At 37.5% G+C, this 56,578-nt stretch carries 62 protein-coding genes and 1 pseudogene (1 of these 63 cut by a window edge); 40 read left to right on the forward strand and 23 right to left on the reverse strand.

Annotated features, from left to right (window positions below; genetic code table 11):
- Window positions 1–15 precede the first annotated feature (15 nt).
- From DKG77_RS17305 to DKG77_RS16115, 7 genes and pseudogenes are all read left to right on the forward strand, one after another.
- Window positions 16–591: pseudogene (locus DKG77_RS17305) on the forward strand (HYR-like domain-containing protein); the annotation flags it as partial.
- 216 nt (window positions 592–807) lie between these two features.
- Window positions 808–1,917, forward strand: a complete 1,110-nt coding sequence (locus tag DKG77_RS17310) for a gliding motility-associated C-terminal domain-containing protein (protein WP_470295045.1) — start codon at window positions 808–810, stop codon at window positions 1,915–1,917.
- Between the two features lie 28 nt (window positions 1,918–1,945).
- A complete protein-coding gene (locus DKG77_RS16095; protein ID WP_243414948.1) occupies window positions 1,946–2,878 on the forward strand; it encodes a PorP/SprF family type IX secretion system membrane protein in 933 nt (310 codons plus the stop codon).
- 71 nt (window positions 2,879–2,949) lie between these two features.
- Entirely contained in the window at window positions 2,950–3,483 is a 534-nt protein-coding gene (gene idi / locus DKG77_RS16100) for an isopentenyl-diphosphate Delta-isomerase (protein ID WP_109665462.1), read from the forward strand.
- Complete coding sequence (locus DKG77_RS16105; RefSeq protein WP_109665464.1) at window positions 3,480–3,887, forward strand: 6-pyruvoyl trahydropterin synthase family protein; 408 nt, start codon at window positions 3,480–3,482, stop codon at window positions 3,885–3,887. Before idi ends, DKG77_RS16105 begins: the two co-directional genes overlap by 4 nt.
- Window positions 3,888–4,856, forward strand: a complete 969-nt coding sequence (locus DKG77_RS16110) for a type I phosphomannose isomerase catalytic subunit (protein WP_109665467.1) — start codon at window positions 3,888–3,890, stop codon at window positions 4,854–4,856.
- Between the two features lie 24 nt (window positions 4,857–4,880).
- Window positions 4,881–5,153, forward strand: a complete 273-nt coding sequence (locus DKG77_RS16115) for a hypothetical protein (protein ID WP_109665469.1) — start codon at window positions 4,881–4,883, stop codon at window positions 5,151–5,153.
- A 4-nt stretch (window positions 5,154–5,157) separates the two neighbouring features.
- On the opposite strand, the gene DKG77_RS16120 is transcribed toward DKG77_RS16115, so the two are convergent.
- From DKG77_RS16120 to DKG77_RS16145, 6 genes are all read right to left on the reverse strand, one after another.
- The gene (locus DKG77_RS16120; protein ID WP_109665472.1) at window positions 5,158–5,850 is read right to left on the reverse strand and encodes a DUF4369 domain-containing protein; all 693 of its coding nucleotides are present in this window, start codon (window positions 5,848–5,850) and stop codon (window positions 5,158–5,160) included.
- Window positions 5,851–5,894: 44 nt separating this feature from the next.
- Window positions 5,895–7,157, reverse strand: a complete 1,263-nt coding sequence (locus tag DKG77_RS16125) for a DUF819 family protein (RefSeq protein WP_109665475.1) — start codon at window positions 7,155–7,157, stop codon at window positions 5,895–5,897.
- 36 nt (window positions 7,158–7,193) lie between these two features.
- Window positions 7,194–7,991, reverse strand: a complete 798-nt coding sequence (locus DKG77_RS16130) for a Cof-type HAD-IIB family hydrolase (RefSeq protein WP_109665477.1) — start codon at window positions 7,989–7,991, stop codon at window positions 7,194–7,196.
- A 1-nt stretch (window position 7,992) separates the two neighbouring features.
- On the reverse strand, window positions 7,993–10,191 hold the full coding sequence (locus DKG77_RS16135; RefSeq protein WP_109665480.1) for a DUF5916 domain-containing protein: 2,199 nt from the start codon (window positions 10,189–10,191) through the stop codon (window positions 7,993–7,995).
- Window positions 10,192–10,251: 60 nt separating this feature from the next.
- Window positions 10,252–10,425 carry a type II toxin-antitoxin system antitoxin gene (locus tag DKG77_RS16140; RefSeq protein ID WP_109665482.1) on the reverse strand — a complete coding sequence of 58 codons (174 nt, stop codon included), beginning with the start codon at window positions 10,423–10,425 and terminating at the stop codon, window positions 10,252–10,254.
- Between the two features lie 63 nt (window positions 10,426–10,488).
- Window positions 10,489–11,349 carry an SPFH domain-containing protein gene (locus DKG77_RS16145; RefSeq protein ID WP_109665485.1) on the reverse strand — a complete coding sequence of 287 codons (861 nt, stop codon included), beginning with the start codon at window positions 11,347–11,349 and terminating at the stop codon, window positions 10,489–10,491.
- Window positions 11,350–11,501: 152 nt separating this feature from the next.
- On the opposite strand from DKG77_RS16145, the gene DKG77_RS16150 reads away from it, so the two are divergent.
- The gene (locus tag DKG77_RS16150; RefSeq protein ID WP_109665488.1) at window positions 11,502–12,269 is read left to right on the forward strand and encodes a S1/P1 nuclease; all 768 of its coding nucleotides are present in this window, start codon (window positions 11,502–11,504) and stop codon (window positions 12,267–12,269) included.
- On the opposite strand, the gene DKG77_RS16155 is transcribed toward DKG77_RS16150, so the two are convergent.
- Both DKG77_RS16155 and DKG77_RS16160 read right to left on the reverse strand, forming a co-directional pair.
- Window positions 12,270–12,863, reverse strand: coding sequence for an alpha-ketoglutarate-dependent dioxygenase AlkB family protein (locus DKG77_RS16155; RefSeq protein ID WP_109665490.1), 594 nt, complete (start codon window positions 12,861–12,863; stop codon window positions 12,270–12,272).
- 1 nt (window position 12,864) lies between these two features.
- On the reverse strand, window positions 12,865–13,737 hold the full coding sequence (locus tag DKG77_RS16160) for an AraC family transcriptional regulator (protein WP_109665720.1): 873 nt from the start codon (window positions 13,735–13,737) through the stop codon (window positions 12,865–12,867).
- A gap of 207 nt (window positions 13,738–13,944) precedes the next feature.
- Between DKG77_RS16160 and DKG77_RS16165 the strand changes: the two genes are divergently transcribed.
- Entirely contained in the window at window positions 13,945–14,325 is a 381-nt protein-coding gene (locus DKG77_RS16165) for a hypothetical protein (protein WP_109665492.1), read from the forward strand.
- 49 nt (window positions 14,326–14,374) lie between these two features.
- Here DKG77_RS16165 and DKG77_RS16170 read toward each other — a convergent pair whose 3' ends face one another.
- On the reverse strand, window positions 14,375–15,007 hold the full coding sequence (locus tag DKG77_RS16170; RefSeq protein ID WP_109665495.1) for an MOSC domain-containing protein: 633 nt from the start codon (window positions 15,005–15,007) through the stop codon (window positions 14,375–14,377).
- A 63-nt stretch (window positions 15,008–15,070) separates the two neighbouring features.
- Window positions 15,071–15,424, reverse strand: a complete 354-nt coding sequence (locus DKG77_RS16175; protein WP_109665498.1) for a DUF6249 domain-containing protein — start codon at window positions 15,422–15,424, stop codon at window positions 15,071–15,073.
- A 135-nt stretch (window positions 15,425–15,559) separates the two neighbouring features.
- Here DKG77_RS16175 and DKG77_RS16180 point away from each other — a divergent pair, with 135 nt between their 5' ends.
- A complete protein-coding gene (locus DKG77_RS16180; protein ID WP_109665723.1) occupies window positions 15,560–16,138 on the forward strand; it encodes an RNA polymerase sigma factor in 579 nt (192 codons plus the stop codon).
- Window positions 16,131–16,544 (forward strand): hypothetical protein, encoded by a 414-nt coding sequence (locus tag DKG77_RS16185; protein WP_109665500.1) that lies wholly within the window; start codon window positions 16,131–16,133, stop codon window positions 16,542–16,544. Before DKG77_RS16180 ends, DKG77_RS16185 begins: the two co-directional genes overlap by 8 nt.
- Here DKG77_RS16185 and DKG77_RS16190 read toward each other — a convergent pair.
- Together DKG77_RS16190 and htpG are read right to left on the reverse strand one after the other, a co-directional pair.
- Entirely contained in the window at window positions 16,536–16,895 is a 360-nt protein-coding gene (locus DKG77_RS16190; RefSeq protein ID WP_109665503.1) for a DoxX family protein, read from the reverse strand. The genes DKG77_RS16185 and DKG77_RS16190 overlap by 9 nt on opposite strands.
- A gap of 64 nt (window positions 16,896–16,959) precedes the next feature.
- Window positions 16,960–18,849 (reverse strand): molecular chaperone HtpG, encoded by a 1,890-nt coding sequence (htpG, locus tag DKG77_RS16195; protein WP_109665506.1) that lies wholly within the window; start codon window positions 18,847–18,849, stop codon window positions 16,960–16,962.
- A 338-nt stretch (window positions 18,850–19,187) separates the two neighbouring features.
- Here htpG and DKG77_RS16200 point away from each other — a divergent pair, with 338 nt between their 5' ends.
- From DKG77_RS16200 to DKG77_RS16215, 4 genes are all read left to right on the forward strand, one after another.
- Window positions 19,188–19,844, forward strand: coding sequence for a TetR family transcriptional regulator C-terminal domain-containing protein (locus DKG77_RS16200; protein WP_109665509.1), 657 nt, complete (start codon window positions 19,188–19,190; stop codon window positions 19,842–19,844).
- Between the two features lie 6 nt (window positions 19,845–19,850).
- Window positions 19,851–21,161, forward strand: coding sequence for an ABC1 kinase family protein (locus DKG77_RS16205; RefSeq protein ID WP_109665512.1), 1,311 nt, complete (start codon window positions 19,851–19,853; stop codon window positions 21,159–21,161).
- Window positions 21,162–21,258: 97 nt separating this feature from the next.
- A complete protein-coding gene (locus DKG77_RS16210) occupies window positions 21,259–22,266 on the forward strand; it encodes a 3-oxoacyl-ACP synthase III family protein (protein ID WP_109665515.1) in 1,008 nt (335 codons plus the stop codon).
- A 6-nt stretch (window positions 22,267–22,272) separates the two neighbouring features.
- A complete protein-coding gene (locus tag DKG77_RS16215) occupies window positions 22,273–22,815 on the forward strand; it encodes a pyridoxamine 5'-phosphate oxidase family protein (RefSeq protein ID WP_109665517.1) in 543 nt (180 codons plus the stop codon).
- Window positions 22,816–22,909: 94 nt separating this feature from the next.
- Here the strand turns inward: DKG77_RS16215 and DKG77_RS16220 are convergent, their stop codons facing one another.
- Window positions 22,910–25,363, reverse strand: a complete 2,454-nt coding sequence (locus DKG77_RS16220; RefSeq protein WP_109665519.1) for a TonB-dependent receptor — start codon at window positions 25,361–25,363, stop codon at window positions 22,910–22,912.
- Between the two features lie 325 nt (window positions 25,364–25,688).
- Here DKG77_RS16220 and DKG77_RS16225 point away from each other — a divergent pair, with 325 nt between their 5' ends.
- On the forward strand, window positions 25,689–26,048 hold the full coding sequence (locus DKG77_RS16225; protein ID WP_109665521.1) for a CoA-binding protein: 360 nt from the start codon (window positions 25,689–25,691) through the stop codon (window positions 26,046–26,048).
- Here the strand turns inward: DKG77_RS16225 and DKG77_RS16230 are convergent.
- Window positions 26,032–27,513, reverse strand: a complete 1,482-nt coding sequence (locus DKG77_RS16230; RefSeq protein WP_109665524.1) for a sodium:solute symporter — start codon at window positions 27,511–27,513, stop codon at window positions 26,032–26,034. The genes DKG77_RS16225 and DKG77_RS16230 overlap by 17 nt on opposite strands.
- A gap of 76 nt (window positions 27,514–27,589) precedes the next feature.
- Here DKG77_RS16230 and recR point away from each other — a divergent pair, with 76 nt between their 5' ends.
- The 15 genes from recR to DKG77_RS16305 all read left to right on the forward strand — a co-directional run bounded on the left by recR (window position 27,590) and on the right by DKG77_RS16305 (window position 39,114).
- A complete protein-coding gene (recR, locus tag DKG77_RS16235) occupies window positions 27,590–28,210 on the forward strand; it encodes a recombination mediator RecR (protein WP_109665526.1) in 621 nt (206 codons plus the stop codon).
- A gap of 94 nt (window positions 28,211–28,304) precedes the next feature.
- A complete protein-coding gene (locus DKG77_RS16240) occupies window positions 28,305–29,657 on the forward strand; it encodes a dihydrolipoamide acetyltransferase family protein (RefSeq protein ID WP_109665530.1) in 1,353 nt (450 codons plus the stop codon).
- A 63-nt stretch (window positions 29,658–29,720) separates the two neighbouring features.
- The gene (locus DKG77_RS16245; RefSeq protein ID WP_109665533.1) at window positions 29,721–30,503 is read left to right on the forward strand and encodes a carboxylesterase family protein; all 783 of its coding nucleotides are present in this window, start codon (window positions 29,721–29,723) and stop codon (window positions 30,501–30,503) included.
- A 10-nt stretch (window positions 30,504–30,513) separates the two neighbouring features.
- Window positions 30,514–31,290 (forward strand): 3'-5' exonuclease, encoded by a 777-nt coding sequence (locus tag DKG77_RS16250; RefSeq protein WP_109665536.1) that lies wholly within the window; start codon window positions 30,514–30,516, stop codon window positions 31,288–31,290.
- A 22-nt stretch (window positions 31,291–31,312) separates the two neighbouring features.
- Window positions 31,313–31,924: a fumarylacetoacetate hydrolase family protein gene (locus DKG77_RS16255; RefSeq protein ID WP_109665539.1), complete on the forward strand. Its 612-nt coding sequence runs from the start codon at window positions 31,313–31,315 to the stop codon at window positions 31,922–31,924.
- Entirely contained in the window at window positions 31,924–32,262 is a 339-nt protein-coding gene (locus tag DKG77_RS16260) for an Hpt domain-containing protein (RefSeq protein ID WP_109665542.1), read from the forward strand. Before DKG77_RS16255 ends, DKG77_RS16260 begins: the two co-directional genes overlap by 1 nt.
- Complete coding sequence (locus DKG77_RS16265) at window positions 32,263–33,510, forward strand: competence/damage-inducible protein A (RefSeq protein ID WP_109665544.1); 1,248 nt, start codon at window positions 32,263–32,265, stop codon at window positions 33,508–33,510. It abuts the gene before it with no gap.
- Window positions 33,511–33,583: 73 nt separating this feature from the next.
- Window positions 33,584–33,811 carry a 50S ribosomal protein L28 gene (gene rpmB / locus DKG77_RS16270; RefSeq protein WP_109665547.1) on the forward strand — a complete coding sequence of 76 codons (228 nt, stop codon included), beginning with the start codon at window positions 33,584–33,586 and terminating at the stop codon, window positions 33,809–33,811.
- Window positions 33,812–33,838: 27 nt separating this feature from the next.
- The gene (gene rpmG / locus DKG77_RS16275) at window positions 33,839–34,021 is read left to right on the forward strand and encodes a 50S ribosomal protein L33 (RefSeq protein ID WP_031444791.1); all 183 of its coding nucleotides are present in this window, start codon (window positions 33,839–33,841) and stop codon (window positions 34,019–34,021) included.
- A gap of 8 nt (window positions 34,022–34,029) precedes the next feature.
- Window positions 34,030–34,182 (forward strand): DUF4295 domain-containing protein, encoded by a 153-nt coding sequence (locus tag DKG77_RS16280; protein ID WP_109665550.1) that lies wholly within the window; start codon window positions 34,030–34,032, stop codon window positions 34,180–34,182.
- Between the two features lie 184 nt (window positions 34,183–34,366).
- Window positions 34,367–35,323 carry a signal recognition particle-docking protein FtsY gene (gene ftsY / locus DKG77_RS16285; RefSeq protein WP_109665552.1) on the forward strand — a complete coding sequence of 319 codons (957 nt, stop codon included), beginning with the start codon at window positions 34,367–34,369 and terminating at the stop codon, window positions 35,321–35,323.
- A gap of 60 nt (window positions 35,324–35,383) precedes the next feature.
- On the forward strand, window positions 35,384–36,154 hold the full coding sequence (locus tag DKG77_RS16290; RefSeq protein WP_109665555.1) for a response regulator: 771 nt from the start codon (window positions 35,384–35,386) through the stop codon (window positions 36,152–36,154).
- 18 nt (window positions 36,155–36,172) lie between these two features.
- Complete coding sequence (locus tag DKG77_RS16295) at window positions 36,173–36,574, forward strand: RDD family protein (protein ID WP_109665558.1); 402 nt, start codon at window positions 36,173–36,175, stop codon at window positions 36,572–36,574.
- Window positions 36,575–36,583: 9 nt separating this feature from the next.
- Complete coding sequence (locus DKG77_RS16300; RefSeq protein WP_109665559.1) at window positions 36,584–37,438, forward strand: DUF2911 domain-containing protein; 855 nt, start codon at window positions 36,584–36,586, stop codon at window positions 37,436–37,438.
- Window positions 37,414–39,114 carry an amidase family protein gene (locus DKG77_RS16305; protein WP_109665562.1) on the forward strand — a complete coding sequence of 567 codons (1,701 nt, stop codon included), beginning with the start codon at window positions 37,414–37,416 and terminating at the stop codon, window positions 39,112–39,114. The genes DKG77_RS16300 and DKG77_RS16305 overlap by 25 nt, the downstream gene beginning before the upstream one ends.
- On the opposite strand, the gene DKG77_RS16310 is transcribed toward DKG77_RS16305, so the two are convergent.
- A complete protein-coding gene (locus DKG77_RS16310; RefSeq protein ID WP_109665564.1) occupies window positions 39,107–40,198 on the reverse strand; it encodes a serine hydrolase domain-containing protein in 1,092 nt (363 codons plus the stop codon). The genes DKG77_RS16305 and DKG77_RS16310 overlap by 8 nt on opposite strands.
- A 125-nt stretch (window positions 40,199–40,323) precedes the next feature.
- On the opposite strand from DKG77_RS16310, the gene rimO reads away from it, so the two are divergent.
- The gene (gene rimO / locus DKG77_RS16315; RefSeq protein WP_109665567.1) at window positions 40,324–41,628 is read left to right on the forward strand and encodes a 30S ribosomal protein S12 methylthiotransferase RimO; all 1,305 of its coding nucleotides are present in this window, start codon (window positions 40,324–40,326) and stop codon (window positions 41,626–41,628) included.
- A 35-nt stretch (window positions 41,629–41,663) separates the two neighbouring features.
- Here the strand turns inward: rimO and aqpZ are convergent, their stop codons facing one another.
- Entirely contained in the window at window positions 41,664–42,356 is a 693-nt protein-coding gene (gene aqpZ, locus DKG77_RS16320) for an aquaporin Z (protein WP_109665570.1), read from the reverse strand.
- 306 nt (window positions 42,357–42,662) lie between these two features.
- Between aqpZ and DKG77_RS16325 the strand changes: the two genes are divergently transcribed.
- Together DKG77_RS16325 and DKG77_RS16330 are read left to right on the forward strand one after the other, a co-directional pair.
- Window positions 42,663–43,160, forward strand: coding sequence for a DoxX family protein (locus tag DKG77_RS16325; RefSeq protein ID WP_109665725.1), 498 nt, complete (start codon window positions 42,663–42,665; stop codon window positions 43,158–43,160).
- A complete protein-coding gene (locus tag DKG77_RS16330; protein ID WP_109665573.1) occupies window positions 43,147–44,757 on the forward strand; it encodes a Gfo/Idh/MocA family protein in 1,611 nt (536 codons plus the stop codon). Before DKG77_RS16325 ends, DKG77_RS16330 begins: the two co-directional genes overlap by 14 nt.
- Window positions 44,758–44,785: 28 nt before the next feature.
- Here DKG77_RS16330 and DKG77_RS16335 read toward each other — a convergent pair whose 3' ends face one another.
- Genes DKG77_RS16335 through DKG77_RS16350 form a run of 4 tightly spaced genes read right to left on the reverse strand, consistent with a single transcriptional unit; the run spans window position 44,786 to window position 47,179 of the window.
- A complete protein-coding gene (locus tag DKG77_RS16335; protein ID WP_109665576.1) occupies window positions 44,786–45,298 on the reverse strand; it encodes an SRPBCC family protein in 513 nt (170 codons plus the stop codon).
- Complete coding sequence (locus DKG77_RS16340; RefSeq protein ID WP_243414949.1) at window positions 45,295–46,431, reverse strand: serine hydrolase; 1,137 nt, start codon at window positions 46,429–46,431, stop codon at window positions 45,295–45,297. Before DKG77_RS16340 ends, DKG77_RS16335 begins: the two co-directional genes overlap by 4 nt.
- A 35-nt stretch (window positions 46,432–46,466) precedes the next feature.
- Window positions 46,467–46,721 carry a hypothetical protein gene (locus DKG77_RS16345; RefSeq protein WP_243414950.1) on the reverse strand — a complete coding sequence of 85 codons (255 nt, stop codon included), beginning with the start codon at window positions 46,719–46,721 and terminating at the stop codon, window positions 46,467–46,469.
- Between the two features lie 5 nt (window positions 46,722–46,726).
- Window positions 46,727–47,179 carry an SRPBCC family protein gene (locus DKG77_RS16350; RefSeq protein ID WP_109665581.1) on the reverse strand — a complete coding sequence of 151 codons (453 nt, stop codon included), beginning with the start codon at window positions 47,177–47,179 and terminating at the stop codon, window positions 46,727–46,729.
- A gap of 64 nt (window positions 47,180–47,243) precedes the next feature.
- On the opposite strand from DKG77_RS16350, the gene DKG77_RS16355 reads away from it, so the two are divergent.
- The 6 genes from DKG77_RS16355 to DKG77_RS16380 all read left to right on the forward strand — a co-directional run bounded on the left by DKG77_RS16355 (window position 47,244) and on the right by DKG77_RS16380 (window position 54,096).
- Window positions 47,244–48,176, forward strand: a complete 933-nt coding sequence (locus DKG77_RS16355) for a peptidylprolyl isomerase (protein ID WP_109665584.1) — start codon at window positions 47,244–47,246, stop codon at window positions 48,174–48,176.
- Entirely contained in the window at window positions 48,169–49,566 is a 1,398-nt protein-coding gene (locus DKG77_RS16360) for a peptidylprolyl isomerase (protein WP_243414951.1), read from the forward strand. The genes DKG77_RS16355 and DKG77_RS16360 overlap by 8 nt, the downstream gene beginning before the upstream one ends.
- Before the next feature lie 4 nt (window positions 49,567–49,570).
- Complete coding sequence (locus DKG77_RS16365) at window positions 49,571–50,524, forward strand: AAA family ATPase (protein WP_109665588.1); 954 nt, start codon at window positions 49,571–49,573, stop codon at window positions 50,522–50,524.
- A gap of 102 nt (window positions 50,525–50,626) precedes the next feature.
- A complete protein-coding gene (locus DKG77_RS16370; protein ID WP_109665590.1) occupies window positions 50,627–52,897 on the forward strand; it encodes an aconitate hydratase in 2,271 nt (756 codons plus the stop codon).
- 75 nt (window positions 52,898–52,972) lie between these two features.
- On the forward strand, window positions 52,973–53,533 hold the full coding sequence (locus tag DKG77_RS16375; RefSeq protein WP_109665594.1) for a TlpA family protein disulfide reductase: 561 nt from the start codon (window positions 52,973–52,975) through the stop codon (window positions 53,531–53,533).
- A 2-nt stretch (window positions 53,534–53,535) separates the two neighbouring features.
- A complete protein-coding gene (locus DKG77_RS16380; protein ID WP_109665596.1) occupies window positions 53,536–54,096 on the forward strand; it encodes a TlpA family protein disulfide reductase in 561 nt (186 codons plus the stop codon).
- Between the two features lie 6 nt (window positions 54,097–54,102).
- Here the strand turns inward: DKG77_RS16380 and DKG77_RS16385 are convergent, their stop codons facing one another.
- The 3 genes in view from DKG77_RS16385 to DKG77_RS16395 are tightly spaced (at most 4 nt apart) and all read right to left on the reverse strand, a layout consistent with a single transcriptional unit that may run on beyond the window.
- Window positions 54,103–54,555: a sterol desaturase family protein gene (locus DKG77_RS16385; RefSeq protein WP_109665599.1), complete on the reverse strand. Its 453-nt coding sequence runs from the start codon at window positions 54,553–54,555 to the stop codon at window positions 54,103–54,105.
- A complete protein-coding gene (locus tag DKG77_RS16390) occupies window positions 54,556–55,395 on the reverse strand; it encodes a phytoene/squalene synthase family protein (protein WP_109665602.1) in 840 nt (279 codons plus the stop codon).
- A gap of 4 nt (window positions 55,396–55,399) precedes the next feature.
- Window positions 55,400–56,578: the 3' portion of a phytoene desaturase family protein gene (locus tag DKG77_RS16395; RefSeq protein WP_109665605.1), read on the reverse strand. The gene runs 276 nt beyond the window's last position; only the last 1,179 of its 1,455 coding nucleotides appear in the window; the start codon falls outside the window, past its right edge; the stop codon is at window positions 55,400–55,402.

Here is a 56,578-nt window from a genome sequence, read left to right on the forward strand (position 1 = left end):
AGCGACCCTTCGGGCATCACGGTGGAATGTATCGGGGACGTCCCTGCTGCGGACATCAGTGTGGTCACCGATGAGGCGGACAACTGTAGTTTGGCGGCTAACATCGTTGTTGCCTTTGTAAGCGACAGCGGACTTGTGGGCAGCAACCCAGGAACAATAACAAGGACCTATAGCGTAACGGACGAGGCGGGGAACAGCATCAACGTGACCCAGGCCATCACGGTCAATGATACGACCGATCCCACGGCCAGCGACCCTTCGGGNNNNGGCAGCAACCCCGGAACAATAACAAGGACCTATAGCGTAACGGACGAGGCCGGCAACAGCATCAACGTTGTCCAGGCCATCACGGTCAATGATACGACCGATCCCACGGCGAGCGACCCTTCGGGCATCACTGTGGAATGTATCGGGGACGTCCCTGCTGCGGACATCAGTGTGGTCACCGATGAGGCCGACAACTGTAGCCTGGCGGCGAACATCGTGGTCGCCTTTGTAAGCGACAGCGCCCTGGTGGGGAGCAACCCCGGAACAATAACAAGGACCTATAGCGTAACGGACGAGGCGGGGAACAGCATCAACGTCACGCAGGCGATTACAGTTCAAGATGCAGATCCAGATATTACTATTGGAGATGCTTCAGGATTAGAGGGAACTGATATTAGTTTCCCAGTTACACTTAGCCAAGCTAAATGTGATGAAGATTTAACGCTTACATTCACATTAACTAATGGAACGGCAGGAAATTCGGATTACGTAACATCGGATGTCCAAATAACAATTCCAGCAGGGGATATTTCGGCCATAGTGATTGTACCTACAACTGATGATATCATTGAAGAATTAAGTGAAGACTTTACTATAATGATAGGAAGTGTAGATTCTGGAACTGCAGGAGACATATCAGATATAGCAACAGGAACAATATTAGATGATGATTTGGTGTTGACAGAAATCGATAGCGACGATGATGGTATTGTTGATAGTTTTGAGGACTTGAATTCTGATGGGGATGATGACCCAGCAACAAACCCTACTGATACGGATGTTGATGGAATACCTGACTATTTAGATATTGATAGTGATAATGATGGAATACCGGATAACATTGAAGCACAATCCACGTTAGGTTACATAGCTCCCGGTATATTGGATATCAATGGAAACGGTTTAGCTGATGTTTATGAGAATGGTGGTAGTATTGGATTGATTCCAGTAGATACAGATGGTGATGGAATCCCTGATTATGTTGACGATGATAGTGATAATGATAATGTTCCTGATAGCATTGAAGGTAATGATCAAAACCAGGATGGAATTGCAGATGTAGTATTTATTGGTTCCGATAAAGACAATGATGGTCTTGATGATGGCTTTGAAGGAAGTACGGTTATTGACATAGATGTAAATGATGAAATTGATGACCCAAGCACTAATCTGGTAGATACGGACTTTGATGGTATTCCAGATTATAGGGATACAGATGATGACGATGACGGCATAGAAACCATTGATGAGGATTTGGATTCGGATGGAAATTATGCCAATGATGATTCTGATAATGATGGAATGCCAAATTATTTGGATCCAGATTTAGGTCCAACACAAGCAGACCCAATAGATGTAATAAATGTTATAACACCTAATGGAGATGGTATACATGATGTATTAATAATTAATAGTATAGAAAATTATCCAAACAATACAGTAAAAATTTATAACAGATGGGGTGTGCAGGTATACGCAACCAAAGCATACAACACAACAGGAAATGTCTTTGATGGTACTTCAGAAGGTAGAATAACTGTGGACAAGGACAACAAACTTCCAGTTGGAACGTATTTCTATATCATAGACTTTGAAGATCTAGAAGGAAATATGCAACAACTTTCAGGGTACCTATATATTAATAGATAAAGAAATGATTACTGTGGATAATATCAGCATGAGAAAAAAAATACTGCAAATCACCCTTGTTATACTGTTTAGCGTTACAAGCTTTACTTATGCTCAACAAGATGCCCAATATACGCAGTACATGTATAACACAGTTAGTGTAAACCCAGCATATGCTGGTTCAAGAGGACATTTAAGTATTGCAGCCCTTTATCGCAATCAATGGTTAGGCTTAGATGGTGCTCCAGAAACACAAACCCTTAATCTTCATAGCCCTATGGGTTATAGAGGAGTAGGTTTGGGAATATCCATTGTCAATGATAAAATAGGACCTACATCTGAAACATACTTTGATATAGATTTTTCATATACCATACAAACATCATTTGATGCCAAGTTAAGTTTTGGGTTAAAGGCAAGCGCCCACATGTTGGATATTCGGTATTCAGAATTGGATGAATTTGAAATTGACCCTCAATTGCAATCACAGCAAGATATTCAAAACAAGTTTTCACCTAATATTGGTGCTGGAATTTACTATCATACCGAGCGTTTTTACACTGGACTGTCAGTACCGAGATTGTTAGAAACAACCCATTTTGACGAGTCATCAATTTCTACTGCTACAGAACAGATTAATTTATATTTCATTACCGGTTATGTATGGGACTTAAATCCCTTTCTCAAATTTAAACCAACACTCTTGACCAAGGCGGTTCAAGGGGCTCCTTTTCAAGTGGATGTATCTGCAAATTTCATGTTCAATGAAAAATTTATAGGGGGTGTTGCTTATCGTTGGGATGCTGCTTTTAGTGGTCTTTTTGGTTTTAGAATATCCGATGAAATGTTTATTGGGCTTGCCTATGATCGTGAAACCACGGATTTAGGTGCTGCTACCTTCAATGATGGATCTTTTGAGGTCATCCTTAGATATGACTTTATAAAGAATCTAAGCAATTTAAAATCTCCACGTTTCTTTTAGAGTTAAAGGTTTTAGAAACATTTTAGAACCTGTATTCATGTATTTCCTGACAAACGTCATATTTTTACCTTATGAAAGAGGAAAATGTGATATTGGTCAATGAGAATGATGAACCTATTGGCCTAATGCCCAAAATGGAAGCTCATGAGAAAGCTGTTCTGCATAGAGCTTTTTCTGTCTTTATTATGAACAACAAGGGCGAGACCATGCTGCAACAGCGTGCCAAGGATAAGTACCATTCACCTCTGTTGTGGACAAATACCTGTTGCAGTCATCAAAGAGAAGGGGAAGCCAATGTGGAAGCTGGAAAAAGGCGCCTTCAGGAGGAAATGGGCTTTACAACAGAACTGAAAGAACTACTCTCTTTTATCTACAAGGCACCATTTGATAACGGTCTTACAGAACATGAATTGGACCATGTAATGATTGGTTATTATGATGAGAACCCGATAATAAACCCTTCCGAAGTGGAAGATTGGAAGTGGATGCACCCTTCAGATATTAAGAAAGACATTTCTACGAATCCAGATGATTACACGGCTTGGTTCAAAATTATTTTTGAACGGTTTTATGCCCATATCTCTAATAATGTTAACAAGCAATGAAAGTAAAGGTTAGCAGAAAAGCCAATTTTAACGCTGCACATAGGTTATATAGACCAGATTGGAGTTTTGAGAAAAACGATGCCGTTTTTGGTAAATGCAACAATCCAAATTATCATGGCCACAACTATGACCTCATTGTAAGTGTTACGGGAGAAATTGATCAACAGACAGGTTTTGTCATGGACCTTAAAGTACTTAAGGATTTAATTAAGGAACATGTTGAGGAAGCACTTGACCATAAAAACTTAAACAAAGATGTACCAGAGTTTGAGGACCTAAACCCTACAGCTGAAAACATTGCCGTGGTCATATGGAATAAGATTAGACCTCATATAGAAAAAACCAAAGAATTGGAGGTAGTACTTTATGAAACACCTCGTAACTTTGTAACTTATTCTGGATAAATGACCTTATACCCATTAAAATTTAAACCAATTCTAAAAGAACGCCTTTGGGGCGGAACAAAACTTAAAGATGTACTTGGAAAACCTATTGACAGCGAAATCACTGGTGAAAGTTGGGAACTTTCAGGGGTAGCGGGAGATATTTCTGAAATTTCCAATGGAGCATTAATTGGAACTTCTTTGCAGGAATTAATTCAGGAAGAAGGAAAAAACTTGTTGGGTAAAAGTGTTGTGGACCGCTTTGGAAGAGATTTCCCGATTCTTATAAAGTTTATTGATGCTAAGCAAGATTTGTCCATACAGCTTCACCCCAATGATGACTTGGCCAAGAAAAGACATAACTCTTTTGGAAAAACCGAGATGTGGTACGTAATGGATGCAGACCCAGGAGCCAAGCTAATTGTAGGTTTTAATAAAAGTGTTGAAAAGGAAGAATACATTAAAAGTCTAGAAGAAAACACCCTTTTGGATTTGATGAACTATGAAGAAGTTGAAGAAGGTGACACCTTTTTTATAAATACTGGCAAAATCCATGCAATTGGCGCAGGAGTGTTATTGGCAGAGATTCAACAGACCTCAGATGTAACCTACAGGGTTTTTGATTTTAATAGAAAAGATAAAAATGGAAACCTTAGAGAATTGCATACGGAGTTGGCCCTTGATGCAATGGATTATTCCAAAAAAGACGACTTTAAGGTTAATTACCCAAATAAGGCAGATTTCATCAACCCAATGGTTGATTGCCCTTATTTTAAAACCAATTTTTTGGAGTTAGGCACAGGTATGCATCAAGATACCACTTTAAGGGATTCCTTCACCATCTATATGTGTGTAGGAGGAGAAACAGAAATTGCCAATGACTGGGGCAGTGCATTCATAAAAAAGGGAGAGACCGTTTTGGTTGCTGCATCAAGCAGCTTTATAAATATTAAGACACAAGGGGTTAAACTTTTAGAAGTTACCATTTAATAGTACATTTGAAAAAACAGCAGTATGGCGAGTATTCGTGATTTAAAGAAGGATGTCAATTTTGTTTTAGGAGATATCATAGAAGCGGTCTATATATGGGAGGCTGGGTCTAACAATAAGGACTCAGAAGAAGGTACTGTGCTTATTGACAAAGCCATAGCGGTGTTTGACGAACTTATGGATAAGATTCATCAAAAAGATGTTGATAACAGCAAGACGCACTTCAAGGATATACGTTCGCAACTAGAAGAAAAGGCTACTCAACTCGTTGAAGAGTTAAACAAATTAGCTGGCTAACCTCTTATTTCTTTAAATATTCCTTAAAAGCCACCCCATATTTTGAAGCAGCAACTTCTGGGGTCAGGGATTTGTATATGGAATCCAGATACTTTGGGTTTGCCTCGTTTGCAGCAATTAGCATAACATAAGGGGTAACATAAGAATCGCTATTGTTTAAACCAAAATTTAGCGTGTATCTATATCGTTTTAAAATATTTTGCGATATCAGGTTTTGCACTGAATCCAAAACCAAAGAGTCTTCTTGAACTTCTGGTAAAAAACTCTGTTGAGAAAGTTCAAGTTCTTTAATGTTGAAGTTAGATATCATGGTATTAAACTCCTTAAGTTTTTCATGTGCTTTGGAACCTAAGACTTCGGCATTGGTTTCAAAAGTGTTCCAAGATGTGTTAATAGTAATTTCCCCAGGCTCTCCAAAAAAAGTAATTCGGTCATTTACATCGTTATTGTCCGCTTTATCTAGATAGAGGTAAAAAATTTCAGGACTTTCTACCTCATGAGAAAAAGAGAAGCTTCCATCTCCTTGGATTTGAAGCGAATCTATTACCACTAATGACGAATCATTAAAGTGTTGCAAAAACAGGGTTCCTTTCTTTAATCCTTTAATATTTCCTGAAACGGCCATGGTATTTTCCGTGTTCTTTTGACAAGAAACAATAATTAAACTAAGTGTCAGTACAAATAAAATCCTCTTCATTGTTGAAATTTAGCGGGGCAAATATCAATAAACTTATGGAATAATTAAACTTTAGAAGCTACTTCCATCAACAAAGCGCATAAATAAGCACCTGCGGTGCCCACAACATAACCAAAAACAGCCAAGAGAATGCCCACTGATGTTAGAGAAGGATGAAACTCCGCTGCCACCACGGGGGCAGAAGCCGCTCCTCCAACGTTAGCTTGGCTACCTACCGCTAAGAAAAAATATGGGGCTTTGATCAATTTGGCCACAAGAATTAAAAGTCCTGCATGTATCGAAATCCATACCAAACCAATAGCAATAAGACCAGGATTTTCCAGAACTCTGCCCAAATCCATTTTCATGCCTATGGTTGCGACCAAAATATAAATGAAAACACTGCCAATTTTGCTAGCTCCTGCACCTTCGTAATTTTTAGCTTTAGTAAAAGAAAGTCCAATACCAATTGCGGTTGCAAAAACAACCATCCAAAGAAATTTGGAACCTAGCGAGGATAATATTTTTTCTTTATTTCTGATGACTTCAAAATTGTTCTCCAAAAACTCTGCAAAATGATGACCCAATAAGTGTGCAATTCCCACTCCTGCAAAGGCATACAAAAGCATCATCATAAAATCATGCAAACTGGTTACACGAGCAATTTTAGCAGTATATGTAGAGACTTTTTCTTTTAACTCTTCAATAGAGGAGGAGTCGGCTTTTAACCATTTGTCAATTTTTTTCGTTTTACCGATTCCCAGTAAAAGTATGGCCATCCAAATATTTGCCACTACAATATCAATTAAAACCATGCCGCCATAATTGTTCTGGTTGTATTGAAATACTTCAAGCATAGCAGCTTGATTTGCCCCACCGCCTATCCAACTTCCCGCAATTGTGGCAAGACCCCTCCAAACGGCATCAAAATCACTACCGCCAACGGTTTCGGGTGAAAAAATCGAGACTATTAAAATGGCCAAAGGCCCACCAATAATAATTCCTGCTGTTCCGGTTAAAAACATGATCAAAGCCTTGGAACCCAAATTTATTATGGCTTTTAAGTCAATGCTCAATGTCATTAGAATAAGCGCTGCAGGTAAAAGATACCTGCTGGCTATATAATATGTCTGTGATGCTTTTTCATTTATTATTCCAGTGCTGGCTAAAATAGCAGGCAACAAATAACACATAAGCACGGTTGGAACTATGCCATAAAATTTTTTCCAAAATCCAACTTTTATGGATGATGTATAAAAGACAAAACCTAGACAAAGACAAAGAAGTCCAAAGATGATGGTATCTTCGGTAAAGGGTAGTTGGTTCATATAGTTTTTATAGTGATGTGTTCAAATATAGGAAAATCAAAGATGGTCTTTGATGAATTGGGCAACGCCATGTTCAGTATTGCTCAAGGTCACTTTTTTCGCAATATCTTTTACCTCTTTCCTGGCGTTTTCCACCGCTACACCAAAACCAACATGCTTTAACATTTCAATATCATTGTAATTATCACCAAATGCGATGACTTCATCTAAGGATTCATTGGGTTTTAACAAGGATTTTATTGCAGAAAGTTTTGAAACTGATTTGGGGGCTATTTCAATCAGGGTGTCGTTAGATCGGTAATAATTTATGTAATTGGAAAAACCATCTGCTAACTTCTGGGTAATTTGGTCCATACTTACTTTAGTTCCCATGAGCATGATTTTATGAGGCCCCCTATTTCTTTTTCCCCATCTCTCTATAGTTTGTTCAGTAGATTCAAAAATAGGATTGGCTTTTGTATTGAAAACCTCTTTTTTTACGCGCTCAGAGGTTTCACTAACACACCATTCATCCTTACAATATAATCCAAGTTTTATTTGATAAGATTGGCAAAGCGTATTTAGCAATTCTGTATTTTCAGAAGAAACCATAGTTGAACTAAGTTCTTTATCATTCTCAAGAATCAATGCACCATTGTAGCAGATAATGGGATTTTCTTGTATTGCCATCCTTTTTTGAAGGTAGGCCATGGATTTTGGCATTCTTGCTGAAACGAGAATAATCCTAAGGTTTTCTTTTATTCTATTTATTTCTGAAACGGTAAATTCAGAAACATCATTTTTTGTAGACAGCAGGGTACCATCCAAATCAGAACAAAGTACCTTAAAATTCATTTTAAATGTTTAACCAATAGGTAAGCTTAAGGTTTATAGACCTATTCCGTGGCATGAACGAATTCACAAAATAATTGTCATTATAAACTATGAACAAATCTGAGAGTGGTGCAAACCTCCACTGCAAACGAGAATTAAAACCTAAATTGTCTCGTTGGTTGCTATACTGCACTAGAGTTGACCAGAACACAGACTTATTGAAAGTAATGTTAACTCTTGGACTTACCAACCAGAGGTCTGCACTTGGAAATGGGTCTGGCAGATTTATGCTGTCATAGTTTAGGTCTAAGGAAAGGGATACTTTTGGTTGAAGCCTTAGACTCAAATCCCCCTCAAAAGAAAATCGGTTACCGTTATAGAAATCACCATAGCCTGGCTCCATAGAGTAAGAAAAAACTTTTCGTCTATCACTTTGAAATTCAACTTCATAACTGGTATAGTAGTACCCTTGGTCTGCTGGAAGCTCAAGTGCACCATCTGTATCCGTAGGATCAAAAGAATCCGTCAAAAAAGTGAACCTATTGAACATTCTGGCTGATATCTCTTCTTGGGTTTTAAATTGAGCGCGCCAACTGGTAAAAATGGTATAGTCAGTGTTTTGGTAGTCCAAAGTTGGTCTCCATATGGCGTTTGGGCTAAAACGGAAGCCATGCGAATTGATTTTACCTTTCTTGGGCCAAAAGTTAAATTCAATAAAAGGTCTTGCCGCAATTATATCTTGTCTTCTTACAAAACCTAAATCTGATCTAAAATCATTACCAACATAATTTCCACGTAATCCAAAATTAATGGTTCTGGAATTGTATTGAAGGTCAATCCCTCCAGCACTGTCGTCATCACCAATATCATGCGCAAAAGATTTATGAAAGAAAAATTTACCCACCCAGGTGTTATCTGCAGAAGCTAGATTGTAATCCAGACCAACTACTCGGTTGTACCTTTCTGTGTCCTCTAAAAAATCATAATCCTTGAAGGTCTCGCGGTTTACAAAAATAAAACTGAGGTTAGATCTGGAGAACATCTTTTTTTGAAGTGCAAAAACAGTATTGTTATTACTGGGGATTTCATTTTCGGTATCTTCTTCGGTTTGAATATTCAATAGACCTAAACGCCAATCTTCATTTAGTTTTCCGCTAAGGCGTACTCCTCCAATAATGCCATTTTCAATGGTTTCTCCATCCAAATCCTCAGCTATTCCTATTCTTCTTGAGAAAAATGGGTTGGAATCGCGTGAATTACCAAATGCTCCAAAAAGGTCGCTATTATCAATAAAAAACTGCCTTCTTTCCGGGAGGGATATCTCGAACCTTGTAAGGTTCGTGAAAACATTGTCTACCTCTACGTTAGAAAAATCTGGGTTTACGGTTATGTCCAAATTCATTCCGTTGCCAATGGCAACTTTAGCATCTCCACCAAAATTCAAGTCATTGATGGTTTCGTTCGTTTCAAAATCTTTCGAAGATATTCCATTCACATATGGGATAATTGCTAGCGGTGTCCTTGATTTTCCCAAGGGTTTTTCAAAAACCATATCGCCCATAAATGCTAGACCAAAAATAAACTGGTTCTGTGGAATTTCTATCCATGTACTGGTTTCATTGGTCTGCATATCAAAACGATAGCTGTTAAAACGCCATTTGGTCTCACCTTGTTTAAATTTGAAGGAGGTCAAAGGAATGGCCATTTCGCAGATATAGTATCCATCATACATTTTGGATTCGCCGCGCCATTTCACATCCCATGAAGTGGTAAAACCCCTCAGGTCGGTACCACCATTGGAAATTAGTGCCTCTCTTCTTACTCCATAGGGATTCATGCCAAATAGAAAAGCATTTGTTCCATCATTAAAGGTGTCAAAAAGCAAGCTGATGTTGTCATTTCCTCCAGCTCTATAGTCTCTTTGTAACGAGGGAATAACATAGTCGTCCCCTTCCGTATTTACCTTTATGCCTACATACAACGTAGTTTCGCTGTATAGCATTTTTATATCGGTTTGCTGCTCCGCTAAGATAGAATCCGAAGGAAAATACTGCTGAAAATCATGGGCGCTCTCGGCCGTTTCCCAAATAGACTCATCTAAAATACCATCTATTTTAATGGACTGAGAAATATATTTTACCGTAAATTGTTTTGGATTGATCTGAGCAAAAAATACAATAGGGAAGAGTGTTGCAGCGAGTACAAAACGGAATTTCAACATTGGATAATTAAGTTAGTCCGTCAAATTTACGGGTAAGCTTAGTTAAAAAAATCCCAAAAATTAATTATCATCATTACTCTTTTTCTTGGGCTCCCTTTTTACCTCTTTTAGACTTTTCATTAACATCCATTCTATCTGTCCATTAGTACTGCGAAATTCGTCAGCAGCCCATTTTTCAATTGCTTTGAGCATATCTTCATTGAGTCTTAGGGCAAATGCCTTTTTTTTACTCATGTATTCTAGCTAATGCTTTATTTTTCTTTTGATGAAATTGTATCTTTTAGATACAAATAAGTATCAATGATTAAGCGTGCCTGTATTTACAATAGGCGATGCATCTTTATCTGAACATAGCACAACCATTAAATTGCTTACCATGGCCGCTTTTCGTTCTTCATCCAAATCAATTATTTGTTTTTCATTTAATTCCTCCAGTGCCATTTCTACCATACTTACCGCACCCTCTACAATTTTATGCCTAGCGGCCACAATTGCCGTGGCTTGTTGGCGCTTTAGCATGGCATTAGCAATTTCTTGCGCATATGCCAAATAACCAATTCTAGCTTCGAGTACTTCAATTCCTGCCATACCCAGTCTTTCCTGGACTTCTTTTTCAAGAGCCTCGCTTACTTCATTTAAACTGGAGCGCAAGGTAATATCTTCTTCTATACCTTCATCAGCAAAGTTATCATAAGGATACATACTGGCTAATTTTCGTACAGCAGCATCTGTTTGGACCCTTACAAAATTTTTGTAGTCATCAACATCAAAAGCCGCTTTATAGGTATCAGTGACCCTCCAAACCAGTATAGTACTTATCATGACCGGATTTCCTAGCTTATCATTGACCTTAAGCCGTTCACTGTCAAAATTACTGGCCCGTAAAGAGATTTTTCGCTTGGAGTATAGTGGATTCACCCAGTATAGTCCATTCTTCTTTATGGTACCTACGTATTTTCCAAATAGCAATAAAACTCGTGAACTATTGGGATTGACCAAAACCAAACCAGTGGCCATTATCAACCCAAGGATGATGGTAATAATAAACCATGCTGCCTTGATGGTTATAATAGCGCCGATTCCTCCAAAAAAAAGAACCAAGGAAATGAATAACATGAAGTATCCATTTAGAGGGGAAATTACTTTCTCATTTGTCATAGTTGTTGATTTGTAATGATATTAAAATGATATCATAAATATATCACATAAAAATTAATATTCCAAATGATGTCAACTGATTGTTTTAAAATGCATGTTTAAGATATGTTTTAATTAATTGTAGTTTTCTACTTTTGAAAAAATCATCAATCATGAACAAAACAATTTTACTTTTTTTGCTGGTTCCATTATTAGGATATACCAATTATTGGGGAAAAACGGGGCATAGGGTTACCGGACATATTGCGGAAAACTATTTAACAGGAAAGGCAAAGAGAGCGTTGAACGATTTGTTGGACGGACACAGTTTGGCCTTTGTTTCCACTTTTGCAGATGAAATAAAAGCTGACCGGAGTTATTCAAAATTTTCTGCATGGCATTATGTGAACTACCCTTTGAACATGCGCTATGAGGATTCTGCCAAAAGTGAGTATGGTGATTTGGTAAGAGCCATTGAGGAATGCACAAGAATTGTAAAGGATGAAAATAGTTCCAGAGCGGATAGGGTTTTTTACCTTAAAATGCTAATCCATCTGATTGGCGATTTGCACCAACCCATGCATGCCAGTAGAGCTGAGGACAAGGGAGGTAATGACATTCAATTACAATGGTTTGGTGAAGGGACCAATCTTCATCGAGTTTGGGATAAAAACTTGATACTTTCTTATGGCATGACTTATACAGAGCTTGCCAATGAACTCAAGCAGGTCTCAAAAAAGGAACGTAAAAAAATACAAGAAGGAACCATATACGACTGGGTGGACGAGTCTCATGAGCTATGTGCCGAAATTTATACTTCTGCTAAAGTTGGTGAAAAGTTAGGGTATCAATATGGTTACAAATACAACGATGTGTTGTTTCAGCAGCTGCAAAAAGGAGGCCTAAGACTCGCAAAAGTGTTGAATGAGCTTTTCAAATAATTATTTTATTATTCTAAAGGTAAGGTTTACCCGTTCTCCTATTTTTTTAGCGGTTTTTGCAATTTGATGATGCCAATGGTGTTGGGTTTCCCCTTTCATTAACAAAAGACTCCCATGCTCCAACAACATCTTATGTTTAATGGTTTTATTCTTTTTATGTCTCAAATGAAAAAAACGCTCAGCTCCTAATGAAATTGAGGCTATGATAGGGTTCTTGCCAAGTTCTTTTTCGTCATCCGAATGCCAGCCATTGCTATCCTTTCCATCTCTGTAATAATTAAGCAAACAAGTTGAAAACTCTGTTCCAACTTCTTTTTCTATTGTAGATTTTATTGTGAGTAGTTCTGGAGTAAAATCAAGAGGTTTCATTGTAATGTTGGAATATGAATAAGTTTTCCCATTATTCCCGTACAAGGCCGTTAATCTTGGCTGGAGATATGTTTTTCCAAAAATTGTGATTTCATCTTGTTGCCATGGAATGCCATCTCTTACTGCTTTAAAGTATGAATTGGCTTCTTCCTTCAAGAAATTTGGATAATACGAAATATCGCAATCGGGAAGGTCTAAAACTATTTTTTCCGAAAACAATGCCATACTATTTAAGTATCGTCTTCAATTGATTTCTATATTCCGAAGGGTTTTGACCTGTAAATGCCTTAAAGGATTTATTAAAATGTGAAAAATTATTGAAACCGCTGTCATAGCAAACCTGAGTGATGCTTATAGGTTGTTCCGCCAATAGCTTGGAGGCATGTACCAATCTGTATTCATTTACAAACTGTGTAAAGGTCTTGTTAGTGATTTTTTTAAAGTACCTGCAAAAAGAAGGAACCGTCATACTTACTATGTTGGCAATTTCATCAAGACTAATATCTTCTTTGAAATTTGATTTAACATGATTGAAGACAATATTGATTCTGTCGTTGTCCTTGACTTCCGTTTCCATAGAAAAACCTTCACCGTTCAATACTTTTATTTCCTCTGATGTAGCAAGCTGGTTTAAAATGTTAAGAATTGATAGTAGGCGTTGAAAATCTGTTTGATACTCTAATATCTCCATTTTTTCGCCAACCTTGGTTTTGGTTTTACCGAAGAACGCTATTCCACCTTTTGAAACTTCAAACAGTTTTTGAATATTCTTCATTTCTGGAATATCGAAGAAGTCGCTGCCCAGAAAATCAGCTTTCATGTGCACCAAAGTCTCACTTTTGTTTCCGGTGAGCTTATCTGTAAAACCGCAGTGGGGTAGGTTGGAGCCAATAAGGATAAGGTCTCCGTCTCTAAAATAAGAAACATGACTGCCTATTTGTCTTTTGCCTGAACCACCTTTTATATATACCAGTTCCAGCTCAGGATGGTAATGCCAGCCATTATTTTTGTTTTCCTTGTTCTCATGAAACTTTTGATAAGTGAAAGAGTGACCAAAGCTTGGTGCAATTGCCTCAAAAGCAGGTTTTTGAATCGTCATAGCCATTTTAATTTCCTTATGTAAAGTTATAACTGGTGTAAGCATACCTTCTATGCAAAATTACCTAAAATATGTTCTATTTTACCCTTAATATTAATTTAACATATCAAGTGTGTTAATATTCCATATAAATTGGAAAAAATGCTGGTGTTTTTAGGCAATATCCCATAGTAGTTTTGTCTTGTAATCTTAAAAAAACGAAACGTTATGAGATCAGTTTTAAATTATGTTACGGTAGCAGCATTCCTATTAGTTTCTTCAATGGGGTTTGCAAATGGACCAGAGAACACTTTTGGTAAAAAAGGAAGTGCCAAAAGTGAGGTGAAAAAGGAGCTAATCAAAATTGAATTAGATCCAGTCTTTGTAAAGAAAGGAGAAAAGTTATTCTTGAATCTATTAAACCTTACGCAAGGCAAGGTGGTACTTAAAGTATATGACAGCCAGAATAGACTTGTCTATAGCGAATCTATTGATGGTGAAATGGTTATTGAAAAGGCCTTTAATTTTGAAAGAGCTTTTGAAGATAAATATACCCTTGTTGTGGTTGATAAGTTGGGAACTTACACAGAAACAATAGCGGTAAAATAAGTTTGTTTAGTTAATTTCAGTGAAAGGAGGCCCATTTATGGGCCTTTTTTTATATGTGCCTTTTTAGTTTCTCTCTTTTTTTAAGGGGCAAGGCATCATTGTTAATGGCCAGTTTCAATAGTTCAACATCTTTTGTTCTAGAAAAAAGTAATTTATAAAATTGTTGAATAGTCAAGGTGCTTTCAGATTCTTTTACCAATTCTAACGTATCCCCGTTCTTTACTTCCCCAACTTCCAAAACCTTAACATAAGTGCCCGGAAAGCCATGGTCAATGAATTGTTTAAGAATTTCCTGTGTTCCAAATTTTATTCCCAGTTTAAAACAAGGTTCTCTGGGTTGGGTTATTTGGATCAAAGCACTGCCAAGTTTGTAAATACTTCCTATTCTAATTTTGGTTTCATCAAGGCCTTCAATAGTTAGGTTTTCACCAAACATTCCCCAATTCCAATCAAGTTCTGGGTATTTTTCTTTCCAATATGGATAATGGTCGGCGGAAAATAGGTAACAAGCTTTAAAAACACCACCATGTACTTTTCTATCACTTATGGTATCTCCTGCCACACTTTCACCTTCAAGCAAGAGAGATTGGCTTACAGGGTATTTAAAAATTCCTGTAGTTGTTTGTTGGCCATTCCAGTTTATCGGGGTTGGTTTGCCTATGTTTGTTGAAATAATTTGCATAGGGTTAAGATAAAAAAACCACCATTAACAATGGTGGTTTAATCAAAATGATTTTGTTGGTATTTAATCTTCTTTCTCCAAACGTTTTGTCATGTTGAACCCAACTAATAGACTTATACCTGCCAAAGTGAAGATTGTTCCCGGGTATGCAACATCATCTTCCACTCCAAAACTGTATACCAAGATTGAGGCTATGAAAATGGCAGTACCTATACCAATTAATAATAGCGAAATGTTTAGAATAATGATTTTCCAAAAGGGGGCAGCACCTGCTCTCTTACCTTTTACAAAAATACTTGCATCTGCTCCTTTTTCTATCAAAGCCAGTCGTTCTTTATTTCTGGTTGAAAAATAGAGGTATGCAACCCCAAAAACAACTCCAAATAAAATTGGTACAATGATTAATTCAGATCCCATAACTGTTCGTTTTTTAAATGATTATTATTTTATTTGTTCATTGTCTATGACGATGGTTTTTTAACCGAGGTTACATTTTTTAATAAAAAAAATAAAATCTGTAACCTAAACGCACGTTTTTGCGTCCAATATGCAATGACAGCCAATAAAGAAAAACATCTACTCCAGAAAATACGGAATGGGAATACCCAAGCCTTTTCAGAACTGGTAGATGCTTATAAGAATTTGGTGTATACTTTAGCGTCTAGAATGTTAGGAAATAGGGAAGAGGCCGAGGAAGTATCTCAAGATACTTTTATCAAAATATTTAAATCGCTGTCACATTTTAAGGGGGATTCTAAGTTTTCCACATGGATTTATAGAATTACCTACAATACATGTTTGGACAGAATAAAACAAAACAAAAGACAGAATACATTTGTAGACATTGACCATGTTAAAGATGTTTCATTTGTAACTATGAACAATGCCTTGGACAAAATGATACTAGAAGAAAGAAGAGAGTTGATAAAAAAAAGCCTGAATTCTTTACCAGCGAAGGATGCTGGTCTTCTTACTCTGTTCTATTTTGAAGAACAAAGCTTAGCAGAAATGGAAAAAACTTTGAATATTCCCGATCGTACCATAAAGGTGCAGTTGTTTAGAGCAAGAAAAAAGTTGGCCACGGTATTGGAAAAGAATTTGGAAAAAGAAATACTTCAGAATTATGGATAATAATGAAGAAAGAGAACTAAAGAAGTTTGTTGACAAAATTATGAATGAGTCAGTTTTGGAATCTCCTTCATCAAACTTCACAGATCATATCATGTCTCAAATTACAGAACCAACATTAAATGACGCTACTCAATATAAACCACTCATCCCTAAAAGTGTTTTGATAGTTTTATTTTCCGGATTGGTCGGAATGATATGGTATTTGGCAACAGACAATAGTTTAGTTAATGAATCTTGGTTTGGAAACGGGCAAATTGAATTGTTTTTCGAAAGAATTTTAGATTGGCCCCAAATGTTATCACCTTCAAAAACAACGGTATATGCCGTGCTATTTTTTGGGTTGTTGTTTTTGATTCAGATTCCTTGGTTAAAAAGATACTTTGATAATACCTGGATGTTAAGGTAATAAATACATGTATGCCCAATACATTAAACCAAATTGTAATGGTATCCTAAGCAAGAGTATCCATCTGGGAATTCCTGCAGCTTCTTTTTTACCAGATAGCATGTAAAAGTGAACCAACAAGAAAACAAGTAGCATTGCTATGATTGCATAGATGCCAAAGTTCCTAGTTTGTTTAAAACAAAGGGCAATGCCCAAGAGAATCTCTGCCAGCCCGCTGAGCACAATTAGGAGTCTATGATTAGGAAGATATCTGGGCATAATGCGGAGATATGCCTTTGGATAAACAAAATGGGCAATACCGGCAATGATGTACATGCTGGCCATTGCATAAAGATGCCAAGGGTTTTCCATCTGGATAAAAATAATAAAGGCAGATCATATGATCTGCCTTTAATTGAAATTTATCAAATTGACATTACTTTATCATTTCGTAACTACGAGAAATGAAATTGGTAAGCTCTTCTCCTTTTAACAATCCTTTGGACAAGCGCGCCAAATCCAACGACTGATTAATCAATCGTTCACGTTTTTTTGCGGTTTTGGTATTCAGAATTTCGCCAACCAGTTCGTGATTGGTGTTTACAATGAGATTGTACATTTCTGGCATATTTCCCATACCAAACATTCCGCCGCCGCCGCCGGTTTGTTGCATCTCTTTCATTCTGCGCATAAATTCTGGCTCGGTAATAATAAATGGTGATGCAGAGCTGTCCATTGCTTCCATTTGAATGGTGTAGCCTTTTTCCTGGATTACACCTTCTATTTCTCCTTTCAGTTTTTCCTTCTCTTCATCAGAAAGCTTAGAAATGGCAGTGTCTTCCTTTTTAATAAGGTTGTCCAAATGATCAGCATCAACCCTGGCAAAAGACAAGTTCTCTTTAGAAGTTTCCAATTTTTGCATTAGATGCGATATTATGGGAGAATCCATCAATAGTACTTCATAACCTTTTGCCTTGGCGGCTTCAATATAGCTATGTTGGGATTCTTTGTCAGATGCGTACAAAACAACCAACTTTTCATCTTTATCTGTTTGGTTGTCCTTTATTTTATTTTGTAATTCTTCAAAAGTGAAGAACTTTCCATCTACAGTTGGGTACAATGCAAATTTGTCCGCTTTTTCAAAGAACTTCTCTTCAGAAAGCATCCCATATTCAATAACAACTTTTATGTCATTCCATTTTTGTTCAAAATCTTCACGATTGCTTTTAAAGAGTGAACTCAGTTTATCTGCAACCTTTTTGGTGATATAAGAAGAAATCTTTTTAACAGCACCATCTGCTTGTAGGTAGGAACGTGAAACGTTTAAGGGAATGTCTGGAGAATCTATTACACCACGAAGCATGGTCAAAAACTCTGGGACAATGCCTTCAACATTGTCAGTTACAAAAACCTGATTTTGGTATAATTGAATTCTGTCTTTTTGAATGTTCAGGTCGTTGGTCAGCTTAGGAAAGTATAGGATACCTGTTAGATTGAAAGGGTAGTCCACATTTAAATGAATATGGAACAAAGGCTCTTCAAATTGCATTGGATACAATTCTCTATAGAAGCTCTTATAATCTTCATCCTTTAAATCCGCGGGTTTTTTTGTCCATGCTGGTGCAGGATTGTTAATGATATCATCAACCTCCTGCGTTGGTGCAGGGTCATCTTCTTTAGCATCTTCTGGTTTTGGAAGCGTTTCCGTTTTCATTCCAAACTTAATTGGAATAGGCATGAACTTGTTGTATTTGGTCAACAATTCACGAATCTTTGAATCTTCTAAAAACTCTGTGGAATCTTCTGCAACATGAAGAACGATCTCGGTTCCTCTATCTTTTTTCTTTGCTTCTTTTAAAGTAAATTCTGGGGATCCATCACAAACCCAATGAACGGCAGGTTCATCTTTAAAACTCTTTGTTATGATCTCCACCTTTTCTGCAACCATAAATGCAGAATAGAAACCTAGTCCAAAATGTCCTATAATACCAGCATCTTTGCCAGCATCCTTGTATTTGTCCAAAAACTCTTCTGCACCGGAAAAGGCCACTTCGTTAATATACTTTTTAACTTCATCTTCCGTCATTCCAATACCTTGGTCCGTAATACGGATTTGTTTTTTGTCTTTGTCGACCTTTATTTCGATCATTGGATTGCCATACTCAATCTTGGCCTCACCAATAGAAGTAAGATGTTTAAGTTTTAACGTTGCGTCCGTAGCGTTGGAAATTAGTTCTCTTAAGAAAATTTCGTGATCGCTGTAGAGGAATTTTTTTATTAGAGGGAATATGTTTTCTACTGAAACATTGATTTTACCTTTAGCCATTGTTTAATACTTTTCTTTAGTTTCCATAGATGACAAAAAAAATACCATAATTATAAAAGTGACAAACTGACATTGTACTGCACATTTAACAGGTCTAACAAAATTTAACATAGTTTTGTTTATTCTTTTTATGTAAAAGATAAACAAAATGTATATATTTGTAGTGTTATGGAAAAATTGCTATGAAATAGTATCATGCTATAACAAGTTTGTTTATTTATTGGTTAGGTTGTTGAAAACGCACTTTCACCCGAAAGTGCGTTTTCCTTTTATTTCTTAAGAAATCTTAACTATTCTTTTGTTCTATAAATCGTATTTTTGATTAAACATAAAGTGCAATGGCAAATACTTCAAATTCAAAGGTTACAGAAGAGAAAATTATTGGTTGGTTCATGGACACTGTCTTGGAACATGAGGTAATACCAAAATCAATTTATAAGTTTTGTAAGGAAAATAAGATAAAGGAAGAGGAATTCTATAAATTCTTTGGGTCCTTTGACGGCTTGCAGCACGCAATTTGGGAAAAGTTTTTTGAGAACACCTTGGCTGTCATGCAAAAGAATGAGACATATGGTGGTATGACTAATGAAGAGAAGATGCTTACATTTTTCTACACCTTTTTTGAGTCATTGACCTTGAATAGGAGTTATGTTCTTTTCACCCTAAAAGAGCATAAAAACACAATGGAGAAACTTGGTCAGCTAAAAGGCCTTAGAAATCATATAAAGGATTTTGCTTCTGAACTCATTGAAGAAAGGAACAGCGAAAAGAACTTAAAAATACTGAAACATAGCCCGCAGTTGTTTTCGGAAGGTGCATGGTTACAGTTCTTGTTTCTCCTAAAATTTTGGATGGACGATAATTCACCAGATTTTGAAAAGACAGATATTGCCATAGAAAAATCAGTGACTACAATTTTTCAAGTTTTTGAAAGTGCTCCGTTGGAAAAAATTATTGACTTCGGAAAATTCCTTTATAAAGAAAATTTTGTTTAGTAGTGTATGAAAACATTGGATAGTATTCCCACGGGAAAGATTGAGAGAGCAGGAAAACTTGTAAAGACGGGCGTAAAAATTGGAGGGAACTATGTTAAGTACTACGGAAAAAAATTGGTCAACTCAGAAACTGCAAAAGAAGAACTGGACCAAGACAATGCGGAAGATATTTATGATGGCCTAAAAAGTTTAAAAGGAAGCGCTCTTAAGGTAGCTCAAATGCTTAGTATGGAGAAAAACCTCCTGCCCAGAGCCTACGTGGACAAGTTTTCACTTTCCCAATTTTCAGTACCGCCGCTTTCAGCACCTTTGGTTAGAAAAACATTTAAAAAGTACTTGGATAAATACCCTGAAGACATTTTCGACACTTTTGAAAAAGATTCAGTTAATGCGGCAAGTATTGGTCAAGTGCACAGAGCGAAAAAGGACGGAAAAGAACTGGCGGTAAAAATTCAATACCCAGGTGTTGCTGAGAGTATTAGCAGCGATCTTGCCATAGTAAAACCCATTGCAATTAGAATGTTTAACCTAAAGGGCAAAGATTCTGAAAAATACTTTAAAGAGGTTGAAAACAAATTGGTCGAAGAGACCAACTATATTTTGGAACTTGAGCAGAGTGAAGAGATTACCAAAGCTTGCTCGGCAATTCCCAATATGGAATTTCCCAATTACTATCAAAGCTTGTCCAGCGAACGTATCCTTACAATGGATTGGATGAAAGGAAAACATCTAAGCGAGTTTACAAGTACCAATTTTGATCAAAATCTTGGAAATAAGCTTGGACAGGGGTTGTGGGACTTTTATATGTTTCAAATACATAGTTTGCGTAAAGTGCATGCGGATCCCCACCCAGGTAATTTTTTGGTAAGTGCGAATGAAACCTTGATTGCCATAGATTTTGGATGTATCAAAGAAATTCCGGATGAGTTTTACATTCCTTATTTTGAATTGGCCAAAGAAGATAATATCAATAATGATGAGGTCTTCATGGAAAAATTATATGAGCTAGAAATTTTGACCCCAACAGATTCTGATAAGGAACTAGAATTCTTTAAAGCACTTTTCAAGGAAATGCTTACCCTGTTTACATCTCCTTTTCATCAAAATGAGTTTGATTTTGGAGCTGATACATTCTGGAACAAAATTGCAGATTTAAGTGAACGCTACTCAAAAGACGATCAAATAAGGAAGATGAACGGTAATCGTGGCTCCAAACATTTTCTGTACATGAATCGTACTTTTTTTGGACTTTACAACTTACTTCATGATTTAAAGGCCAAGGTAAAAGTGAACGATTTTAAAAAGTACATTGGCTAATTTTTCTGATATATTCACGGTTCTTTGAATATATTTTTTACTTTTCCGTTAAATAACCTTCGGCTATTTTTTAATAATTTTTATTTAACAATACTATATGTACAATTCAAAAATATCTGGACTCGGATTTTACGTACCCGAAAATGTAGTGACCAATAACGATCTGTCCGAATTAATGGATACCAATGATGAATGGATTCAGGAACGTACTGGAATAAAGGAGAGGAGACACGTTGTAAAAGGTACCGACACTACTACTTCCATGGGCGTAAAAGCAGCCAAGGTTGCTATTGAACGAGCAGGTATTGATAAGGATGACATTGATTTTATCGTTTTTGCAACACTTAGTCCAGATTACTATTTTCCTGGACCCGGTGTTTTGGTGCAACGTGATCTTGGTATAAAAACAGTTGGAGCTTTGGATGTAAGAAACCAATGTTCCGGTTTTGTCTATGGAATTTCTGTTGCGGACCAATACATTAAAAGCGGAATGTATAAAAATGTGTTGGTAATAGGTTCAGAGCTGCATTCTCACGGTTTGGACATGACTACCAGGGGTAGGGGAGTGTCAGTTATTTTTGGAGATGGTGCCGGTGCCGCCGTATTGACCAGAGAAGAAGATACTTCAAAAGGGATTCTTTCTTCTCATTTACATTCCGAAGGTCAGCATGCCGAGGAACTTTCATTGATTGCTCCTGGAATGGGAAAAAGATGGGTTACCGATATTATTGAGGATGAAGACCCAGATGACACTTCTTATTTTCCTTATATGAACGGCCAATTTGTCTTTAAAAATGCTGTAGTTCGTTTTAGCGAGGTGATTATGGAGGGCTTACAAGCTAATAATTTAAGCCCACAGGACATAGATATGCTGATTCCCCACCAGGCTAATCTGCGTATTGCGCAGTTTATTCAAAAAAAGTTTGGCCTATCCAATGACCAGGTGTTCAATAATATAATGAAATACGGTAATACTACAGCTGCTTCAATTCCGATTGCTTTGACCGAGGCATGGGAAGCCGGTAAGATCAAATCTGGAGACCTAGTGGTTTTGGCTGCCTTCGGCAGTGGATTTACTTGGGGCAGTGTAATTATTAAGTGGTAATTGTGTATGGGCAGAAAGCTGGATAAACTAACCCCGGCCCTCATCGATTTTATTAAAAGTCAAAAACTCTTTTTTGTGGCCACCGCAATGGAAAAAGGTACAATAAACCTTTCTCCCAAAGGATTGGACTCGTTACGGGTTTTAGATGAGAACAGAGTGGTCTGGTTGAATTTAACTGGCAGTGGCAATGAGACATCAACACATTTGTTGAACAAAGATCGTATAACCATGATGTTTTGTGCTTTTGATGGAGACCCTATTATTTTGAGGTTATATGGAAGTGCACAAGCATATAGAAGCAATACCGAGTTTTGGAAAGAACACATTGGTCTATTTCCTAAAATAGCGGGAAGCAGGCAATTGGTCGATGTAAAAATTGATTTGGTGCAGATTTCATGCGGAATGGGTGTGCCAATAATGGAACATAAACATCAACGCGAATCTTTAGTGGATTGGGCAGAAAACCAAGGAGAAGAAGGTTTGAAGAAATACTGGGCAAAGAAAAATACCGTTAGCCTTGATGGGTATCCAACTGATATTTCAGAATAAAAACAAAACCCCGATTCCAAACAGAACCGGGGTTTTTATTGATATACCCTGAAAGACTAACCAACCAACACTCTTCTAGGAATATCAAATTCTTTTACAAAATACCTCCTCCAGACTGTTTGGTGTTGCTATCTCTTCTTTTACGCTGTTTAGCTCTGTTTTTACCGCTACCAAATCGGTAAGATAGCCCAGCATATACATTATTGCTTTCCCAATTAAAGCCTCCAACCTGATCATATGGACGGTCACCGTCAAAAGAAAAACGCATGGTGTTGAAAATGTCGTTGTAGTTTAGGCTAATTGTACCTTTGCCTTGGGCAAAACTGTAGCGTGCCCCCAAGTTTACAAAGTACATAGGTTCTGCGGTAAATTGTATGGTTCGGTTTTGACCTCTGTAAAACCCGAATAACTGAAAGGTCAATTCTTTGTTCACTTTAAAGCTATTGTTCAATCTCATGTTCCAGGCAGTGTTGTCCACTTCAACATTCTCCACAACTATATCATTTTCTGTTGGGTCTGGACTATTACCGCTCAAGCTTTCTGTAATACCTCGTTGAGTTTGGGAGTAGAAGTCAAAACTTCCATTGACACTCCACCATTGTGTTAGCTTATAGTTGGTTGAAAGCTCAAAGCCGTATGCAGATGTATTATCAAAATTATCAAAGGTTAAAATGAGCTTATTGAAGTCGAGCCTGTCAACGTAAACAGCCCTATTTATTTCATCAGAAATAGTTCTATAGAAAATACCTGCTGTTACGCTTCCTCCTTTTATACGTCTGGTATAATTGGTTTCGTAAGAATTTGTGAACTGTGGTACCAAGCTTGGGTTTCCAAAAGAAGATATAAGAGGTGTTGCCCATTCTCTAATTGGGTTTACCTGCTGAAGACCGGGTCTGTCTACCCGTCTGCTATAACTTATTTGAAATTGATTTTTTTCATTTGGATTGTACGTCACAAATGCTGAAGGATAAACCTCGGTGTATTTATCTGTAAATGCTCGCAACCTGTTGGTGTCTGCCTTAACTTCAACATCCTCGACACGAACCCCAGCCTGATAAGAGAATTTTCCTCTTGTTTGGCTAAAGGTGGCATAAGCAGAATATATGTCCATGCTATAGACAAAGTCAGTGCTCGGTGTAGGAATAAGGTTCCCATTGGAATTAAAGGACAAACCAGTTGATGAATAATCCACATCGGTTTCAAAAGTCCTAGATTCCAAACCTACTTCCAATTTGGAAATGCTGTCCAACGGATTTACATAATCTAAGTTGACAAAAGTCTGCGTGCGTTCGGTATCAACAAAATCCATGTAATCTGGGAACAGAGAAGCTCCTGAGGTTCTGAAGTTAGCATCCTGATCGCTGTTGAATCGGTTATGATCTACTTCCAATTCTATATTATGACCTTCTTTTTTGAAATCATGTTTGTAGTCAAAATTATATTGCTCACTAAGATTATCGCTTATGTCATTGAAAAACTGCGTTACATTCCTTGATAAATCATTGTTATACGTAACTGCAGTTATTCCTTCTCCGGTTCCATCAAAAATGTTTTGATTGGTAAAAACAGAAATCGTGTTGTTGTCGTTCAAGTAAAAATCGACACCTACTTTATAAAGATGTGATTTATTGTTATTGAAGAAATCAAATACTTGCTGAGAATTCTCATCAATTCTTGTAATACTGCCATCATTGACATATTTACCAATGTTATTTCCGTAGTTACCATAAAAATTGAATTTCCCTTGTCTATAGTTCATGTCAATAGAACTATTGAATTTAGCCTCAATGCCTTTGGTTAGCCCTGTGGTAATGTTTCCATTGAAACCTATATTGGCATTTTTGTGCAATATGATGTTGATAATACCACTCATACCTTCGGGATTGTACTTCGCTGACGGATTCGTAATCAATTCTATTGATTTAATAGAAGTGGATGGTATTTGGCGCAACAGTTGCGCAACTGGTACGTTAGACAGTTTGCCATCGACCATTACACGAACGTTGGAATTACCCCTCATAGAGATATCACCTGTTTGTGAATCCACATTAACAGATGGAATATTGTTCATAATGTCTGATGCGGTTGCGCCGGCCGTGGTTAAATCCTTCCCAACGTTTATTACTTTTCTATCCACCCTTTGTTCAATGGTTGTTCGTTCAGCTACAACCTCAACCTCAGATAATTCTTCAGTCTCTTCCACTAAAGTAATGGTCCCAACCTCTACTTTTCTATTCTTTTTGGTAATGACCAGTTTTTGGGAATGTGTTTTATATCCTATAAACTGTACCTCTAAAACAAAAGAGCCCTCTGGTAATTTTTTTATTTCAAAATTTCCATCTTCAGTAGTAATCCCTCCTGTAATTGTTTTACTGCCATCTTCAGACTTAATCACTATGGCCGCATAGGCAACAGGTTGTTTAAGAGTGTTGTCGATTACAGTCCCTGATATAGTGCCTATTGGAACGTCAGTATCGTTGTTGGCAGTTAAATGTGTTGAATAAATGCTACACAAAAGCAGCGCGAAAAGTATAATTCCTCTTTTCATGAGTTTGTTCGTTTTTTGATTAGATTGATGTTGTCTACAAGACGACGCTAAAAGAAAGTTGTTACAAATAAAAATGCGTTTAACATTTTTTAACAGAAGGAGCGATTAAACAATGAGAAGTGAGATTATTTTTTAAAAGATAAACCCTGGCTCCCGATAGTGATCGAAACGCCAGGGTTCTTTACATTGATAAGCTATACTAAACACTAACCATTAACTATAAAAAAAATACAGTCTTACCAATGATTTCTTTTACACGTACAATAGACGAGTTTTTTTTTGATTAGTTACAATCTTTGATTTAGTTTAACACATAAATTAACAAATGGTTAAGACACTTGTTTTGGGAGCATCTTTAAACCCCAGTAGATATAGTAATTTGGCAATCCATCGTTTGATCGAAAGCAAAATTGAAACAGAAGCATTTGGGGTAAGGGAAGGAACTGTCTCTGGAGTACAAATTAAAACCAACCTAAATGATTTTCAAAATATTGATACGATAACTTTGTATCTGAACCCCAAAAGGCAAGAACAATACTACAAGGATATCGTCCGCCTTATGCCACAAAGAGTAATTTTTAATCCAGGTACTGAAAACCCTGAGTTTTACAAAATTCTTGAAGAAGCCGGAATAAAAGTAGAGGTAGCTTGTACCCTAGTGTTATTGGCTACTGGTCAATATTAGGATTTAGTTTTCGAGTCCTGATCAGCCAAAGGCCAAAAAAGGTGAGCAGGCCATTGAGCGGTAACAACTCGTAGCCAACTACGTACCCTCCCAGAAAAGATGAAGGAATATTGGCTATTAAGGCTATAATAACAACGGATAATAAAGAAACAACCCAAACATATTTGTCTTTTATTTTATGATTGGTCAAAATACCGAAGGCAAATAGCCCCAATAAAGGACCATATGTGTAACCCGATACGGTTAACAAGCTATCAATAACGTTGCTGCTCAAAATATACTTAAAGGAAATAATGACCAATACAAGCATAATGCTCATTGCAATATGGGTACGTTTTCTAACTTTCTTTTGATCTTCTTCTTTTCTTTTCTCCACATTTAAGAAGTCCACACAAAAAGAGGTGGTAAGTGAAGTTAACGCGCTATCTGCGCTACTATATGCGGCAGCAATTAACCCCAACATAAAAGTAATGGCCAGTGTAAGTCCTAGGCCACTGTTCAACGCGATTTCTGGAAACAATAAGTCAGATTTTGGAGAACCGTCCATTAACGGAATCGAGATGCCATTTTTTCCGGCATAAATAAATAGCAAAGCCCCAAGCAACATAAACAAAAATGTGACGCCTACCAGAACCAAACTGAACGAAACCATATTTTTCTGAGCATCTTTCAAAGATTTACAAGTAAGGTTTTTTTGCATCATATCTTGGTCAAGGCCAGTCATGCAAATGGTTATGAACATTCCGCCAATAAAGGATTTTATAAAATGGTTACGCTCCAGAAAACTATCGGTAAAGAGGAATTTGTTGTATGGTATTAATTCTTCTGATGCCAAAAACTCTCCAAAACTCCAATCTAGCTCTCTATTTATCAGAACAATCGACAAAACAACAGCAATAATCATGAATAGCGTTTGCAGGGTGTCTGTCCAAACAATGGTTTTTATGCCTCCTCTGTTTGTGTAGATCCATATCAACAGGATGGAAATGATTACGGTAAATTCAAAACGAATGCCCAAATCATCAAAAACAAATTGTTGTAAAACTATAGCTACTAGATATAGTCTAAAAGCTGCGCCCAAGACTCTAGAGATAAAAAAGAAAAAGGCCCCGGTTTTATGACTAACAGAACCAAACCGATCTAGTAAATACTCATAAATCGAAGTGAGGTTATATTTATAGTATAAGGGCAGTAAGACGTATGCCACAACAAAGTATCCAAACAAATAACCAAAAACTACCTGCATGTATCCAAATTGGGAATCCTCTATCCATCCAGGAACTGAGATAAAAGTGACTCCCGAAAGTGAGGCGCCTACCATGCCAAATGCAACAAGGTACCAAGGTGATTGCTTTCCCGCTTTAAAAAAATCTGAATTGGAATCGTTTTTTCCCGTGAAGTAAGAGATGATCATCAATACCAAGAAATAGGCACCAATGAGCAAAAGAATCTGTGTTGAGGACATATTTGGAATTTGATTTGCAAAGTACAAAAGTAAATTGGTAACGGTAAAGTTGTAATTTTGTTTGATAATTGTAGGTATGGAATTTTCATCAAAACTTTTGGAGAATGCAGTATATGAGATGTCTCAACTGCCGGGTATTGGTAAGCGAACAGCATTGAGGCTGGTGCTGCACCTTTTAAAACAACCAGAAGAAAGAACAAACTACTTATCGGATGCCTTGACCAAGCTGAGGGGAAAAGTGAATTTTTGCAGCAGTTGCCACAATATTTCGGATACAGTACTTTGCGAGATTTGCGCCAATCCAAAGAGAGATAAAACCTTGGTATGCGTCGTAGAGGATATTAGAGATGTCATGGCCATTGAAAACACCTCTCAATATCAAGGATTATATCATGTGCTAGGAGGTAAAATATCACCAATGGAGGGTGTTGGCCCCCAAGATTTGAATATTGTTTCTCTTGTCAATAAAGTAAAAGAAGGCACAGTTAAAGAGCTTATTTTTGCCTTGAGTTCCACAATGGAAGGAGACACGACCAACTTTTATATTTATAGGCAGTTAGAAGAATTGGATGTGACCACATCTACAATTGCGCGGGGAATATCAGTTGGGGACGAATTGGAATATGCCGATGAGGTTACATTGGGTAGGAGTATTTTGAACAGGGTTCCTTTTGAAAGTTCTATCAAAGCAAATTAACAATTGATTAAAAAATACATATAAATTAAGGATAAGGAGTTTTCTTTATTATTTTTGCAAAATATAAGTCGATATTACGTCGTTAAATAAGAATATGTCAAAGTTTGAATTGAAATTACCGCAAATGGGAGAGAGTGTTGCAGAGGCAACATTGACAACTTGGTTAAAAGAAGTAGGGGATACCATTGAAATGGATGAAGCAATATTTGAAATTGCTACGGACAAAGTAGACTCTGAAGTGCCAAGTGAAGTGGAAGGCGTATTGTTGGAAAAACGATTTGACATTGATGATGTAATAAAAGTAGGTGAGGTAGTTGCAGTAATACAAACTGAGGGAGACGTTGTTGAGGTAAGTTCCACCGCTGCCGAATCTGTTGAAGCAACAGAAGATGTGATAGCAACTCCTGTAGCGACGATAGAAAGCCAGATGGCTCAAGTAAAAGAGTCTGTTGCTTCCCCAGTACAAGATTTTTCAAGCTCAGAACGATTTTATTCCCCATTGGTGAAGAATATTGCCAAAGAGGAAGGTGTCTCCATGGAAGAACTGGAAGCAATAATCGGTACCGGAAAGGAAGGTAGGGTAACCAAAAATGATATAAAATCATTTTTAGAAAACCGTTCCTCCAACGGAAAAACCGAAGTGTCGACTATAAAAGAAAATAGCAAGCCAGAAGTTCCAAAAAAGAAAGCAGAAGTTACAGCAGAAAAGCCAAAGGCTGCTCCAGTTCCTGTTTCCCAAGGAGATGAGATAATACCGTTGACCCGTATGGGCAAGTTAATTGCTCAACACATGGTAGATAGCGTATCTACATCTGCACACGTTCAAAGTTTTGTAGAAGTAGATGTGACCAATGTTGTAAACTGGAGGAATAAATATAAAAAGGCATTTGAAGAACGAGAAGGAGAGAAATTGACCTTTACACCAATCTTTATGGAAGCCGTTGCGGTAGCTCTAAAAAAATACCCAATGGTTAACATCTCTCTTGACGGAGATAAGGTCATAAAAAAGAAAAACATAAACATTGGTATGGCAGCGGCACTGCCAGATGGTAACTTAATTGTCCCAGTAATTAAAAATGCCGACCAGCTTAATTTAGTTGGTATGGCAAAAACTGTGAATGATCTGGCTAACAGATCTAGGAATAATCAACTTAAACCAGATGAGATCAAGGATGGTACTTATACGGTTACCAATGTTGGTTCCTTTGGCAGTATTTTTGGAACACCCATAATTAATCAACCACAAGTTGGTATTTTGGCACTTGGGGCTATTAGAAAAATTCCTTCCGTTATAGAAACAGATCAGGGAGAATTCATAGGTATTCGCAGTAAAATGTTCCTTTCGCACAGCTATGACCATAGAGTGGTCAATGGAGCGCTAGGAGGAATGTTTGTTAAAACGGTTGCGGATTATCTTGAAGCTTGGGACATAAATAGAGAAATCTAGCTTTAAAACTCTTCTATTCTTTCCACTATTGTTAATTTAGAGGCTTAAACAAATTCATCAATCATGAAGTTTTTAGTCTCATTAAGTGTAGCGTTACTTTTTTTGTTCTCAGGTAATATGATAGCACAAGACCTTTCGGCCTACAAAAAAATGGTTTTTGAAAAAGGTGGGAATAGCATTCCCTATCGCATCTTATTTCCCAAGAACTATAAAGCATCAGAAAAATACCCTTTAATTCTTGTTCTGCACGGTTCTGGAGAACGAGGAAACGATAATGAGGCACAATTGGTTCATGGATCGGGTTTGTTTCTAAGCCAAGAAGTTAGGAACGATTATCCTGCCATTGTTGTCTTTCCGCAATGCGCGGCCAATAGTTCTTGGGCCAAGATCAATGTGGAAGGGGAGATTCCAAACAGAGAATTTGTTTTTTACGAAGATTCAGAACCTACAAAAGATATGCTATTGTTAGAAGGACTCTTGAAACATATAAGGAAAACCTATAAAATTGATAAAAATAGGATCTATGTGGGTGGACTTTCCATGGGCGGTATGGGAACATTTGAAGTTGTTCGTAGAAACCCAAAACTATTTGCAGCGGCTTTTCCAATCTGTGGGGGTGCCAATCCAGAAATAAGTAAGAAATTGAGCAAACCACATTGGTGGGTATTTCATGGAGATGCGGACACCGTTGTGCCAGAAAAATATTCGGCTAGAATGGTAAAGGCAATGAAAGAGATGGGCATAAAAGTAAAATATTCTGTATACCCAGAAGTTGGCCATAATAGCTGGGATAATGCCTTTGCTGAACCAGAATTATTACCTTGGTTATTTTCTAAATCACGATAAAAATATTTTTATGGAGTTACAATTAACCAAACCTATTTGTTTTTTTGATTTAGAAACTACGGGTACCAACGTCGCCAAGGATAGAATTGTTGAAATTTCAATATTAAAGGTTTTTCCAAATGGAAACAAGGAAAGCAAAACCTGGTTGGTAAACCCAGAGATGCCCATTCCACCAGAAGTGGTTCTTGTGCATGGTATTTCTAACGAGAAAGTGGCGAATGAGCCCTCATTCAAACAACTGTCAAAAGAAATCTACAAGATGATCAAGGATAGTGATTTGGCTGGCTTTAACTCGGATAGGTTTGATATTCCGCTCCTTGCGGAAGAAATGCTTCGGGCCGATGTTGATTTCGATATGAAACATATGGTTTCAGTTGATGTACAGACTATCTTCCATAAAATGGAAAAACGCACTTTAGGGGCCGCTTATAAATTTTATTGTGATAAAAGCTTGGAAGATGCGCATAGCGCCGAGGCCGATACTAAGGCCACTTATGAGGTACTCTTGTCGCAGTTGGACAGATATCCAGAATTGGAGAACAACGTAAAGAAGCTGTCTGAGTTCACAACCAGAAAACAATCTTTGGATTTTGCTGGTTTTATTGGTGTTAACGAAGATGAACAACCAATCTTTTCTTTTGGCAAACACAAAGGGAAAACAGTAGATGAGGTCATGGAAACCGAACCAGGTTATTTTGGTTGGATTTTAAATGCCGATTTTCCACTCTATACCAAAAAAGTACTGACCCAGATTAAATTAAGTAAGCTGAACAATAAGCTGTCTTAAAAGACCATATAAATAGCACGTTATGAAACTGATTTGTATTGGCAGAAATTATGCTGCCCATATTGAAGAGTTGAAAAATGAACGACCAGATGAACCAGTTGTTTTTATAAAACCAGATTCGTCCATTTTGCCTAAGGAACAGGATTTCTACATTCCAGAGTTTTCAAATGATATACATTACGAGGTGGAGGTTTTGGTTAAAATAAACAAAGTGGGCAAACACATTTCCGAACAGTTCGCACATAAGTATTATGATGAGATTGGCTTGGGAATAGATTTCACAGCAAGGGACCTTCAAGCTAAACTTAAGGAGAAGGGTTTGCCTTGGGAGAAAGCAAAGGGATTTGATGGATCAGCTGTTGTTGGTAAGTGGATGCCTAAAAGCATGTACGAAAACGTTGACAAACTGGGGTTTTCCTTGTTAAAAAATGGGGAAAAAGTACAAAATGGCAATACTTCCTTGATGCTGTGGAAGATAGACGAGTTAATAGCCCATGTTTCTACCTATTTTATGCTTAAAAAGGGCGATATTTTGTTTACTGGCACCCCAGCTGGTGTTGGTAAAGTAAGTCCAAATGATTACCTTTCAGGTAGACTCGAAGGAGAGAAGATGTTTGAAATTAATGTGAGATAATGATTTACAACCTTGACAAAATAAATGAAATGGCAGAAGGGGACCAAGATTTTATAACCTCTGTGATTTCTGTTTTTTTGGAAGAAGTCCCTGTTGATTTAGAAGCTTTGGAAAAAGCTATTGCTGAAAGGGATTATGAAAATGTATACAAACTTGCCCATAAAATAAAACCTAATGTAGATTTACTGGGTATGGAACAAACAAGGGCTACTGCACTTGAAATTGAAACCTTGGGCAAAAGTGATGCAAACATGCAGGAAATTGAGAATAAATTTCCCCTTCTAAAGAAGGATGTGCATCAGGTGGTTTCTGAACTCAAAAAAGACTTCGATTTATAAATGCAGGCAGAAATCATCACCATTGGGGATGAAATTCTCATTGGGCAGATTGTAGACTCCAATTCTGCATTTATTTCCAAGGAACTAAATAAGATAGGTGTTTCCGTGTACCAAATCACTTCGGTGCAAGATGACCGTGACCATATCTTGGCAGCTCTTAAAACGGCAGAAGATAGATCATCGGTGGTTATCATGACGGGAGGTCTGGGCCCAACAAAAGATGACATCACTAAACATACCCTGTGTCATTTTTTTGATGATGAACTCATTCAAAATGATGTGGTTTTGGAATATATAGAACATTTGTTCAAAAAATATATATCCACTCCAATCTCTGACCTAAATAGAAAGCAAGCGTTGGTACCCTCAAAAGCTACGGTGCTGCACAATGCACATGGCACAGCTCCAGGGCTTTGGATGAAAAAGGGAGATACTGTTTTTGTTTCGTTGCCCGGTGTTCCTTTTGAGATGAGAAATTTGATTAAAAATGAGGTCCTTCCAAAAATCATACAAGAATACAAACGTCCCCATATTTTTCATAAAACCATTATGACATATGGTTTGGGTGAAAGTGCCATCGCCATTAAAATAGAAGAATGGGAAAACAACCTTCCTCAATTCATAAAGCTTGCATACTTACCTAATTTGGGGCGTGTACGCCTTCGTCTTAGTGCAAAGGGCATTAGCAAAGAAGAGATAATTGTTGCGGTTGAAGCAGAAGTAAAAAAGTTATATCCCTTAATAGGTGATATTATTTATGGTGAGGAAGAAGATGAATCAATTGAACATCAAATTGCCAAACAACTCACCGAAAAAAAGATGACGTTAGCCACGGCGGAAAGTTTTACGGGAGGCAAGATTGCGCAACAACTTACTTCAATTCCAGGAGCCTCATCTTACTTTAAAGGAAGTGTTGTGAGCTATGCTACAGAGACCAAGGTTAATCTGTTGAACGTGCCCAAAGAGATGATTGAAAAGCATTCTGTGGTGAGTAAGGAAGTGGCGATTGCGATGGCCAAAAATGTTAGAGATTTATTGGGAGTGGATTTTTCAGTAGCCACTACCGGTAATGCAGGTCCTACCAAAGGAGATTCAAATGCAGAGGTTGGAACGGTCTTTATTGCCATTAGTACTCCACAACATACTTTTGCCCAAGAATTTACAATGGGAAATCATCGTGAGCGTATTGTTCAGAAGTCTGTAAACAAGGCATTTGAACTATTGCTAAAAGAAATTCTAAATTTCTAAAAAAGAATTTTGTCCGTCCCATTAAAATGCTATAAATTTGCACCCTCAATAAAATCACTCAAAAGTTAGGGAGATGTCTAAGATTTGTGAAGTAACAGGAAAAAAGGTGATGTTTGGAAACAACGTTTCCTTTTCTATCAATAAAACCAAGAGAAGATTCGATGTGAATATTTCTAAAAAGAAATTTTACATTCCAGAAGAAGATCGTTGGATAACCCTAAATGTATCTACCAGAGGGTTAAAAATTATTAACAAAAAAGGAATCTCTGCCGTTTTAAAGGATATCAATTCCAAGAAATAGGTAGCATAAGATTTTAAGTACGATACAATGGCAAAGAAAGGAAATAGAATTCAGGTTATTTTAGAGTGTACAGAACACAAGGAGTCTGGTATGCCAGGTACTTCTAGGTACATTACAACTAAGAATAAAAAGAACACGCCAGATAGAATGGAGATTAAGAAATTTAATCCTATTCTTAAGCGTATGACTGTTCATAAAGAAATTAAATAAGGTAGGTCATGGCAAAGAAAACGGTAGCAACACTACAAGGAAGTTCAAAAAGATTAACAAAGGCCATTAAAATGGTTAAGTCGCCAAAGACAGGTGCTTATATTTTTGTTGAATCAGTTATGTCTCCAGAATTGGTAAATGATTGGTTGAACAAAAAATAATCAATTATTAGAACAAAATTCAAAGCCGCTATTTAGCGGCTTTTTTCATTTTAAGATTTTCGATTTCTACAAGAACGATGATTAAAAATTTGAATACGGATTCCTGCTTTTACTTTAAATGATAATCTAACTTTAACAAAACTCCCCTTACTTTCCTATCTTTGAAAATTGATGACGAACGCATATGAGCCTATTTAAAAAGATATTTTCTTCTGATAAAAAAGAGACCCTGGACAAGGGGCTCGAAAAATCTAAAAGCAGTTTTTTTGGTAAGTTAAGCAAAGCTGTTGCCGGCAAGTCTAAAGTAGATGATGAAGTCTTGGACAATCTTGAAGAGGTTTTGGTCTCTTCAGACGTTGGCGTTGATACCACCTTAAAGATTATTGACCGTATTGAAGAAAGAGTTTCCCGGGACAAGTATATGGGTGCTGATGAACTCAACAATATTCTTCGAGAGGAGATTGCAGGTCTCCTTTCAGAAACACACGTGGGAGAAGATACTGAGTTTGTAATTCCTTCAGATAAGAAACCCTATGTTATTATGGTCGTAGGAGTAAATGGGGTAGGAAAGACTACTACCATTGGTAAATTGGCCCATCAATTCAAAAATCAAGGCTTAAAAGTCGTTTTGGGAGCGGGTGATACATTTAGAGCAGCTGCAATAGACCAATTGGAGGTTTGGGCAAAACGCGTGGATGTGCCCATCGTAAAACAAAAAATGGGAAGTGATCCGGCATCAGTTGCTTTTGACACCCTGAGCTCAGCAGTGGCAGATAATGCCGATGTAGTTTTGATTGATACAGCAGGTAGATTACACAATAAGGTGAACCTTATGAATGAACTCTCCAAAGTAAAAAGAGTAATGCAAAAAGTAGTGGCAGACGCCCCACATGAGGTATTATTGGTTCTCGATGGTTCAACCGGGCAAAACGCTTTTGAACAGGCTAAACAATTCACAAAAGCTACAGAAGTAAGCAGTTTGGCAGTTACAAAATTGGACGGTACCGCTAAGGGCGGAGTGGTCATTGGCATCTCTGACCAATTTCAAATACCTGTAAAATATATTGGAGTAGGGGAAGGTATCGAAGATCTTCAGGTTTTTAACAAGTATGAATTTGTTGATTCCTTTTTTAAGGTGTAATACTCCGTAGGGCTCTAATTAATCATACAATGTTCCCCTAATTTATATGGTAGGTTTATTATGGGAAGAATACATTTATTTGAATTTGAAGACCAAAAATGGTTTCCTAAGTTTTTAAGGGACTATGGCACTGATTTTTTACAATTCCTTTCCAACAAGACAAAACTTTACAGGCCGGTAGTTTCCATTCTTGAAAAAGGTTTAAAAACTGATAAGACGAATACTATAATAGATTTAGGCTCTGGAGGAGGAGGAGGCCTACTCTGGTTGAATTCTGAATTGCTAAAAAATCATCCTGACCTAAAAATAGTGCTGACCGATTATTACCCAAACCTTAGCGCTTTTGAATACACTAAAAAACTGGCAGGTAATTTTGAATTCATTGCAACATCCATTGATGCTAGAAAAGTACCGGAGAGTTTAAAAGGATTACGAACGCAGTTTTTGTCCCTGCATCATTTTAAGCCTGATGATGCCAGACAGATTTTACAAAACGCCGTGGATTCTAATAGTGCTATCGGTGTTTTTGAAGCACAAGAACGAAGTGTTCCAAGCATTTTGGCCATGTTATTTTCGCCAATAAGCGTTTTGTTGACCACCCCTTTTATTAGACCATTTAAAATTGGAAGGCTGGTTTTTACGTATCTGATACCAATAGTTCCCCTATTTGTACTTTGGGATGGGGTAGTATCCTCACTACGAACCTATTCAGTTAAAGAAATGCATTCTCTTATAAAAAGTCTGGAAAACGGTGATATGTACAATTGGGAAATTGATAGAGTTAAATCGGGTCCGGGAGTTATTTTATATCTTTTGGGAATTCCAAAGTAGATTCTTAGTTTTAGAAATATGAATATAAAATATGCAATTTTACCTGATAGGGTAAAAGCGTTAATTATTGATCAAGTAATTGTAATAGCTGCCATGTACGGGGTTTCAGAATTATTCGCAACTTTTGAAGATGTATCGACCAACCTAAGAATTATTGCTTTTCTTTTGATTTTCCTTGTTTATGAACCTCTTTTTATTTGTTTGTTCGGAGGTACAATAGGACATTCTCATAGTAAAATTAAGGTTAAACGGGAGCAAAATTTAAATAAGAACATTTCATTTTTGGCGGCTTTGATAAGATTTGTTGTGAAAATCTCTTTAGGGTGGATTTCTTTATTGACAGTTACCTCAAATGAAAAAAGAAAAGCTATTCATGATTATTTAGTAAACTCTGTGGTAATAGAATCTGATAACAGTTAATTCGGTATTTTGAAACAAAACATTGTCTCTCTTTTATTTTTTACAGCAAGTATTTCATTTGCACAAATCAATCATCCCAAGGCAAGCCCGTTTGCAACAGTGGAACAAGAGGTGGGTCTTTCTAAAATTTCAGTGAAATACTCGTGCCCCGCAGCTAAAGGACGGGAAATTTTTGGTGGACTGGTGCCTTATGGCCGGATATGGCGGGTTGGTGCTAACGAATCCACAAAGATTACGGTAGATACAGATATGATTGTATTGGGAAATGCCTTACCCAAGGGTACCTATGCGTTATATGCTTTTCCAGAAGCTTCGGAATGGGAAATGGTGTTCCATAAAAATACTTCCCATTGGGGGGATGGCCGCAAAAATTACGATGCCAATGAAGATTTGTTTAGACTAAAGGTAAAACCAAAAAGTGTTCCCTATCATCAAGAAAATTTTTTAATCGCTTTTGATTCTATTACCCACAACTCCGCCAATATGTCAATGACTTGGGCAGGAACCCAAATAATCATCCCTTTTGTTGTGGATACACATGCTCAAATGGAGGTTGAGATTGCCAAACAAATTGAGGAAAACCCCCAAGCCCAAACATATTATGAGGCTGCCCGCTATTTGCAAGAACAAGAAAAAGACTATGAGCGAGCTTTGGGATATTTGGACAAAGCACTGGAATTGGGCGGGGATACCTACTACTTTCATCGTGTTAAAAGTTTAGTGCAGGCAGAGTTGGGAGACTATGAATCTGCCATACGGTCTGCAGAGAAATCCCTGAAAATTTCTGCGGAACTGGAAAAGGATGAATTTGTACGTATGAACCAAAAGAACATTGCCAAATGGAAAACCTTACTTCGGGATTAAAACGATCAAAATATCTATTCTTTTCTATCTCTCTTGTCATATTTATTGGCTGTAAACAGCAGTCTAGTGATCAAACAAAAAAAGAGGATGTTGTTGTATTATGGGAACCTTATAACGATTCTTTGGAAGTAGCTGCAAATATTAACCATGAAGTAGAACGGTTACGATACAAGTTTATACAATCCAAGGTATTGGATAAAAACAAAGTGTTTTTGCCACTTTATGATGAGGTTTCAAAGTTTAACACTTCAACTTATGAATCCTTAAAGCCGTTGATTTTAGAGCAGGACATTCCCTCTATTCAAAAGCATATAGCAGATGGTAAACTAACCTATGAGCAATTGGTTCTTTTTTATTTACATCGCATTTATAAGTATGAATTAGATAATGGGACCACTCTAAATACTGTTATTGCGCTTAATCCCAAGGTGTTGGAAGAAGCGAGGAAATTGCATTCAGATTCTAAGGGACAACATCCTATTTATGGTATGCCCATACTGATAAAAGATAACATTGGTGTACAAGAAATGAAGACTACTGCCGGGGCAATAGCCTTAATGGAAAATCAAACAGACGATGCGTTTATTGTTGAGCGTCTAAAAGAAAGAGGAGCATTGATTTTAGGCAAGGTAAACCTGAGTGAGTGGGCCAATTATATTTGTAAGGGCTGTCCAAATGGGCAAAGTGCTGTTGGGGGACAGACCTTAAATCCGTATGGTCGACGTGTTTTTGACACGGGTGGTTCCAGTGCCGGTAGTGGAACTTCGGTTGCAGCCAATTATGCTGTTGCTGCGGTAGGGACAGAAACTTCTGGTTCTATTTTGTCACCATCAGGCCAAAATTCTGTTGTAGGGATGAAACCCACCATTGGACTTTTGAGTCGAACAGGAATTGTACCTATTTCCAGTACATTGGACACTCCTGGCCCAATGACCAAAAATGTAATCGATAATGGTATTTTGTTGGATGCCATGCGTGGATTTGATAACGAAGACGAGAAATCAGTACAAGCGGATTGGCCTGAAAAATGGTACACCGAGGAAAAACCATCACTTCAAGGAAAGCGTTTTGGGGCCTTCAAAAACTATATCAAAAGCGATTCCATTTATAAAATAACTTTAGAAAAAATGAAAGCCGCAGGTGCTACTATCATAGAATTTGAGCCTCCGGAAGTAGAATTTGATGGTTTTCTTTCCATTTTGAACATTGATATGAAAAATGATTTGCCTAATTATATAGCTGCACAGGTAAAAGATAAAAAAGTAGTTAAGGTAGAAAACGTTGAAGATGTTGTTCAATTTAACTTGCAAGATTCATTGATTAGAATTCCTTACGGGCAAGGTCGTTTAGAAGGCATTTTGGTTGATTCCACCTCCGCAGAGACACTTAAGAAAATCAAAAAAAGATTGAGAACCAATGGACGCAAATATTTTGATGGTCCTATGAATGAACATAGATTGGATGCCGTTCTATCCATCAATAATTATGATGCAGGTGCTGCTGCTGCTGCTGAGTATCCTGCTTTAACGATTCCTATGGGATACAAGGAATCTGGAGAACCTATTAGTTTAACCTTTATTGGAAAACAGTTTCAGGAAGGCAAGTTGTACAGTTTGGGGGCAGCTTTTGAAAATTTGACTAAAATGAGAAAAATTCCAGCTGATTATGTTAATTAATATAAGCATTCAACTTTTCCCAGAGTTCATTGTCAAAACTTGAAGGGCCAAGCAAATCCTCACCAGAATCTTCTCCCATGCGAACAATTACAAGACCTTGACTAGGAATTATATATAATTTCTGATCATTCTTGCCAAGTCCAGCATAGGTGTCAGCAGGGGCATTGGGAATCAACTCGCCTTGAAACTCCGTTTGAAGGGCGGGAGCTCTGTAGCTTTGTTTTCCATTCAACCACCAAAGGTATCCATACGACTTGTTTAAACTCTGTGAAGTATTTTTCATAGCGGTTCTATATGATGAATCACCAAGAATTGTTTCGCCATCCCATGCCCCATTGTTTAAGTTTAGGAGCCCAAAACGTGCCATGCTTCGTGCAGTACTGAAAAATACATTGTTTGAGCCATTGGTGGAGAACCAAAACCCATCCATTCCAATCTTATCCCTTAATCTAGAATTAAAATAATCTGTCCATTCCATTTCAGAGGCAGTAGCAACAACACTTTGCAAAAGTGTATATGGCCCATTGTGATAGGCCCATCGTGTACCTGCATTTGCCAAATAGGTTAGACAATCTGATGTTACACAATCAAATTGAATATCGTTCATGCCGCTTGTCATTGTCAATTGGTGCCAAATGGTAATGAGATTTTCTTTTTCAACAGGTAGGCTTGTCCATGCTTCACCCAGATAATCAGAGGTTTTGTCGTTAATGTTTAAAAAAAGCTCTTGCTGGGCAAGTCCAACGGTAAAGGAGGTCAATGTTTTTCCTGCAGATGCCCAATACCAACTTGTATTCTGCGTATGGTCACCAAAATACCATTCAATTACAATTTTACCATCTTTCAAAATAATAAAAGCTTTAGTATCCTTTTCTTCCAAAAAATCAAATACAGCTTGTTCTGCAGATTCGTTCCAGCCTAATTCAGACACAGAAATTGTTTCCCATTCTGCAGATTGTTCTGGTGGAAAATACAGGTTATCAGTTGCCTGTTCATCAATGATTCCATCATCCGTATCGGAGGAATCCGAACAACCGCCAAACAGAAGTAAAATAAAAATTGTTGCGAAAAATGGGTTTTTCATGATTTGGGATTTTAATTTGGACAATCAAGTCCCATAAAGGTTTAACGTTTGTTCTAGAAAATTATTCGAGCAAATCGATGTAATGCGCTGTCTTATTGTATTTTTGCACTCCATTTAGAAAAAGTATGCGCACAAAATCGCTTAAGAAAAACAAAATCAATGTAGTGACCCTAGGGTGTAGTAAAAATGTTTACGATTCTGAGGTGCTAATGGGACAACTTCGAGCTAACAACAAAGAGGTAGTTCATGAAGAAGAGGGCAATGTGGTGGTCATAAATACTTGTGGGTTTATCGCCAATGCAAAAGAAGAAAGTGTAAATACTATTTTGGAGTACGTTCAGAGAAAAGAGGCGGGGGATGTTGATAAGGTTTTTGTAACTGGATGTTTAAGCGAGCGGTACAAGCCAGATTTAGAAAAGGAAATTTCCAACGTAGATGAATATTTTGGTACTAGCGAACTGCCCAATTTACTTAAAGCTTTGGGAGCTGACTACAAACATGAGTTGATTGGGGAGCGGTTGACCACCACCCCAAAAAATTATGCCTATTTAAAGATTGCTGAAGGTTGCGATAGACCGTGTTCATTTTGTGCCATCCCAATAATGCGAGGAAAACATAGAAGTACACCAATTGAGGAATTGGTTTCTGAATCCGAAAAGTTGGCTGCTAAGGGGGTCAAAGAGCTCATTTTGATTGCACAAGATTTAACCTACTATGGTCTTGATCTCTACAAAAAAAGGAATTTGGCAGAGCTACTTCAAGCTTTGGTAAAAGTTGAGGGAATTGAATGGATTAGATTACATTATGCATTTCCTACTGGGTTTCCGATGGATGTTTTAGATGTAATGAAGAAAGAATCAAAAATCTGCAATTATATCGATATTCCTTTGCAGCACATAGCGGACCCTATTTTAAAAAGCATGCGCCGGGGTACCACTAAAGCTAAAACTACAAGGTTGCTTAAGGATTTTAGAGCAGCAGTTCCAGAAATGGCCATTAGAACGACTTTGATTGTTGGGTATCCGGGGGAAACGGAAGAAGATTTTAAAACGCTTAAGGACTGGGTTAAAGAGATGCGCTTTGAACGGTTAGGATGTTTTACATACAGTCATGAAGAAAACACACATGCCTATTCATTGGAAGATGATGTGCCAGAAGAGGTAAAGCAGCAGCGGGCCAATGAGATAATGGAAGTACAGTCTCAAATCTCTTGGGAACTCAACCAAGATAGAATTGGTAAAACCTTCAAATGTATAATTGATCGTAAAGAGGGCAACCACTTTGTGGGTCGTACTGAATTCGATTCGCCAGATGTAGATAATGAAGTGTTAATAGACGCCACAAAACATTATGTGAAAACTGGTGATTTTGTGCAGGTTAAAATTACCGAAGCTTCAGATTTTGATTTGTACGGAGAACCTGTAACATAAACCCCAATGCTTTTATTGGGATTTATGTTTTACTGCTAGTTGTTTTGTTCTGGAGACAAGTATTTGTAGACCACCCCTGCAATAATAGCTCCTAATATAGGGGCTAGCCAAAACAGCCATAATTGTGGAATTGCCCAGCTACCTTCAGCAAACAGAGCCTGACTTGTGCTTCTGGCAGGGTTGACGGAGGTGTTGGTTACCGGAATGCTTATTAAGTGAATAAGTGTCAATCCTAAACCAATTGCTAGACCAGCCATGCCTTTTGGAGCTTTTGAATGTGTTGCTCCCAAAATAATCATCAAAAACATAAAAGTCATTACAACCTCGGTGATAAAGGCAGAAACCATATTGTATCCTCCAGGAGAATGTTCTCCATAGCCGTTTGCTGCAAACCCACCAATTTCAATACCGGGTTTACCGCTAACAATAATATAAAGAATGCCTGCTCCCGCTATACCGCCAAGTATTTGCGCAATGATGTAGGGTAGAAGGTCTTTTTTGTTCAATCGGCCTCCTAAAACCAAGCCGATGGATACTGCTGGGTTTAAATGACAGCCTGAAATATGACCAATTGCATAGGCCATGGTTACTACGGTTAAGCCAAAAGCAAGAGCCACTCCGGTAAACCCAATTCCCAATTCTGGATATGCAGCTGCAAGAACCGCACTTCCACATCCGCCTAATACAAGCCAAAAGGTGCCGATGAATTCGGCAATTAGTTTTTTCATATCGTTCTGTAATTAGTTAGTATACTTTTTTAGAAACAGAAAGTATGACAAAGTCACATATGGGATCAAGTACCTAATGGCGGGGTAGTTATTGCCACTAAGAAATTTATAAACTGACGTTGCTTTGGGAAATCTCTGATAAACTATCCTTTATCCGTGGTGCTTTAATTTTAAATTCCCTTCCTCAAATATCAAAAGTGAAATTTCTATGAACATTAGTGTTTATGAGGTTGATATATATCATTGTTCTAGCATTGAACCAATTGTAGTTTTGATTTGTAAATTATGAATCAACAACTTTTAGCTATGATTGATAATAAAAGAGAAAAAAGAATAAAAGTCAGTATTACGCTATTGCGCATTTTTATTGGTTGGCATTTTCTTTATGAGGGCGTTATTAAAATGTACAACCCTGAGTGGACTTCATTTGGTTATCTGGCTTCCGCCCAAGGTCCATTAAAACCCGTATTTTCTTTGCTGACCAGTGAATCAGTATTAGAATGGGTGAACGTTTTAAACATTACCGCTCTCATAGTTGTTGGAATTACCCTAATTCTGGGAATTTTTGAGAGAAAGGGAGCTTTGGTAGGCATTGGTCTGCTCGCATCGTACTATTTGGCCCATCCTCCTTTTCCATGGCTACATCAAATGAATGTTGAAGGAAGTTATTGGTTTATTAACAAAAACCTTATTGAACTGGTGGCCTGTATTTTAATTTATAACTATCCTACAAGTCGGTTTTTTGGACTTGGTTATTTCATGAAAAATAAACTGACCAAAATTGAGAATTATGAAATGGACTAGAAGAGAACTGTTAAAAGGTTTGGGAGGACTTCCCATTTTGGGCGCTGTTTGGTGGGCCGGAGCTGCAAATGCTGTTCACAATAGGAAGGAAAGACTTGAACTATTGCAACAATTGAATATAAATCCATCATTGCCAAATGTGTTGCCAGGAATTGAAGGAGCCCCTATTAGGGTTGGAATCATTGGTTTTGGAATACGAGGAGAACAATTATGCAGGTCAATGGGTTATGCCACCAAGGAATGGATTGAAGAAATGAGAATTGAAGCAGAAGCAGACCCTAACAATAAAGCTTTAGAAGATTTTTTAAATCAAGATAAACTCAACATTAAACTTGTAGGAGTATGTGATGTTTTTGATGTAAGGGCAGAAAAAGCACTTAACTCATTTTCCACCCCTGAAAACAAAATAGAAAGGTATACAACTTATAAAGAAATGATTCAAAGTGGAGATGTTGATGCTGTTGTAATTGCAACACCAGATCATTGGCATGCCCCTATGGCCATTGAAGCACTTGACAATAATGTTCATGTCTATGTTGAAAAACCGATGACACATACCATTGAAGAAACATATAGATTACGAACGGCTGCCGAACTTTCCAAAGCAGTTTTGGCTGTGGGTCATCAACATAGACAAACCCTGAGTTTTAGAACAGCGAAGGACATTGTGGAAAAAGGTACATTAGGGCATATTTCCTTAATCCAAACCAATACTAACAGAAATGATGACAATGGTGCCTGGAACTATGATATCCATGAAAAAGCCAATCCTAACACTATTGACTGGGACCAATTTTTAGGCTCCGCACCTAATATACCCTTTAACAAAAACCACTTTTTTAGATGGCGTAAATGGTGGGCGTATGGGTCAGGGCTTTCAGGAGATTTGCTAACCCATGACTATGACCGTTTAAATTGTGTGTTAAATATGGGTATTCCTGATTCTGTGTCTGCTTCGGGAGGTATTTACACCCATAATGATGGACGCAATGTTCCAGATGTGCTACAGGTAAATATGGAATTTCCCAGGTTCAATATAGGTAGTAGTCAAAGCAAGGGCAAGGAAAGGGGCATGACTTTTTGTTATAGTGCAACTTTGGGCAATGGTTTTAATAGACCTACTGTGTTGATGGGGCATGATGCAACCATGGAATTGGGCAATAAATTAACCATTTGGCCAGATGGTTCATCAACCCGCTACGCGGATATGTTGGAGGCCGAAAAAATGAAGCCCAATATTCCTATTTATCAATACAATCCTGGAGCCAACGTCCCAGATGCCATTTCCTCGGCCACCTCACAATACTTTGCAGATAAAGGACTTATGTGGACATATATAGATGGTGTTAGGGTAGATTCTACCTTTTTGCATATGCAAGAATGGTTAAGTGCCATCAAAAACGACACTGCTGTGAGTTGCGGCTTAAAAGAAGGTTTTGAAGAGGCAATTACCGCTCATATGGCGGGCCTTTCATGGAAACTAGGAAGAAAAATAGAATGGGATGCCGAAAATGAGATACTTAAACCAATCGAGGGATTGGATTTTGATGAAATCTTGCTTTCTGTCAATAAAGCGGAACCGCTGTTGGTTGGGTAAAATTGGTTTTCCCACCCTTTCAATGTGTTTACATATTTACAAACTCAAATCCTGCCAATGGGATGTTTCGTAAGTCGAATTCCTTTTCATTTAAGAGGATGTCATGTTCTATATAGGCCTTCAAATTTGCCAGCCAAAAAGTCCAGCCATTACTGCATCCATGATGTATACTGAGTTTGCTCTCATCATCCGTTGGTATTTCATATTGTTTTAGCGTTACCAAAACTGCTTTTTTATGCTCTTCAAGTTCTATGGACACCTTGCTGTCCGCAAAAGATAGCTCTAGAAAGTCTTTACCGTTTGCTTTAAGCACTTTTCCAGTTTCTTTTCCGTCCCAATTGTGCCATTTCCAGGTATAGGAATCACCCGCTTGAATGTGTTCGCTTGATTTTCGTTCCTCTCCTAATACAGAAGTGTAGTTAGCGGTGTTTAAAAACCAAGAGCAAATTCCCTCGGCAGTGCCCCAACACCAATACAGTTTTTCCTTAGATGCTTTTATGAAGATTTTCTTGGTAAAACAATCAAAAGTAAGCTTGCTCATCGTTTACGTTTTAATTCATAATTATAAAGCTCTCTGCCCAATTGTGCCAAAAAAGGAATTCCCACCTCATCGTATTCGTACGTATTGTCATTAAAAACATCATTTTTGTTGACCAATATGGTGGCAGTAACCATAAAATCAATATTGTTTTTAACATCTTGTATATAAGCACAATCCGTTAACGTGCCATAAGCATATCCAACTTTGTTATAGATTTTGATATACTCGGGAATTGGGTCGGTAGAATCTCCAAACATTAAGAATTTTACATAACTGTCATAGAACTCCGTGGCATCATAACCTAGGTCTTTGGGTAGGGTGTGCATATGGTTCAATAATAGTTCATGTTGAAATTCACTTAAATTAAAGCGTTTATCAGCTGTAAAAGCTTGTGGAAAGATTATACGCTTCAACAAAGCATGTTGTGCTTGCACTGGGTAATAGTTTTTAAGAGAGAAATCAAAAGCCCCTTTCTGCAGAACTTCATCGGTATAAAAACCTTTTCCTTTTTCAATTTTATGGAGTGCTAAGGGCTTTGGGTAAGTGTTTATGATGGATTTGCTGGAAACTGTTGTGGAATCATTCAGGTAGATGACCAAGGGTTTTGTGGTAACATCATCAGCATTTGGAATGGAAAGTCTATGTGCTATACGAATAGGTCCAATGTTCTTGTTTTGAATACGCTCGTTAAGGTGATCTTGTCCTAAAAACTCAATCAGTCTGTTATTGGCAGCGTTATCAGAAACGGCAAAAATCTCTGAAATGGTCTTGGAAAAAGTAGTTTCTATTGAATCTCCTTCAATATAAAACTTTGTATGAACAGATAGCGAATCAGTTTCATTGATTTTCTCAAGAGCTGCAACTGCGGCAGGAAATTTTACTGTACTGGCTGGGTAGAAATAGTTGTTCTTATCAACTTGAAAATCAAAATCCGTAAATACAATACTATCTTTCTGGTGATTTATTTGAGTATAGCGAACCTGCAATTCGTATTGGGCAAGACTGTCCATAACTCTCTTTATTAATGGATTTTCTGAGGAAAGAGCCGCCTTTAAGGGGTCTTTGGACCGCTCCTTTTCACAAGAAGCGCAGAGTAGAATCATCAGGGAGAAAAGAATACTAAATCGTTTCAATACAATAAATGTTAGGTTAATGGGGTATTCTAGAATTAGTTCTCAAGATATACCTCTCCTCTCTGAGGTTTTAAAATTTCCCGAACTTCTTTCATCTCAAATTCGGCAACTACCAAATAGGCAATACTGTGCATGTCCGTCATATGTTGAAAACCCGTAATGTCAAACTTTAGCTCTTCAATTATTATGAACTCGGCCAAGTGTTTTTCGTAATGTTCAGCTGTTTTTGCAGCTCCAGGGCCACGAAAATCCCAAATCAATTTAATTTTTCTATCCAATACTTTTTCCATAACAATTAAGTGTTGAGCACTGAGGTGCCATTTTCTGCAAATGCCTTAAAATCCTTTAGATACTTCATTGATTGTTTTTTAAAAGCACTAGGCATTAGAAATCCCATCAATTTCATCCCAAATCCAGAAAATTGGAACTCACATTCAGATATCCATTTGGTTTTACCGTCAATTTCCTTAAAATAGTTTTTCTGGATGTTGTGAACTCCTTTGGTATCATACGTAGTGTGAAATTCATCTGGGAAATTGCTTTTAATAATGGTTTCTACCATTTCGAACTCACGTTTTCCCATTTTGTATTTTAAATTCATCTGGGCTCCTTCCGCTTTTGGATTATTAGAAAGGAGTTCGTACCCCAAAAGACCTTGCTGCCAATGTTTCATATGTTCTGGATTATCCAATTTTTTTATGAATTCATCGCGAGGTAAATCAACAGTTATTTCTGTGGTATACTTCATTTTTACAGGTTTTGTACTAATGTAATAAATTATATGATTTTAATAACCTACTAAAAATCTGTTAATGAGAACAAAACCTTCTTGCGAGGGTTTAAGTAATTGTTATTTTTGCGGAATGTCTATTCTACAAAACAATAGGGTATTTCTCTTAATATCATTTGGGCTTTTGGTTTTCACTTCATGTGATTCCCTTTTTAAGAAGAAGGTTGAAAAAGAACCTTTGGCCAGAGTGGGAGATTCTTTTTTATATAAAGAGGACTTAACCTCTTTTATTAGAGATGATATGTCTGCCCAGGACAGTGCTCTATTTGTAACGAATTATATTAATAATTGGGCTTCAAAACAGTTGTTACTATCTAAATCAAAGATTAACCTTTCGGAAGAAAAACTGAATGAATTTGACCGTTTGGTCAGTGATTACCGAGCGGATTTGTATACCCGGGCATATATAGAGGCGCTTGTACTACAAGCACAAGATACAGCTGTTACTACTTCTCAGCTTAGACAATATTATGAAAAAGAGAAGGAAAATTTTAAGTTAAATGAAAAATTGGTGCAGCTTAGGTTTGTTGGTCTACCAACTCAATTTTTGGACAAAGATGAGGTAATCGCCAAAATGAAAGACTGGGGAGATGCAGACAAACGCTATTTAGATTCTGTGGCGGTACAGTTTAAAAAAATACACTTTAACGATTCTATTTGGGTTGGAGCATCTAGGGTCATGGAAGCAATACCACCGCTTACGCCAATGAATGAGGAGAAGTACTTAAAAAAATCACAATTTTTTGAAATACAGGATTCCTTAGGAGTATATTTGGGAAAGGTGACGGACGTATTGGAAATCAATGATACAGCTCCTTTCGAATATATATCGCCAGATATAAGACAACTGATATTGAACAGAAGAAGACTGGATTATGTTAGAAGGTTGGAAACTGAGATTATTGATGAAGCTATAAAGAAGAATGAATTTGAGGTTTATGAAAAAGATGAATAAAAAACTATTGGTATTGGCATTTTTTACTGCATTTGGGTTTTTGCGAGCTCAAGATACAGACGAAGCCGTTTTGATGAAAAGTGATACTACAAGCTCTACAAAAAAGGTAAAATTAGATGGTATTGCAGCGGTAATTGGCGATTATGTGATTCTTGATTCCGATATTGAAAAAACCCTCATAGACCTTAGAAGTCAAGGAGCATCAACACAAGATATCACAAAATGTAGTCTTTTAGGAAAGCTAATGGAAGACCGGCTTTATGCACACCAGGCAGTGCAGGACAGTCTGTTGGTTTCAGATGATCAAGTGAACGCTCAAAGTGATAGGCAAATACAGCAACTTGTGTCTCAGGTTGGGTCCATGGAAAAAGTATTGAAATTTTATAAAAAAACTGATGTTGAAAGTTTTAGAACAGAACTTTTTGAAATCAATAAGCTTCGTATGCTGTCCGAGAAAATGCAGAGCAGCATTGTTGAGGAGATAGAAGTCACTCCTGAAGAAGTGCGTCAATTCTTTGGCAAAATTCCGGAGGATGAGAGACCAGTCTTTGGTGCTGAGCTTGAAATAGCCCAGATTGTTAAGCAACCTACTGCGCCAGAAGAGGAAAAACAGAAAGTTATAGATAGGTTAATGCAGATAAGGCAAGATGTTCTTGAAAACGATGCCAGTTTTAATGTTAAGGCCATTCTTTACTCCCAAGACCCGGGGTCAAAATCCAAGGGGGGGTTTTATAGCATGACCAGAGAAACACCTTTTGTAAAAGAGTTTAAAGATGTTGCTTTTAGTTTACAACAAGGTGAAATCTCAGAACCTTTTGAAACTGATTTTGGGTACCATATTATTTATATTGAAAAAATAAGAGGACAAGAACTGGATTTGCGCCATATTCTTTTGATACCAGAAATACCTCAAATTGCCTTGGACACAGCAGTAAAAGAGTTGGATAGCATACGCCAACAGATTTTGGACGGTAAATATAGTTTTGCTGATGCAGCTTTAAATTTTTCTGATGAAAAAGAGACCAAATTTGATGGTGGCCTGTTGCGAAATCCAATTAATTTTGATTCCCGTTTTGAACTGACTAAAATGGATCCTGCTTTGTACAATCAGGTAAGAAATTTAAAGGACGAAGAAATTTCAAGACCTATTAAGGAAGATGACCAGAGAGGAGGCCCTCCAAAGTTTAAGATAATGAAAATCTCCAATCGTTACGATGAGCATAAAGCTGACTTTGCAAAAGACTATTTAAAAATTCAAGAGTTGGCACTTAGAGAAAAACAATTCAAGGCCATTAAAGATTGGATGGACGAGCATATAGATGACACCTACATCCACGTAAACACAGATAACAGAGGTTGCGATTTTGCAAACAAATGGGTAAAGGAATAGTTGCATGTCAGACGTAGTTGCCGTTGAAAACCTCGTAAAAAAACACCAAGCCTTAAAGAAAGAGATTGCCAAGATCATTGTTGGTCAAGAAAAGGTGGTCGAGCAGATCTTACTGTCAATTTATACAGGCGGTCATTCACTTTTAATTGGAGTCCCGGGACTGGCAAAAACCTTGATGGTAAATACAATTGCCCAAACTCTGGGCCTGGACTTTAAGAGAATACAATTTACTCCAGATTTAATGCCTAGCGATATTTTGGGTAGCGAAGTGTTGGATCAAAACAGGAATTTCAAGTTTATCAAAGGGCCGGTTTTTGGTAATATTATTTTAGCAGATGAGATTAACAGAACTCCACCCAAAACCCAAGCTGCACTTTTAGAAGCTATGCAAGAAAGGGCAGTGACCATAGCCGGACAACAATATAAATTGGATATGCCATATTTTGTATTGGCGACGCAAAATCCTATAGAACAAGAAGGTACATATCCATTGCCAGAGGCGCAATTAGACCGTTTTATGTTTGCCATTGAGTTGAAGTACCCTTCAATTGAAGAAGAGGTGCAAGTAGTAAAGTCTACCACAACGGATGAAACAGTAGAGATAAACACATTGTTCAATGCCGATGAAATTATTGCTGTACAGCATCTGATCCGTCGAGTGCCCGTGCCGGATAACGTAATTGATTACGCGGTTCGGCTGGTCAACAAAACGAGACCGGGTATGGAAAATTCTTCAGACTTTATAAACAATTACGTAGATTGGGGAGCTGGCCCCAGAGCATCTCAAAACCTGGTTTTAGGAGCAAAGGCCCATGCTGCGATCAATGGAAAGTTTTCCCCAGATATTGAAGACGTAAAAGCAGTGTCAATGGGAATTCTTCGACATCGGATCCTAAAAAACTACAAAGCCGAAGCAGAAGGCATTTCTGAAGAAAATATTATTTCAGAATTGTTATAAATATCAAATCATTACGACTTATTTAGGGTAATTCTAATTCTTAAATCGTAGGTATTTCACTAAATTTACCGAATTACTGAAATCTTAAAATCCAATTGTAGAATGGCATTTGACATTGATATGATTAAGGGTGTTTACGCTTCTATGGGGGAGCGTATAGAAAAAGCCCGCAAACTAGTAGGAAGACCTTTAACCCTTGCAGAAAAAATTTTATACTCTCATTTATGGGAAGGAACACCTAGCAAACAATTTTCAAGGGGTAAAGATTATGTTGATTTTGCTCCAGATAGAGTAGCCTGTCAGGATGCTACAGCCCAAATGGCCTTATTGCAGTTTATGCACGCTGGTAAGCCTAAGGTTGCAGTGCCAACCACGGTACATTGCGATCATTTGATACAGGCAAAAGTTGATGCAAAAACAGATTTAAAACGAGCAAACCAAACCAGTAATGAAGTTTTTGACTTCTTGGAATCCGTTTCAAACAAATATGGTATAGGCTTTTGGAAACCAGGAGCTGGGATTATTCACCAAGTAGTATTGGAGAATTATGCATTTCCCGGAGGAATGATGATAGGAACTGATTCCCATACGGTAAATGCTGGTGGTTTAGGGATGGTAGCTATTGGTGTTGGTGGTGCGGATGCTGTTGATGTAATGGCGGGTATGGCATGGGAACTAAAATTTCCAAAACTGATTGGTGTAAAGTTAACAGGAAAACTGTCTGGATGGACAGCGCCTAAAGATGTAATTCTAAAAGTAGCGGATATCCTTACCGCCAAAGGTGGAACAGGAGCTATTATCGAATATTTTGGAGAAGGGGCCACTTCAATGTCATGTACGGGAAAAGGTACCATTTGTAATATGGGAGCTGAGGTTGGAGCCACCACTTCCACATTTGGTTATGACGAATCCATGGATAGGTACTTAAGAGCCACGGATCGCGCCGATGTTGCTGATGCTGCCTTTGAAGTAAAAGAGCACTTAACGGCTGATGCTGATGTATATGCAAATCCAGAAAAATATTTTGACCAATTAATAGAAATTAATTTAGATACTTTGGAACCGCACTTGAATGGTCCTTTTACACCAGACTTGGCAACTCCAATCTCTAAAATGAGCGAAGCTGCCAAAGAAAATGACTGGCCTTTAAATGTTGAAGTTGGTTTGATCGGATCATGTACCAACTCTTCTTATGAGGATATTTCTAGAGCAGCATCCCTGGCAAAGCAGGTTTCTAACAAAAAGCTGAAAATGAAATCTCAGTTTACCATAACTCCAGGTTCCGAACAAGTACGTTATACCATAGAACGCGATGGTTTTATAGATACATTTGATGGTGTGGGTGCTACTGTATTTGCAAATGCTTGTGGACCTTGCATAGGAATGTGGGACCGCTATGGAGACAAAGCCGCAGATGGGCCAAGAAATACCATTGTTCACTCATTCAACAGAAACTTTGCCAAACGTGCAGATGGAAATCCAAATACTTTGGCATTTGTAGGCTCCCCAGAATTGGTCACAGCTATTGCTATAGCGGGACGGTTGGATTTTAATCCAGTATCGGATAAGCTTATTAATGAAGATGGAGAAGAGGTGATGTTAGAAGAACCTCGTGGATACGAATTGCCACCTGAAGGTTTTGCAGTGGAAGATGCTGGCTTTATAGCTCCAATGGAAGATGGTAGTGGTGTGCAGGTTGTTGTTTCACCAACATCTGAGCGTCTACAACTTTTAGAACCGTTTGTTCCTATTACAACAGAAAGCCTTCAAGGGGTGAAATTGTTGATCAAGCCATTTGGAAAATGTACTACGGACCATATCTCAATGGCAGGCCCTTGGTTAAGATACCGAGGACACTTAGATAATATTGCCAACAATACGTTGATAGGAGCGGTTAATGCATTTAACAAGCAGACCAATTTTGTTAAGAATCAGTTGACGGGTGAATACGTTGCTGTTCCAGATGCACAGAGGGCCTATAAAAAAGCTGGGATTAAAACTATTGTAGTTGGAGATCACAACTATGGCGAAGGCTCTTCCAGGGAACATGCGGCCATGCAGCCCAGACACTTGGGCGTTGCAGCCGTTTTGGTTAAGTCTTTTGCCAGAATCCATGAGACAAACCTTAAAAAGCAAGGAATGCTGGCTTTGACCTTTGCAAATGAGAATGATTATGATTTAATTCAAGAGGATGATACATTCAATTTTGTGGATATCAAGGATTTTGCTCCTGGTAAGCAATTAACATTGGAAGTTGTGCATGCAAATGGCAGCACAGATAATATAATGGTTAACCATACATATAACCAGTCACAAATTGAATGGTTCAATGAAGGTTCTGCTCTAAATGTGATTAAAAAAGAAAATGCATAAATCTATTTAGAGATATAGTTAAAAAAACTCCTGATATTGCATCAGGAGTTTTTAGTTTTAATAAAATCATAATAAATGAGGATTAATAAAAAGACCATATTGAATATTGCAGTAATGCTTTTTATACTTTCATTCTTTGTTACCCCTATGGGACATTATGGTAAAATTTTATTGAATAGATTGTTTTCTTTCTCTCCCTCGGTCATAGAAGAGGCAAACAGAGAAAGAATAACAGATTATGATTGGAAACTAAAAGACGCTGATTGGGATTTTTTCAACTTTGAAAAATCAAAAGGCAATGTGGTTTTTATAAACCTTTGGGCCTCATGGCGATTACCTTGCGAGGCAGAATTGGCAAGTATTCAAAAAATGTACAACAAGTACCAAGGGAAAATGGATTTCTACATCATTACTAACGAAAATAGGCCACCTGTTGAAGAGTTTGTTGAGAAACATGGGTTTACATTTCCTGTGACTTATCTAATCATTGGAGAAAAGACACCTATTAACCCAGATGAGGTTCCCTCTTCTTATCTAATTGATAAGTCTGGAAACATTGTAATTTATAAACAGGAAATAGCCGACTGGAATTCTTCAAAAGTATACGATCTCTTGGATAAGTTAATTGCTGAGTAAAAATGAAAATTTCCAAAGAACAGATTGGTAATGGTATTTGGATATTGGCCATTATTCTTATTTTATTTACTCCTGTTGGGTTTCATCTTCGTGTTTTTGTGGGCAAGCTCTTCTCAACTAGCGCTACTGTTATTAAAGTTGAGGAAAGGAAGATGCTTAAAAACTATGATTGGGACCTTGTTGATTTGAACGGTCAGAGATTTAATTTTGAATCTTATAAAGGTGAAGTAGTGGTTGTGAACCTGTGGGCGACTTGGTGCCCTCCTTGCGTTGCGGAGCTTCCAAGCTTGGTGGCTTTACACCAAGATTATAAAGATGAAGTGGTTTTTGCCTTTGTTGCCAATGATAAGAAAGGCAAAGTGAATTCTTTCCTGAAAAAAAAGAATTATGAAATACCTGTTTTTTTTGAGGCATCCAAAACGCCAGAATTGTTAGTGTCCAAAAGTATACCGGCAACCTATGTTATAAGTAAAACTGGCAAGGTGGTAATTGCTGAGCAAGGTGTGGCAGACTGGAATTCTAGAAGTACAAGAGATTTATTGAACAAGCTTATTCTGGAATAGTGTATTCTAAGCTTTTCTAAAGTATTTAAAGGGCACAAAGAGCATTCCAAAACATTCCCCCTTTTCTTTGCCCAAATGTTTATGGTGTATTTTATGAGCTCTTCTTACACCTCTTGCATACCAGTTATTGGCATTCCTAAACATTTTAAAACGTTGATGAATAAAAATGTCATGAACAAAGAAATATGCAATACCATAGGCTAAAATACCAAAGCCAAGAGGCCAGCCGTACCAAAAAGTGGTTTCCGCTCCCAAATAAAAACAAACCATACTTACAATTGCATAAAAAATGAAGAATGCATCGTTGCGTTCAAACCAAGAATCGTGGTCCTTTTTGTGATGGTCTTTATGTAGACTCCATAAAAAACCATGCATTACATATTTATGTGTGAACCAAGCCATAAATTCCATTATGGAAAAAGTTCCAAGAAAGATAAGAATCCAAAGTGCCACTTTCATTTAAACGAGTTGTAATTTATAATTAACATATGACTGTGCCAAAAGTCCGAATTTTTGATAATTTGGAACACGAATTCGCGTATTTTTTATTTCAAGCGGGGGTGTGCTCTGCAACTTTTTAAGGAGTTTATTGTAATATTTATAGGCAGTATAGACACCAAACTTAGCTTGATCTGGTAGTTTTACAATACCAGTGTAACCTAAGGCAAAATCGGCCTTTATTTCATCTACAATCCTTTTTTTAGAAGCTTCATCCAACTCCATCAAATTTGTATTTGGAAAATAAGTGCGTTCCAGTTCTTCATAATCAGCTTTTAAATCTCTAAGAAAATTCACTTTCTGGAAAGCAGAGCCCAATGCCATTGCTGGCTTTTTTAGTTCTTCGTACTTTTCTTTGTCTCCGTTTACGAAAACACAAAGACACATTAGACCAACCACATCTGCAGAACCATAAATATATTCCTGATACTCCTCAATGGTATTGTACTTTTTCTTATGAAGATCCATACGCATACTTTTCATAAATGCTTCCACTAAATGGTGTGGAATACCATATTGATGATATGTATGTTGGAAGGAATTAAGAATTGGGTTTAAGCTAATTTTGTTTGCAATGGCGTCTTCCATTGCCTTTTCAAAGTTATCAAAAAGCTCTTTTTTGTTATAATCATGGAAAGTATCTACAATCTCATCAGCAAAGCGAACAAACCCATAAATGTTATAGATGTGCGCTCGTATAGAGGGTGATAACATTTTTGTGGCCAAAGAGAACGAAGTACTGTAAGTTTCCGTTACAATTTTACTGCAGTTGTAGGATACGCTGTCAAAAATAGTTTTCATTTTCCTAACTTTTTTTAGTTATCAAATCGGATACCAATTTTCCTGAAATTAATGATGGTGGTACACCTGGACCGGGAACGGTCAACTGACCCGTAAAAAATAAATTTTTTACTTTGCTACTTTTAAGGTTAGGTCTTAAGAAAGCAGTCTGTCTCAGTGTATTTGCCATGCCGTAAGCATTGCCTTTGTAAGAGTTGTACTGCTCAATAAAGTCGTTTACACAGAAGCTATCTTTAAAGATAATGGAATTTTTCACGCTCTGTCCTGTACGTTTTTCAAATCTATCTATAATAATATCAAAATATTGAGACCTTAACTGTGGCGTATCTTCAAGGCCAGGAGCTATGGGAACTAGAAAAAAACCGGTCTCATGGTCCTTGGGAGCCATTGAAGAATCAGTTACTGAAGGGAAATTTGCATAAAACAATGGGTTGCTTGGCCATTGCGGGTTATCATAAATCTCCTGAGCGTGTTTTTCAAAATCTGTATCGAAAAATAGATTATGGTGCTCAATGTTTTCGAGTTTTCTTGAAAATCCAACATAAAATAGGAGAGAGGAGGGGGCATAGGTTTTTTTATCCCAGTAGGTTTCAGAGTACTGTCTGTAATTCTTTTCTAAAAGCATTTCGGAATGGTGGTAATCTGCACCACTGATTACGATGTCAGCTTCTAATTTTTTTCCTATTGAGCTTATACCTGATACTTTTCCATCCGAAACAAGGATTTTATCTACAGGACTATTGGTGTGGAATTTTACCCCCAATTCTTCGGCTAGGTTCTTCATGGCCTTTATGATTTCATACATGCCTCCTTTTGGGTGCCATGTTCCTAATCCGAAGTCAGCAAAGTTCATAAAGCTATAAAAAGAAGGTGTTTTGCTCGGTTTTGCACCAAGGAAAAGAACGGGGAATTCTAATGTTGAAATCAATTTTTGATTTTTGAAACGCCTGCGAACCTCTTGACTTATTGTTTTAAAAAACTGGTCGACTCTTAGGACGGTTTCTTTGGTGACTAGCTCCAAAGGTGATAGGCCAGGACGTAAAACCACTTTGTTGATGGCTATGTCGTAGTTTTTCTGGGCCTTTCCAATAAAATGCTTAAGATGTTTTCCACTGCCTGGTTCAATCCTTTCGAATTCTTTGCATATTTTCTCCATACAATCCCCAATGGTAATCACGTCATC

This window comes from Flagellimonas aquimarina, assembly GCF_003149745.1.
Classification (GTDB): domain Bacteria; phylum Bacteroidota; class Bacteroidia; order Flavobacteriales; family Flavobacteriaceae; genus Flagellimonas; species Flagellimonas aquimarina.

What these genes read in the sequence shown, in the direction of transcription:
- DKG77_RS16095 (WP_243414948.1), top strand. Translation starts at nt 1,946, where the DNA reads ATGAGAAAAAAAATACTGCAAATCACCCTTGTTATACTGTTTAGCGTT.
- idi (WP_109665462.1), top strand. Translation starts at nt 2,950, where the DNA reads ATGAAAGAGGAAAATGTGATATTGGTCAATGAGAATGATGAACCTATT.
- DKG77_RS16105 (WP_109665464.1), top strand. Translation starts at nt 3,480, where the DNA reads ATGAAAGTAAAGGTTAGCAGAAAAGCCAATTTTAACGCTGCACATAGG.
- DKG77_RS16110 (WP_109665467.1), top strand. Translation starts at nt 3,888, where the DNA reads ATGACCTTATACCCATTAAAATTTAAACCAATTCTAAAAGAACGCCTT.
- DKG77_RS16115 (WP_109665469.1), top strand. Translation starts at nt 4,881, where the DNA reads ATGGCGAGTATTCGTGATTTAAAGAAGGATGTCAATTTTGTTTTAGGA.
- DKG77_RS16120 (WP_109665472.1), bottom strand. Translation starts at nt 5,850, where the DNA reads ATGAAGAGGATTTTATTTGTACTGACACTTAGTTTAATTATTGTTTCT.
- DKG77_RS16125 (WP_109665475.1), bottom strand. Translation starts at nt 7,157, where the DNA reads ATGAACCAACTACCCTTTACCGAAGATACCATCATCTTTGGACTTCTT.
- DKG77_RS16130 (WP_109665477.1), bottom strand. Translation starts at nt 7,991, where the DNA reads ATGAATTTTAAGGTACTTTGTTCTGATTTGGATGGTACCCTGCTGTCT.
- DKG77_RS16135 (WP_109665480.1), bottom strand. Translation starts at nt 10,191, where the DNA reads ATGTTGAAATTCCGTTTTGTACTCGCTGCAACACTCTTCCCTATTGTA.
- DKG77_RS16140 (WP_109665482.1), bottom strand. Translation starts at nt 10,425, where the DNA reads ATGAGTAAAAAAAAGGCATTTGCCCTAAGACTCAATGAAGATATGCTC.
- DKG77_RS16145 (WP_109665485.1), bottom strand. Translation starts at nt 11,349, where the DNA reads ATGACAAATGAGAAAGTAATTTCCCCTCTAAATGGATACTTCATGTTA.
- DKG77_RS16150 (WP_109665488.1), top strand. Translation starts at nt 11,502, where the DNA reads ATGAACAAAACAATTTTACTTTTTTTGCTGGTTCCATTATTAGGATAT.
- DKG77_RS16155 (WP_109665490.1), bottom strand. Translation starts at nt 12,863, where the DNA reads ATGGCATTGTTTTCGGAAAAAATAGTTTTAGACCTTCCCGATTGCGAT.
- DKG77_RS16160 (WP_109665720.1), bottom strand. Translation starts at nt 13,737, where the DNA reads ATGACGATTCAAAAACCTGCTTTTGAGGCAATTGCACCAAGCTTTGGT.
- DKG77_RS16165 (WP_109665492.1), top strand. Translation starts at nt 13,945, where the DNA reads ATGAGATCAGTTTTAAATTATGTTACGGTAGCAGCATTCCTATTAGTT.
- DKG77_RS16170 (WP_109665495.1), bottom strand. Translation starts at nt 15,007, where the DNA reads ATGCAAATTATTTCAACAAACATAGGCAAACCAACCCCGATAAACTGG.
- DKG77_RS16175 (WP_109665498.1), bottom strand. Translation starts at nt 15,424, where the DNA reads ATGGGATCTGAATTAATCATTGTACCAATTTTATTTGGAGTTGTTTTT.
- DKG77_RS16180 (WP_109665723.1), top strand. Translation starts at nt 15,560, where the DNA reads ATGACAGCCAATAAAGAAAAACATCTACTCCAGAAAATACGGAATGGG.
- DKG77_RS16185 (WP_109665500.1), top strand. Translation starts at nt 16,131, where the DNA reads ATGGATAATAATGAAGAAAGAGAACTAAAGAAGTTTGTTGACAAAATT.
- DKG77_RS16190 (WP_109665503.1), bottom strand. Translation starts at nt 16,895, where the DNA reads ATGGAAAACCCTTGGCATCTTTATGCAATGGCCAGCATGTACATCATT.
- htpG (WP_109665506.1), bottom strand. Translation starts at nt 18,849, where the DNA reads ATGGCTAAAGGTAAAATCAATGTTTCAGTAGAAAACATATTCCCTCTA.
- DKG77_RS16200 (WP_109665509.1), top strand. Translation starts at nt 19,188, where the DNA reads ATGGCAAATACTTCAAATTCAAAGGTTACAGAAGAGAAAATTATTGGT.
- DKG77_RS16205 (WP_109665512.1), top strand. Translation starts at nt 19,851, where the DNA reads ATGAAAACATTGGATAGTATTCCCACGGGAAAGATTGAGAGAGCAGGA.
- DKG77_RS16210 (WP_109665515.1), top strand. Translation starts at nt 21,259, where the DNA reads ATGTACAATTCAAAAATATCTGGACTCGGATTTTACGTACCCGAAAAT.
- DKG77_RS16215 (WP_109665517.1), top strand. Translation starts at nt 22,273, where the DNA reads ATGGGCAGAAAGCTGGATAAACTAACCCCGGCCCTCATCGATTTTATT.
- DKG77_RS16220 (WP_109665519.1), bottom strand. Translation starts at nt 25,363, where the DNA reads ATGAAAAGAGGAATTATACTTTTCGCGCTGCTTTTGTGTAGCATTTAT.
- DKG77_RS16225 (WP_109665521.1), top strand. Translation starts at nt 25,689, where the DNA reads ATGGTTAAGACACTTGTTTTGGGAGCATCTTTAAACCCCAGTAGATAT.
- DKG77_RS16230 (WP_109665524.1), bottom strand. Translation starts at nt 27,513, where the DNA reads ATGTCCTCAACACAGATTCTTTTGCTCATTGGTGCCTATTTCTTGGTA.
- recR (WP_109665526.1), top strand. Translation starts at nt 27,590, where the DNA reads ATGGAATTTTCATCAAAACTTTTGGAGAATGCAGTATATGAGATGTCT.
- DKG77_RS16240 (WP_109665530.1), top strand. Translation starts at nt 28,305, where the DNA reads ATGTCAAAGTTTGAATTGAAATTACCGCAAATGGGAGAGAGTGTTGCA.
- DKG77_RS16245 (WP_109665533.1), top strand. Translation starts at nt 29,721, where the DNA reads ATGAAGTTTTTAGTCTCATTAAGTGTAGCGTTACTTTTTTTGTTCTCA.
- DKG77_RS16250 (WP_109665536.1), top strand. Translation starts at nt 30,514, where the DNA reads ATGGAGTTACAATTAACCAAACCTATTTGTTTTTTTGATTTAGAAACT.
- DKG77_RS16255 (WP_109665539.1), top strand. Translation starts at nt 31,313, where the DNA reads ATGAAACTGATTTGTATTGGCAGAAATTATGCTGCCCATATTGAAGAG.
- DKG77_RS16260 (WP_109665542.1), top strand. Translation starts at nt 31,924, where the DNA reads ATGATTTACAACCTTGACAAAATAAATGAAATGGCAGAAGGGGACCAA.
- DKG77_RS16265 (WP_109665544.1), top strand. Translation starts at nt 32,263, where the DNA reads ATGCAGGCAGAAATCATCACCATTGGGGATGAAATTCTCATTGGGCAG.
- rpmB (WP_109665547.1), top strand. Translation starts at nt 33,584, where the DNA reads ATGTCTAAGATTTGTGAAGTAACAGGAAAAAAGGTGATGTTTGGAAAC.
- rpmG (WP_031444791.1), top strand. Translation starts at nt 33,839, where the DNA reads ATGGCAAAGAAAGGAAATAGAATTCAGGTTATTTTAGAGTGTACAGAA.
- DKG77_RS16280 (WP_109665550.1), top strand. Translation starts at nt 34,030, where the DNA reads ATGGCAAAGAAAACGGTAGCAACACTACAAGGAAGTTCAAAAAGATTA.
- ftsY (WP_109665552.1), top strand. Translation starts at nt 34,367, where the DNA reads ATGAGCCTATTTAAAAAGATATTTTCTTCTGATAAAAAAGAGACCCTG.
- DKG77_RS16290 (WP_109665555.1), top strand. Translation starts at nt 35,384, where the DNA reads ATGGGAAGAATACATTTATTTGAATTTGAAGACCAAAAATGGTTTCCT.
- DKG77_RS16295 (WP_109665558.1), top strand. Translation starts at nt 36,173, where the DNA reads ATGAATATAAAATATGCAATTTTACCTGATAGGGTAAAAGCGTTAATT.
- DKG77_RS16305 (WP_109665562.1), top strand. Translation starts at nt 37,414, where the DNA reads ATGGAAAACCTTACTTCGGGATTAAAACGATCAAAATATCTATTCTTT.
- DKG77_RS16310 (WP_109665564.1), bottom strand. Translation starts at nt 40,198, where the DNA reads ATGAAAAACCCATTTTTCGCAACAATTTTTATTTTACTTCTGTTTGGC.
- rimO (WP_109665567.1), top strand. Translation starts at nt 40,324, where the DNA reads ATGCGCACAAAATCGCTTAAGAAAAACAAAATCAATGTAGTGACCCTA.
- aqpZ (WP_109665570.1), bottom strand. Translation starts at nt 42,356, where the DNA reads ATGAAAAAACTAATTGCCGAATTCATCGGCACCTTTTGGCTTGTATTA.
- DKG77_RS16325 (WP_109665725.1), top strand. Translation starts at nt 42,663, where the DNA reads ATGATTGATAATAAAAGAGAAAAAAGAATAAAAGTCAGTATTACGCTA.
- DKG77_RS16330 (WP_109665573.1), top strand. Translation starts at nt 43,147, where the DNA reads ATGAAATGGACTAGAAGAGAACTGTTAAAAGGTTTGGGAGGACTTCCC.
- DKG77_RS16335 (WP_109665576.1), bottom strand. Translation starts at nt 45,298, where the DNA reads ATGAGCAAGCTTACTTTTGATTGTTTTACCAAGAAAATCTTCATAAAA.
- DKG77_RS16345 (WP_243414950.1), bottom strand. Translation starts at nt 46,721, where the DNA reads ATGGAAAAAGTATTGGATAGAAAAATTAAATTGATTTGGGATTTTCGT.
- DKG77_RS16350 (WP_109665581.1), bottom strand. Translation starts at nt 47,179, where the DNA reads ATGAAGTATACCACAGAAATAACTGTTGATTTACCTCGCGATGAATTC.
- DKG77_RS16355 (WP_109665584.1), top strand. Translation starts at nt 47,244, where the DNA reads ATGAGAACAAAACCTTCTTGCGAGGGTTTAAGTAATTGTTATTTTTGC.
- DKG77_RS16360 (WP_243414951.1), top strand. Translation starts at nt 48,169, where the DNA reads ATGAATAAAAAACTATTGGTATTGGCATTTTTTACTGCATTTGGGTTT.
- DKG77_RS16365 (WP_109665588.1), top strand. Translation starts at nt 49,571, where the DNA reads ATGTCAGACGTAGTTGCCGTTGAAAACCTCGTAAAAAAACACCAAGCC.
- DKG77_RS16370 (WP_109665590.1), top strand. Translation starts at nt 50,627, where the DNA reads ATGGCATTTGACATTGATATGATTAAGGGTGTTTACGCTTCTATGGGG.
- DKG77_RS16375 (WP_109665594.1), top strand. Translation starts at nt 52,973, where the DNA reads ATGAGGATTAATAAAAAGACCATATTGAATATTGCAGTAATGCTTTTT.
- DKG77_RS16380 (WP_109665596.1), top strand. Translation starts at nt 53,536, where the DNA reads ATGAAAATTTCCAAAGAACAGATTGGTAATGGTATTTGGATATTGGCC.
- DKG77_RS16385 (WP_109665599.1), bottom strand. Translation starts at nt 54,555, where the DNA reads ATGAAAGTGGCACTTTGGATTCTTATCTTTCTTGGAACTTTTTCCATA.
- DKG77_RS16390 (WP_109665602.1), bottom strand. Translation starts at nt 55,395, where the DNA reads ATGAAAACTATTTTTGACAGCGTATCCTACAACTGCAGTAAAATTGTA.